Source organism: Bacillus sp. AFS029533 (genome assembly GCF_002585125.1).
In the GTDB taxonomy this organism is placed as follows: domain Bacteria; phylum Bacillota; class Bacilli; order Bacillales; family Bacillaceae_G; genus Gottfriedia; species Gottfriedia luciferensis_B.
The window spans coordinates 1-57,671 of the sequence record NZ_NUQC01000021.1; the positions used below are offsets into that span (position 1 = coordinate 1).

General features: G+C 33.2%; 59 protein-coding genes and 1 pseudogene (1 of these 60 running past the window's edge). 9 read left to right on the forward strand and 51 right to left on the reverse strand.

The features are described 5' to 3' along the window. Window positions 1-46: 46 nt before the first annotated feature. From COE53_RS11000 to COE53_RS11030, 9 genes are all read right to left on the reverse strand, one after another. Window positions 47-487 (reverse strand): hypothetical protein, encoded by a 441-nt coding sequence (locus COE53_RS11000; RefSeq protein WP_069034029.1) that lies wholly within the window; start codon window positions 485-487, stop codon window positions 47-49. Between the two features lie 573 nt (window positions 488-1,060). Then, complete coding sequence (locus tag COE53_RS11005; RefSeq protein WP_069034030.1) at window positions 1,061-1,846, reverse strand: GNAT family N-acetyltransferase; 786 nt, start codon at window positions 1,844-1,846, stop codon at window positions 1,061-1,063. A gap of 171 nt (window positions 1,847-2,017) precedes the next feature. Further along, window positions 2,018-2,251 carry a hypothetical protein gene (locus COE53_RS11010; RefSeq protein WP_069034031.1) on the reverse strand — a complete coding sequence of 78 codons (234 nt, stop codon included), beginning with the start codon at window positions 2,249-2,251 and terminating at the stop codon, window positions 2,018-2,020. A 108-nt stretch (window positions 2,252-2,359) separates the two neighbouring features. Next, complete coding sequence (locus tag COE53_RS23950) at window positions 2,360-2,536, reverse strand: hypothetical protein (protein ID WP_175403498.1); 177 nt, start codon at window positions 2,534-2,536, stop codon at window positions 2,360-2,362. 62 nt (window positions 2,537-2,598) lie between these two features. Further along, window positions 2,599-2,778: a hypothetical protein gene (locus COE53_RS11015; protein WP_069034032.1), complete on the reverse strand. Its 180-nt coding sequence runs from the start codon at window positions 2,776-2,778 to the stop codon at window positions 2,599-2,601. 542 nt (window positions 2,779-3,320) lie between these two features. After that, window positions 3,321-3,461 (reverse strand): hypothetical protein, encoded by a 141-nt coding sequence (locus tag COE53_RS23955; protein WP_175403499.1) that lies wholly within the window; start codon window positions 3,459-3,461, stop codon window positions 3,321-3,323. 190 nt (window positions 3,462-3,651) lie between these two features. Then, window positions 3,652-4,860 carry a macrolide family glycosyltransferase gene (locus COE53_RS11020; protein WP_175495654.1) on the reverse strand — a complete coding sequence of 403 codons (1,209 nt, stop codon included), beginning with the start codon at window positions 4,858-4,860 and terminating at the stop codon, window positions 3,652-3,654. Window positions 4,861-5,959: 1,099 nt separating this feature from the next. Next, a complete protein-coding gene (locus COE53_RS11025; RefSeq protein WP_069034035.1) occupies window positions 5,960-6,478 on the reverse strand; it encodes a GNAT family N-acetyltransferase in 519 nt (172 codons plus the stop codon). Between the two features lie 185 nt (window positions 6,479-6,663). Further along, a complete protein-coding gene (locus COE53_RS11030) occupies window positions 6,664-7,185 on the reverse strand; it encodes a hypothetical protein (RefSeq protein ID WP_069034036.1) in 522 nt (173 codons plus the stop codon). A 349-nt stretch (window positions 7,186-7,534) separates the two neighbouring features. Here COE53_RS11030 and COE53_RS24330 point away from each other — a divergent pair, with 349 nt between their 5' ends. Beyond that, entirely contained in the window at window positions 7,535-7,663 is a 129-nt protein-coding gene (locus tag COE53_RS24330; protein WP_286143842.1) for a hypothetical protein, read from the forward strand. A gap of 140 nt (window positions 7,664-7,803) precedes the next feature. Continuing rightward, window positions 7,804-8,202, forward strand: coding sequence for a hypothetical protein (locus COE53_RS11035; RefSeq protein WP_098948050.1), 399 nt, complete (start codon window positions 7,804-7,806; stop codon window positions 8,200-8,202). A 456-nt stretch (window positions 8,203-8,658) separates the two neighbouring features. Here the strand turns inward: COE53_RS11035 and COE53_RS11040 are convergent, their stop codons facing one another. From COE53_RS11040 to mce, 5 genes are all read right to left on the reverse strand, one after another. Next, the gene (locus tag COE53_RS11040; protein ID WP_091024358.1) at window positions 8,659-8,919 is read right to left on the reverse strand and encodes a hypothetical protein; all 261 of its coding nucleotides are present in this window, start codon (window positions 8,917-8,919) and stop codon (window positions 8,659-8,661) included. 434 nt (window positions 8,920-9,353) lie between these two features. Beyond that, window positions 9,354-9,527, reverse strand: coding sequence for a DUF7660 family protein (locus COE53_RS24565; RefSeq protein ID WP_483295430.1), 174 nt, complete (start codon window positions 9,525-9,527; stop codon window positions 9,354-9,356). A gap of 174 nt (window positions 9,528-9,701) precedes the next feature. Then, complete coding sequence (locus tag COE53_RS11045) at window positions 9,702-10,820, reverse strand: M20/M25/M40 family metallo-hydrolase (protein ID WP_098948051.1); 1,119 nt, start codon at window positions 10,818-10,820, stop codon at window positions 9,702-9,704. A 38-nt stretch (window positions 10,821-10,858) separates the two neighbouring features. After that, complete coding sequence (locus COE53_RS11050) at window positions 10,859-12,400, reverse strand: acyl-CoA carboxylase subunit beta (protein ID WP_069034040.1); 1,542 nt, start codon at window positions 12,398-12,400, stop codon at window positions 10,859-10,861. Beyond that, window positions 12,387-12,806 (reverse strand): methylmalonyl-CoA epimerase, encoded by a 420-nt coding sequence (gene mce, locus COE53_RS11055; protein ID WP_069034041.1) that lies wholly within the window; start codon window positions 12,804-12,806, stop codon window positions 12,387-12,389. The genes COE53_RS11050 and mce overlap by 14 nt, the downstream gene beginning before the upstream one ends. 436 nt (window positions 12,807-13,242) lie before the next feature. Here mce and COE53_RS11060 point away from each other — a divergent pair, with 436 nt between their 5' ends. Both COE53_RS11060 and prli42 read left to right on the forward strand, forming a co-directional pair. Beyond that, window positions 13,243-14,904 carry a M4 family metallopeptidase gene (locus tag COE53_RS11060; protein WP_069034042.1) on the forward strand — a complete coding sequence of 554 codons (1,662 nt, stop codon included), beginning with the start codon at window positions 13,243-13,245 and terminating at the stop codon, window positions 14,902-14,904. A gap of 238 nt (window positions 14,905-15,142) precedes the next feature. Beyond that, a complete protein-coding gene (gene prli42, locus COE53_RS23960) occupies window positions 15,143-15,235 on the forward strand; it encodes a stressosome-associated protein Prli42 (protein ID WP_156339731.1) in 93 nt (30 codons plus the stop codon). A gap of 64 nt (window positions 15,236-15,299) precedes the next feature. Here the strand turns inward: prli42 and COE53_RS11065 are convergent, their stop codons facing one another. Together COE53_RS11065 and COE53_RS11070 are read right to left on the reverse strand one after the other, a co-directional pair. Continuing rightward, entirely contained in the window at window positions 15,300-15,815 is a 516-nt protein-coding gene (locus COE53_RS11065; protein WP_069034043.1) for a L,D-transpeptidase, read from the reverse strand. A 13-nt stretch (window positions 15,816-15,828) separates the two neighbouring features. Continuing rightward, the gene (locus tag COE53_RS11070) at window positions 15,829-16,788 is read right to left on the reverse strand and encodes an aromatic acid exporter family protein (RefSeq protein ID WP_069034044.1); all 960 of its coding nucleotides are present in this window, start codon (window positions 16,786-16,788) and stop codon (window positions 15,829-15,831) included. 148 nt (window positions 16,789-16,936) lie between these two features. Between COE53_RS11070 and COE53_RS11075 the strand changes: the two genes are divergently transcribed. Next, window positions 16,937-17,461 (forward strand): acyl-CoA thioesterase, encoded by a 525-nt coding sequence (locus COE53_RS11075; RefSeq protein ID WP_069034045.1) that lies wholly within the window; start codon window positions 16,937-16,939, stop codon window positions 17,459-17,461. Between the two features lie 68 nt (window positions 17,462-17,529). Here COE53_RS11075 and COE53_RS11080 read toward each other — a convergent pair whose 3' ends face one another. The 7 genes from COE53_RS11080 to COE53_RS11110 all read right to left on the reverse strand — a co-directional run bounded on the left by COE53_RS11080 (window position 17,530) and on the right by COE53_RS11110 (window position 24,346). Then, complete coding sequence (locus COE53_RS11080) at window positions 17,530-19,080, reverse strand: solute symporter family protein (protein ID WP_069034046.1); 1,551 nt, start codon at window positions 19,078-19,080, stop codon at window positions 17,530-17,532. Beyond that, entirely contained in the window at window positions 19,077-19,421 is a 345-nt protein-coding gene (locus tag COE53_RS11085; protein WP_069034047.1) for a DUF485 domain-containing protein, read from the reverse strand. Before COE53_RS11085 ends, COE53_RS11080 begins: the two co-directional genes overlap by 4 nt. A gap of 341 nt (window positions 19,422-19,762) precedes the next feature. Then, window positions 19,763-20,485 (reverse strand): amino acid ABC transporter ATP-binding protein, encoded by a 723-nt coding sequence (locus COE53_RS11090; RefSeq protein ID WP_069034048.1) that lies wholly within the window; start codon window positions 20,483-20,485, stop codon window positions 19,763-19,765. Further along, window positions 20,478-21,137 (reverse strand): amino acid ABC transporter permease, encoded by a 660-nt coding sequence (locus COE53_RS11095; protein WP_069034049.1) that lies wholly within the window; start codon window positions 21,135-21,137, stop codon window positions 20,478-20,480. Before COE53_RS11095 ends, COE53_RS11090 begins: the two co-directional genes overlap by 8 nt. Window positions 21,138-21,216: 79 nt before the next feature. Beyond that, the gene (locus COE53_RS11100; protein WP_084006908.1) at window positions 21,217-22,557 is read right to left on the reverse strand and encodes an aspartate aminotransferase family protein; all 1,341 of its coding nucleotides are present in this window, start codon (window positions 22,555-22,557) and stop codon (window positions 21,217-21,219) included. 96 nt (window positions 22,558-22,653) lie between these two features. Then, window positions 22,654-23,409 (reverse strand): transporter substrate-binding domain-containing protein, encoded by a 756-nt coding sequence (locus COE53_RS11105; protein WP_098948052.1) that lies wholly within the window; start codon window positions 23,407-23,409, stop codon window positions 22,654-22,656. A gap of 454 nt (window positions 23,410-23,863) precedes the next feature. Further along, on the reverse strand, window positions 23,864-24,346 hold the full coding sequence (locus COE53_RS11110; RefSeq protein ID WP_286162565.1) for an NUDIX hydrolase: 483 nt from the start codon (window positions 24,344-24,346) through the stop codon (window positions 23,864-23,866). A 155-nt stretch (window positions 24,347-24,501) separates the two neighbouring features. On the opposite strand from COE53_RS11110, the gene COE53_RS11115 reads away from it, so the two are divergent. After that, window positions 24,502-24,696 carry a hypothetical protein gene (locus COE53_RS11115; RefSeq protein WP_091024372.1) on the forward strand — a complete coding sequence of 65 codons (195 nt, stop codon included), beginning with the start codon at window positions 24,502-24,504 and terminating at the stop codon, window positions 24,694-24,696. 91 nt (window positions 24,697-24,787) lie between these two features. Here the strand turns inward: COE53_RS11115 and COE53_RS11120 are convergent, their stop codons facing one another. The 12 genes from COE53_RS11120 to COE53_RS11175 form a co-directional block, all read right to left on the reverse strand. Further along, window positions 24,788-25,225, reverse strand: a complete 438-nt coding sequence (locus COE53_RS11120) for a BrxA/BrxB family bacilliredoxin (protein WP_025671100.1) — start codon at window positions 25,223-25,225, stop codon at window positions 24,788-24,790. Between the two features lie 110 nt (window positions 25,226-25,335). After that, window positions 25,336-25,647 (reverse strand): hypothetical protein, encoded by a 312-nt coding sequence (locus COE53_RS11125; protein ID WP_098948053.1) that lies wholly within the window; start codon window positions 25,645-25,647, stop codon window positions 25,336-25,338. A 274-nt stretch (window positions 25,648-25,921) separates the two neighbouring features. Then, window positions 25,922-27,169, reverse strand: coding sequence for an MDR family MFS transporter (locus COE53_RS11130; protein ID WP_091024374.1), 1,248 nt, complete (start codon window positions 27,167-27,169; stop codon window positions 25,922-25,924). Window positions 27,170-27,336: 167 nt separating this feature from the next. Next, complete coding sequence (locus tag COE53_RS11135) at window positions 27,337-27,813, reverse strand: GNAT family N-acetyltransferase (protein ID WP_069034055.1); 477 nt, start codon at window positions 27,811-27,813, stop codon at window positions 27,337-27,339. 648 nt (window positions 27,814-28,461) lie between these two features. Beyond that, the gene (locus COE53_RS11140) at window positions 28,462-29,796 is read right to left on the reverse strand and encodes a dihydrolipoamide acetyltransferase family protein (RefSeq protein WP_098948054.1); all 1,335 of its coding nucleotides are present in this window, start codon (window positions 29,794-29,796) and stop codon (window positions 28,462-28,464) included. A gap of 27 nt (window positions 29,797-29,823) precedes the next feature. Next, window positions 29,824-30,807, reverse strand: a complete 984-nt coding sequence (locus COE53_RS11145; protein WP_025671106.1) for an alpha-ketoacid dehydrogenase subunit beta — start codon at window positions 30,805-30,807, stop codon at window positions 29,824-29,826. A 16-nt stretch (window positions 30,808-30,823) separates the two neighbouring features. Next, the gene (locus COE53_RS11150; RefSeq protein WP_069034057.1) at window positions 30,824-31,828 is read right to left on the reverse strand and encodes a thiamine pyrophosphate-dependent dehydrogenase E1 component subunit alpha; all 1,005 of its coding nucleotides are present in this window, start codon (window positions 31,826-31,828) and stop codon (window positions 30,824-30,826) included. A gap of 97 nt (window positions 31,829-31,925) precedes the next feature. Next, on the reverse strand, window positions 31,926-33,347 hold the full coding sequence (gene lpdA / locus COE53_RS11155; RefSeq protein WP_069034058.1) for a dihydrolipoyl dehydrogenase: 1,422 nt from the start codon (window positions 33,345-33,347) through the stop codon (window positions 31,926-31,928). 19 nt (window positions 33,348-33,366) lie between these two features. Then, window positions 33,367-34,467 (reverse strand): butyrate kinase, encoded by a 1,101-nt coding sequence (gene buk, locus COE53_RS11160; RefSeq protein WP_098948055.1) that lies wholly within the window; start codon window positions 34,465-34,467, stop codon window positions 33,367-33,369. A 117-nt stretch (window positions 34,468-34,584) separates the two neighbouring features. Continuing rightward, entirely contained in the window at window positions 34,585-35,679 is a 1,095-nt protein-coding gene (bcd, locus tag COE53_RS11165; protein WP_056475213.1) for a branched-chain amino acid dehydrogenase, read from the reverse strand. Between the two features lie 30 nt (window positions 35,680-35,709). Beyond that, entirely contained in the window at window positions 35,710-36,615 is a 906-nt protein-coding gene (gene yqiS, locus COE53_RS11170) for a phosphate butyryltransferase (RefSeq protein WP_098948056.1), read from the reverse strand. A gap of 209 nt (window positions 36,616-36,824) precedes the next feature. Continuing rightward, on the reverse strand, window positions 36,825-38,897 hold the full coding sequence (locus COE53_RS11175) for a sigma-54 interaction domain-containing protein (RefSeq protein ID WP_069034061.1): 2,073 nt from the start codon (window positions 38,895-38,897) through the stop codon (window positions 36,825-36,827). A gap of 180 nt (window positions 38,898-39,077) precedes the next feature. Between COE53_RS11175 and COE53_RS11180 the strand changes: the two genes are divergently transcribed. Continuing rightward, the gene (locus tag COE53_RS11180) at window positions 39,078-39,326 is read left to right on the forward strand and encodes a DUF2627 domain-containing protein (RefSeq protein WP_069034062.1); all 249 of its coding nucleotides are present in this window, start codon (window positions 39,078-39,080) and stop codon (window positions 39,324-39,326) included. Window positions 39,327-39,409: 83 nt separating this feature from the next. On the opposite strand, the gene COE53_RS11185 is transcribed toward COE53_RS11180, so the two are convergent. Continuing rightward, a complete protein-coding gene (locus COE53_RS11185; RefSeq protein ID WP_286143849.1) occupies window positions 39,410-40,144 on the reverse strand; it encodes a glycerophosphodiester phosphodiesterase in 735 nt (244 codons plus the stop codon). Between the two features lie 84 nt (window positions 40,145-40,228). Here COE53_RS11185 and COE53_RS11190 point away from each other — a divergent pair, with 84 nt between their 5' ends. Continuing rightward, on the forward strand, window positions 40,229-40,396 hold the full coding sequence (locus COE53_RS11190; protein WP_069034063.1) for a YycC family protein: 168 nt from the start codon (window positions 40,229-40,231) through the stop codon (window positions 40,394-40,396). Window positions 40,397-40,625: 229 nt separating this feature from the next. Next, window positions 40,626-41,426 carry an undecaprenyl-diphosphate phosphatase gene (gene bacA, locus COE53_RS11195; RefSeq protein ID WP_069034064.1) on the forward strand — a complete coding sequence of 267 codons (801 nt, stop codon included), beginning with the start codon at window positions 40,626-40,628 and terminating at the stop codon, window positions 41,424-41,426. Window positions 41,427-42,082: 656 nt separating this feature from the next. Here the strand turns inward: bacA and spo0A are convergent. From spo0A to accB, 15 genes and pseudogenes are all read right to left on the reverse strand, one after another. Then, window positions 42,083-42,871 carry a sporulation transcription factor Spo0A gene (gene spo0A / locus COE53_RS11200; protein ID WP_069034065.1) on the reverse strand — a complete coding sequence of 263 codons (789 nt, stop codon included), beginning with the start codon at window positions 42,869-42,871 and terminating at the stop codon, window positions 42,083-42,085. 617 nt (window positions 42,872-43,488) lie between these two features. Further along, window positions 43,489-44,598: pseudogene (spoIVB, locus tag COE53_RS11205) on the reverse strand (SpoIVB peptidase); the annotation flags it as partial. A 309-nt stretch (window positions 44,599-44,907) separates the two neighbouring features. Then, window positions 44,908-46,638, reverse strand: coding sequence for a DNA repair protein RecN (recN, locus tag COE53_RS11210; RefSeq protein WP_098948057.1), 1,731 nt, complete (start codon window positions 46,636-46,638; stop codon window positions 44,908-44,910). A 32-nt stretch (window positions 46,639-46,670) separates the two neighbouring features. Further along, window positions 46,671-47,123, reverse strand: a complete 453-nt coding sequence (gene ahrC / locus COE53_RS11215) for a transcriptional regulator AhrC/ArgR (RefSeq protein ID WP_069034068.1) — start codon at window positions 47,121-47,123, stop codon at window positions 46,671-46,673. A 283-nt stretch (window positions 47,124-47,406) separates the two neighbouring features. Beyond that, window positions 47,407-48,234, reverse strand: coding sequence for a TlyA family RNA methyltransferase (locus tag COE53_RS11220; RefSeq protein WP_098948058.1), 828 nt, complete (start codon window positions 48,232-48,234; stop codon window positions 47,407-47,409). Window positions 48,235-48,249: 15 nt separating this feature from the next. Further along, entirely contained in the window at window positions 48,250-50,130 is a 1,881-nt protein-coding gene (dxs, locus tag COE53_RS11225; protein WP_069034070.1) for a 1-deoxy-D-xylulose-5-phosphate synthase, read from the reverse strand. Between the two features lie 360 nt (window positions 50,131-50,490). Further along, complete coding sequence (locus COE53_RS11230; RefSeq protein ID WP_098948059.1) at window positions 50,491-51,378, reverse strand: polyprenyl synthetase family protein; 888 nt, start codon at window positions 51,376-51,378, stop codon at window positions 50,491-50,493. A gap of 1 nt (window position 51,379) precedes the next feature. Next, window positions 51,380-51,607 carry an exodeoxyribonuclease VII small subunit gene (locus COE53_RS11235; protein ID WP_439097786.1) on the reverse strand — a complete coding sequence of 76 codons (228 nt, stop codon included), beginning with the start codon at window positions 51,605-51,607 and terminating at the stop codon, window positions 51,380-51,382. A 5-nt stretch (window positions 51,608-51,612) separates the two neighbouring features. Beyond that, window positions 51,613-52,959 (reverse strand): exodeoxyribonuclease VII large subunit, encoded by a 1,347-nt coding sequence (gene xseA / locus COE53_RS11240; RefSeq protein ID WP_069034072.1) that lies wholly within the window; start codon window positions 52,957-52,959, stop codon window positions 51,613-51,615. Between the two features lie 36 nt (window positions 52,960-52,995). Next, window positions 52,996-53,871: a bifunctional methylenetetrahydrofolate dehydrogenase/methenyltetrahydrofolate cyclohydrolase FolD gene (gene folD / locus COE53_RS11245; protein WP_069034073.1), complete on the reverse strand. Its 876-nt coding sequence runs from the start codon at window positions 53,869-53,871 to the stop codon at window positions 52,996-52,998. Window positions 53,872-53,908: 37 nt separating this feature from the next. Next, window positions 53,909-54,289 (reverse strand): transcription antitermination factor NusB, encoded by a 381-nt coding sequence (gene nusB, locus COE53_RS11250; RefSeq protein ID WP_069034313.1) that lies wholly within the window; start codon window positions 54,287-54,289, stop codon window positions 53,909-53,911. 385 nt (window positions 54,290-54,674) lie between these two features. After that, entirely contained in the window at window positions 54,675-55,238 is a 564-nt protein-coding gene (locus COE53_RS11255) for a GNAT family N-acetyltransferase (RefSeq protein ID WP_069034074.1), read from the reverse strand. 183 nt (window positions 55,239-55,421) lie between these two features. Further along, on the reverse strand, window positions 55,422-55,820 hold the full coding sequence (locus tag COE53_RS11260; RefSeq protein WP_056475162.1) for an Asp23/Gls24 family envelope stress response protein: 399 nt from the start codon (window positions 55,818-55,820) through the stop codon (window positions 55,422-55,424). Between the two features lie 15 nt (window positions 55,821-55,835). Then, window positions 55,836-57,185 carry an acetyl-CoA carboxylase biotin carboxylase subunit gene (accC, locus tag COE53_RS11265; protein ID WP_069034075.1) on the reverse strand — a complete coding sequence of 450 codons (1,350 nt, stop codon included), beginning with the start codon at window positions 57,183-57,185 and terminating at the stop codon, window positions 55,836-55,838. 42 nt (window positions 57,186-57,227) lie between these two features. Continuing rightward, a protein-coding gene (accB, locus tag COE53_RS11270) for an acetyl-CoA carboxylase biotin carboxyl carrier protein (protein WP_069034076.1) crosses the window boundary here: on the reverse strand, window positions 57,228-57,671 show its 3' portion. 42 nt of this gene lie beyond the right edge of the window; the window shows 444 of its 486 coding nt (coding positions 43-486); its start codon lies off the right edge, out of view — the gene reads right to left on this strand; it ends in the stop codon at window positions 57,228-57,230.

The following is a 57,671-nucleotide window of genomic DNA, read 5'->3' on the forward strand; positions in this document are numbered from 1 at the left end:
ACTATTAGCTGGTTTAGTTGAATAAGGAAATTCATTTTAAAGACATTTAAGGCTGTAACAATACTTTCTTTCCATTAACAACTTCATAAATACTTAAATGTTTTTTTGCTGTAAAGTCAACGTAATACCATAATCTTAAATTATTGTTATAAGTAACAAGTGTAGCATCTGTATCTCCAACAATTATTTTGTCTGCTTCAGGATTAGTTATAGTACCAAAGTATAAAAAAGGTTTTTTATTGGACGAAATTACAAAATTTTTTTCTTCTCCAGTGGAGTATAATGTAGCACCATTAACTTGTTTCCACTTATTTTTATGTTTTTCTAAATAAACTAAATGAAAATGGGCTGTATTTTTATCAAAGTAAATAGTAATTTTTTCTGTGGGTACTATCTTAAGTTCATAAAAAGTTTCTTTTAAATCAGAACTCGAAGAACAACTTGATAAAATAAATAAAAATAGTAATGAAATAAATAATTTTTTCAAAAAATACAACACCTTCTTTCCATAAATACATCTTACTGGTTTATTCGATTATAGATTAAATAGTCCTTCCTTATGCAACTAACCTGCCATTTAGTTGCACAAAAAAGAGCTGCCGAAGCAACTCTTGTTGTGCAACTAACGCATGCGTTAGCCATCCATGAATCCTCAGATTCACAACAGTGAATGGAAGTTTATATCGTACTCCCATGGTAGTTGCATAAGAATTTATTTATTTATTTTCCGATTCATTTATCAACTTACAAAGATATCCGACTTGTCTTTTGATAAAAAAGTTATGTAATAATTCTGCCCATCTATTGTAATTAAACTGCTGTGATATATGTTAGCTTACTATTATGGGTATTCATGTACTCAGATGAAGTTTCTCTAACTGCAATAAATTCTTGGCTTCTAGTGAATCATTTATTAGAAAAAATGTCCTTCTTAAAATGTTCTGACACAACAAAACGAGAATCCAAATAGTTATCAATGATGTCTTTCCTTATTGCTTCAATTTGGACTCAAGTATTAATTGAGTTGATTGAAAGTAGGTTCAACTAAGGCATGTGAAAATTACTCTTTAAAATATACTGCATAGTGAATAGGTTCTTCAAACCCTAACTTTTCTGCTAATCGTATTGAGCCAAAATTATCAATATCACATTCCCAACGAGGAGCTAAACCTTTATTTATACAATCTTGTATATACATTTTTGCAGCAATAAAGGCAAAACCCTTCCCTCTATATTCTTCTTTAGTTGCAATGTCTATTTCGGAGAATAATTCATTAGCAAATACAGATGTACACTCACATACAGACACTTCTTTATGTAAAACACAAATTCCAAAACCATTTTCTAAATAATTTGAAACAGAATCCCAGTAATGCTTATAGTAAATTGGTTTAAATCCAACATTTGACTGAAGTACATTTTCATCAATTTTTTTTAATGAATAGTCTTGTGGTAATTCATAATTATCTAGTATTTCTTCTTTAAATTTAAACGTAAAAGAATATCGATCCAACTTAGTTAATTTGTTATTTAAAAGGTCATTAATTAATTGATTCCAAGAACCTGATGAAGAATATAAAATAAAAGGTAATTCTTTCTCTTCTACTCTATCAATATAAAATTCCTTTATCCAATAGTTAAAAGAAATATTTGATGTTTCTCCAATTACACAGTAGAATCCTGATTTCGTACCAATAAAAATGGATTTTGGAGTTTCGATATGATCAACAAATACATCACCATCTACTATCTCTTGCAAAACTGAATAAACAAACGTAGGTGTATAATTTATTGAAATAATTAATGGGAAAATATTTTTATATTCTTTATTATTTAATTTAATCATTGATTCACCTTTCTTTATCGTCGTTTTTAAATTTTATTATGCCAACAATAGCTTTATGCCCATGCCATTAGCTTTGTTATCCTATTCGGCTAACATCACTAGAGTTCCTTCTTATCCGCTGTTATACTATTCAGTTAATCTGCCTAGCCACAACTAATGCAAACTACTCGATTACTTTCCAGGTTCGATAATGTTTGAACCAACTACCTCGGCAATCTTCTTGGGTACACCCAAATCAACTAAAGTTTCAGCATTTGTTTTTGGTTCTTTTCCACATCCTGCAAGTAATCCAATAGATAAAATACCGCATATTATTAATCTTTTTATATAATTCTCCTTCGTATAAAAACTCCTAACAAATGCTATTTCGTGAACAAACCAATTTTTACCTACTTTATTCTTCAACTAAACTGCCGAAAAAGTTTAAATAGACAAAATAAAAACCACTATTACAATTGTCTGTAATAGTGGTCAACTAATTTGTTACTAGAATATTACATTCAGTAAAGAACTTTATAATCTAGTAAACAAGAATTTTATCAAGTAAAGGACTTTTTTATCCAGAAATACGACTATATACTCTCTTTTTGTAGTTTCTTCGATATCATTATTTTCAACAAGGTCATCAATGCCTTTACTAATTACATTCCATAAAGGTGTATTTTCAAATTTTACATATGGAAGTGACATCCTATTTCCTCCTTGTGTCTTAGTTCAACTAAAGCATGCGTTAGTTGCATAAGGAATGTACTCTATTTAGCAGACCTTTTTTTCAAGAAAAGGAGACTAACAATGAAAACGACAATAAAAAGAACGAAGCCTTTTAGAGTGTCCATATGAATATAAAAGCCTCTAGCACGGATTATTGATAAAAGGACGACTGAAACAATTGCAGCAATTAGTGCAGACATAAATACATTTTTCAATGTCATATTAGTTTTCTTCCCCTCTGTTTTGTATAGGCCGATCCTTCAGTCCTCCATTTTGTTGAACAGTCTACTTAAATTCTTTTTGCCTCTTTACTTTTTGAATAAAATTTAGGACTAGAACTGAAGTAACAACTAATAGACATAAACCAATAATATTGATTCTGAAACCATTCTTAAAGAAATTAAAAGCATTTAAAATATTTGTGTTAAACAGAAGACCTAAAATATACAGCTACAATCACAAATAAAAGAATTATTTTCAATCTCTTATTTTTTTTAGAAAACATAACGTATAAAAGTGCCCCCGCAATTCCGATAAATGGAAAAATCTGTTCGAATAAATACACTACAATATTCCACATTCTCTTGTATAATGACTATTTTCTTAATCCAATTTTATCAAATCCCAACATCTTGGAGTAACCTTTTTCTTATATTCGTTATTCAACTAATCTGCCATTTACTTCAATAAAAAACGACCTGCAAGCAACTAGTGAAATTTAACTAAAGCACTGCTTTAGTTGTATAAGGAATGAATTTACGACTTATGCATATCCTCCATCTTTAATTCGCCATTTACCATTTTTACTATCTCTAACCAGAGTCCAACTGAAATCATCCATAGTTTTATTCGGTTCCCATCCTCCAACAACAGAAGGACCAGTTTTAATAGTAGCAAAGATCACAACCAGTTTTTACTGATTGACCAGATTTCGTTAGGTCTTATGATAGCGGTAGTCTGGGAAGAATATTAAATAGCTTAGACTTATCTAGAGCATAGGCTATTTAGTTACTGTTGCAGACATCTTGTTTAATCGGATGATAAAAGACGGCGATATTCATAAAGCGATATTCATATCCGGTGAACACTTCTTATTAATTTATTCCCCGTTCCTGGCGAAATCGATCCGCCGCTAACAGAGCGGTCCGGTAGCCGCCAGCGTCGCGGAGGGATTGACCGATAGTCGCGGCGCTCCTCTTGAAGCGTTGTTCGTTAAAGGCCTGATTTACAGCATCCCGCAGCTTGGCGGCGGTAAGCTTTGATTTGTTCAAAATGACACCTGCCCCCAACTTCTCTACACGTGCAGCGATAATAGGTTGATCGGCAGCATGGGGGATGAGCACCAACGGCACATCGTAGTACAACGCCTCAGATACGCTATTCATTCCGCCGTGACTTACAAATACGGCCGACCGTTGCAATACCTCCAGCTGTGGCACATACGGACGGGCAATTATATGGGATGGTGCGTTCCGGAAAAGTTCCATATCCGTATAGCGCCCCGCAGAGATCACCACCTGATAGCTCCCATCGCTGAAGGCATCCAGACATAATCGAAAGAAGGGTTCGCTCTTGGCTAATACAGTTCCCATTGAAATATAGACAACAGGCCTGTCATCCCCTTTCAGAGAGTCTAGTGGGAAGTCCGAATGGCTTTCACGTGTGGAAATGGATGGTCCAGAGAATACGTAAGAATGATCGAGGCGTTCATAATCCGGTTGGAAGTAAGTGCTAGTATAGACCAGATTCAGTTGGCCGGTCTGACAGAATACCTCATTGATTGATGGCCCCGATACGTCATATGTTTTGGCAAGATTGGCGGAAAGCCTCTTGATCTCGGGAATAAACTTTCCTCCCTTTAGGAGGTCGCCCACTTGTTTCAGCAGAGTCTCACCTGCCATCTTAGGTTTCTTACCCGTGGAAGCAAAGGAAGCATGTGAGGCAATGTTTGGCAGCTTAAGAAGTCGGGCTATTAAATTGCCCCAACCGAAAAGGGAGTCGTGGAACACAAAGTCGTAAGCCTCTTGCCGGGCCTGCTCCACTACCGTCGGCACGACATGGTCGGCGGAGTTAAGGAGCAAAACAATAAACTCTAAAAAATGAGAGATGTCCTCTTGACGTACGCCACCTAGGAAGTTTTCGAAGGGCTTAAAGACTGCCCCTGCGGCCTCCACTTTGACACGGGCATCCTCAGTGCTGTAGAAGTGTACCTCATCCCCGTCCTCACACCAGGCTTTAATGATTGGTAGCATGGGATTCACATGTCCTTCACCAATTCCACCAATTGCTAATATCTTTGCCATATTCATTCGCCCCTTATATGTAATCTTCAAAAGTTATTAATTAAGTGCTCATTGTAACTACTAATTTTAGTATGTATTAGGACTTATGTCTATTTGAACATTGGTAAACGTAATGGTAGTAAATCTACCTAGTATTCTCTTCTGAAAAAGGAATGGGAAGGTCGCAGTACCAGTCCCTTAGAGAGTGATTTAATTACTTAGATCATTATCTTTATGGGCTTTATTATTATAACGAATTATTGGTCTATTAAAAGTAATGAATCTTAAACAATCCTGCCATTTTGTTGAATCAAAAAATCGACTAAACAGCCAATTAAGTTGTACAACTAGAAATGCTTTAGTTGCATAAGAAATTATCTATTTTCTTTTTTCATACGAAAAATGATGCTCTTCTTCTTACATACTCTACTTCATCAAATATAAATTTTTTGAAAAACAGTTTAACCTCTTCCTCATAATCTGTAAATTCTCCAAGTCCATAGGCAATCTGCCATCTTGCCTCAAAGTCATTATATGATAAAGAATGTTTAGCTAATTCAATCAGTTGAGTAGGGGGATCAATTAACTGCTCAGTAATGTTCTCCCTCTCATTGTCCCTTACCTAAAATAAATAAAAATTTGTTAACTAAATTTGAACTCCAATTTCCAACTGGGATTTTTTCAATTAAGTTATTTGTAGTTTTTATATCCTATCCTAGTGAAAAAAATCAGTCTCCCATTCTACATAAGATTTCTCTACTTTCTTATACCATAAAACAAAACTCTCAATTTCTTTTATTAAATGAACCTCAAATTGTTTACCCATTTTAGACTCACTCCTACTTTATAGGACCATCAGTTTTGTTCAACTATTGCATGCGTTAGTTGGGTAAAAAAAAAAGAGAAACTCACAGAATAAGTTTCTCTATAAATAGGTGATATTGGTAAAAAATTAAAACACGAAATGTAATATTATTATATAAAAATTAATATCAATTGTTTTAGTTATACGCCTTTCATTTTGGAAAATTATGTAAATAAGAAATCGGATATTCAGCTGAACATCTTGTTCAACTAAAGCATGCGTTAGTTATATAATATCTATAAAAATCTTATAGGTTTATTGTCGGTTAAGTTCTAAACGCCAATTATTACATCTCATATAGCTACCAGGTGGGTACTCAAATTCACATTCTTTGATCAAACTGAAATTAAGTTTACTACAGATTGCATTTGAAGCAGGATTATCAATCGAAGGAAAAGCATGAATATATCTATATTTGTTTTCTACAGATGCTTCGTTGATTGCGAGGCTCACTGCATTTGTTGCAATCCCTTTCCCTTGAAAATTTGGTAGTACGCTCCAACCAATTTCATATACACTTTCACCGTTCCAAACTGTTTCCCAGAAACCAACAGAACCAACTGGTTTATATTCTGACAATAATTTTATACTAAACATACATCCCTTATCACTAAGGTTTAGATATCTATTATGGCGATTCAAAATCTGTTCTTTACTCTCTGGACCTCCGAGATGCTCCATCATTTCTGGTTGATTTATTTGAAAAAGTAAATCTAGATTTTTATCCTCCCAAGGCCTAATCTGAATAATGTGCTTATTAATTCGTTCCAAAATCTCCTTTTTGCCCCCTTATTTTCCTTAATAGGTATTACCACTTAAGAAATTAGAATTTGTTCTTAAGTTAACTTATATGTTTACATACCTTTTCCTTTTCTTATTTTTGTCAAATAGTAAGACAGGAGCTGATTGCTCAGCTCCTTAAGGTTGTACAACTAGCGCATGCGTTAGTTGATAAAGTTTTAATTATTTAATAATTCTTTAAGCTTTATCTTTAAATAATCTGGCAGGGGTTCTTTTAACATAAGATTTATTATATTTGCATTAGCTCCGTGAACTTTTAAATAGAAGAAAAGTTTATTTGCTTTTTCAATTCTATCCATAAGACTGTAAGCCACGTACCACACTTCTGGGCTACCAATTTGAATATTTTTCCACTCTTTTACCGATATTGTTGGCAAATTACAAACTCCATTTGATGTTTTAATTGAAAAATAACCTATTATTTCAACTTTAGGATTAACATTATGTACTAGAAATTTATATTTACTTGCAAACGGGTAATCTCCACTATCTATTTCTTTTATATCAAATGATTTAAGTACGTTTAATAATTCATTCTTTGGATTTTCAATTGTGATGTCCCAATCATTTACTTCATTAGTCAATCCTAAACTTAAAAGTAAACCACTGCCTCCTAGTGCATATTTAATATTATTCTGTTCTAATACTTTTACAACACTTATTAAATTTTTATAATCCATTTTGTAACTACACAACTCCCGGCTAAAAAGTTTATATAAATAGTATAATTATATACAAAGAATCCTTAGATAACTATACTGCCATTTAGGGCAATAAAAAATCGACTATTCATCTGATTTTACTGTTCAATTTATGCATAAGTTAGATCTAAAACTCTCAAAAAACTTTAGCCAAATACACAATTAAGATAGATTCGTCAACGATAGCAATAAATGTAAAAAATTACCAAGTAATATAATAGGTCAAAGTCATAGACAAGCTTGTCCTATTAAACATATGTATAAAATATGATAGTCCTGTTAAGGATTTCATTTAATTCTACTATTTCGAATGAAAGGGGGAAAAAAAATGACATTCAACCTTGCAACTTTTCTTATTGTAGTAGTACTTTTGGTTGCATTGCTTTTAGCATCATTACTGGGTGTTGAGCAAGCACCTATTTTAGCTGCTATCTGTGCAACACTTGGATGCAGTTAATCAATTGCACGTAGAATAAAGACGAGCCCATCTAAATTTGGGCAAAGCACCTAGAAGATATTTATATGATTTAATTATCTTCTAGGTTATTTTTAGGAAATTAAATTTTTTTCGAATTTATATAAAGGTGGGCTTTTAAAATGAATAATGATAAAGAGAATAGTGAGCAAACACCCGCTCAATCAAGTGATTTTAATGATTTAAAAAAAGAAAGTATTATAAAACTAGCAAATAAGCTTACGGCAAATGAAACTACTATAGATATGGGTTCAATTATGAGGATGGCACAAAACCTTTTTAAAGATGATTCGCTAATGAAATCTGTACAGGATCTTGGAATGATCAATCAGCCTAATTCAATTTCAGTTCAAAAATCCGCACCAAAAAAAGAAAATTTAGAGCTACCACTTAATAGTGAGTTATTAGAAAAAATATACAATGAATTTATCCAAATAAAATCAGAACTAGTTGAGATTAATGCAAATAATAAGACTTTAATTGAAATTTTTCAAAGAAAAGAAAAGAAAAACATAATATAAAACAATAAATTTTCTTAAAATGAATACTCTGTTAATGAATAACACTCTCAAATTTTTAAATAACTTCTTTGAAAAGTTATTTTACTTTCTTAGCATTTCTCAAGCTTTAAAATGAAACCCCTACTGTTCAATTGTTTTATTTTGGTTTGCTGACTTTACAAATGGAGTCTTTATGGGGGGATTCTTTCCCAGCAATTGTCATTGAAGCTCCTATAGCTTTTATAAGAATCACTATAGGAGCTTCCATTTGACCTGCAAAAACGTTGAAAGTAGAGTCTTAACAATGGAAAAATATAGTCTAACTAATTACTGAATTGAATAATCGATTGGTACTACCATTATAAATTCATCCAATTTTTATTCAACGAACCTGCAATTTAGCTCAATAAAAAATGGACTATTAAGTCGATCATTTTGTTCAACTAAAGCATGCGTTAGTTGGGTAAGAACAATTAATTAAATATTAATTATCGATAAAAGTTCTTCTTGTGCAATTAGATAATCTTCACCTGATTCTTCATCCAAAACATAGAAACGAATACTTCTTCCATCATCATCTATAAGAGCAAGTGAAAGATCAATTACTAAACATTTGCAATATGGATTTTCAGAATCATTAAGTTCATAACCTGACTTAAATTCAAAAATATATCTTTGATCTTCTTCAATAATATATTCTTTTTTTTCAATTGTTAGTTTCAATGTCATCTTTCTCATTATTATGTTCTCCTCTACTTTTAAGAGATATTGGATCTGCATTGCTTTACTATTGAACTAACGCTTTCTTTAGCTTAATAAGGTTTAATTTTCAACAAAAAACAAAATTGAAAGAGTTATAAAAAACAATGAAAATATCAGTAGAACGATTCTTTTTAAGATGGTTGGTGATTTTACTATAATAGAATTTAATATAGCTTCTACAGGTGTTGTTCCAACTTCGGATATAGATGAATCTATTTTTTCTTTAGGAGCGAATAATGAAAATAATACCCCAAATATTCCGAGAGCAATGATTATAATAGCTATGACTTTTATCTTTATCGCCTCCTAAATACGTAAATAATCTAGCATAATTATATCATTCCTTGTTCAACTAATCTGCCATTTTGTTGAATAAGAAAAAACCATCCTCTATTGAAGAATCGCATGGGTTAGTTAAAGATTATTCGTACATACTTGAAGCAATTAGGATATCCGCAATAGTCTTCAAGTGTTATATTCTCCCACTTTTCTTTATTATTTTTTAAATCCATTCTCAAGTGGAAAATTAAACTTATCAAATCTTCTCGACTTTTAACAGTATCTACTTTTTCATATAATTCCACCTTAAAATCACCTCTTAGTTTATAATTTCCACTAAATAGTTAGGCTTTTCCTTCTTCAACTAACCTGCCATTTACTTGAATAAAAAAATCAACAAGCTACCTTAACAGAAATTAAAAAGAGGCCGCTTATTTATCAGTTAATCTGACAGATAAGACAGCCCTCTTTTTACTTATTTATTTAGCAACTTCTTCTACAATTGCAATGACCATTTCAGCAGTTTTTACTAACTCTTTAATTGGCATTCTTTCATTTGTAGTGTGGATTTCTTCATAACCGATTGCTAAGTTTACGATTGGGAAACCGTGACCTGCGAATACGTTCGCATCTGATCCACCACCACTTTGTTGTAATGCAGGAGTACGTCCAATTTTTTCTGCTGCACGTTTTGCAACTTCAACAACGTGGTCTCCTTCACCAAATTTAAATCCTGGGTACATAATTTGAACTTCTACTTCAGCACGTCCACCCATTTCAGTAGCTGCTTCTTCAAAAGCCGCTTTCATTTTAGCTACTTGAGCTTCCATTTTTTCACCGATTAATGAACGAGCTTCAGCTAAAATATTCACTTGATCGCATACGATATTTGTTGCACTTCCACCTTCGAAACGTCCGATATTAGCAGTCGTTTCTTCGTCGATTCGACCAAGTGGCATTCTTGCAATTGCTTTAGAAGCAATCGTAATCGCTGAAACGCCTTTTTCAGGTGCAACACCTGCATGTGCTGTTTTACCATAAATTGTAGCAATTACTTTAGCTTGAGTTGGAGCTGCTACGATAATGTTACCTACTTCTTCATCGCTATCTAATGCATATCCAAATTTAGTAGTGATTAATTTTGGATCCATTGCTTTAGCACCATGTAATCCAGATTCTTCACCAACTGAGATAATGAATTGGATTTCACCATGTTCAATATTTTGTTCTTTAATGATTTTTAAAGCTTCTAAAAATGCTGCGATACCAGCTTTATCATCTGCACCTAGAATTGTAGTTCCGTCAGTAACGATATATCCATCTTTGATTGATGGCTTGATTCCATTACCTGGAGTTACTGTATCCATATGACATGAGAAGAAAATACCGTCAACGCCTTCTTTAGTAGCAGGAATTGTAGCAACAATATTTCCAGCACCGTGACCTGTAACACCCATCGTGTCGTCTTCAAAAACATTCATTCCAAGAGCTTCTAATTTTTGTTTTAAAACCTTTGCAATTTCAGCTTCAAACTTAGTTTCAGAGTCTACTTGTACTAATTCTAAAAATTCATCGACTATACGTTGTTCATTAATCATTTGTGTCATGCCTCCAAATTGTATATGTAAAAAAATGTCTACAAAGGTATATTACCATGTTTTTTAGCTGGGCGCTTTTCATTTTTGTTTTTTAATACTTCTAAAGATTGAATAAGCTTTTTTCTAGTCATTCTTGGATCAATAACATCGTCAACTAAACCGTATTTTGCAGCAACGTAAGGATTAGAAAATTTCTCTTTATATTGTTCCATCCATTCTGATCGTAACTCTTCTGGTCGTTTACTTTGAGAGATTTCTTTTCCGTATAAGATGTTTACAGCACCTGCAGCACCCATTACAGCGATTTCAGCGTTTGGCCATGCAAATACTAAATCCGCTCCAATCGATTTACTATTTAATGCAACATATGCTCCACCAAATGCTTTTCTCGTAATGACTGTAACTTTTGGAACTGTTGCCTCAGAGTACGCGTATAAAAGCTTAGCACCATGCCTTATTATACCTCCATGCTCCTGTTTTACACCAGGGAAAAACCCTGTCACATCAACAAAAGTGATGATTGGTATATTAAAACTATCACAAAAACGAATAAATCTAGCCCCTTTATCAGCTGAATGTAAATCTAATCCTCCAGCCATAAATTTAGGTTGATTACAAACGAGTCCTACTACTTCACCATTTAATCTAGCAAATCCTATAACTAAATTTTTAGCGAAATCTTTTTGAACCTCAAAAAAGGAATCATCATCTACAATCATTTCTATTATTTTTTTAACATCATAGGGTCGACTACTTTCATCAGGAATTAGCTCCATTAAGTCATCTATATCTTTTTCAGTTTTCATTTTAGTAGGTGCTTTTTCTTTCCAATGAGCCGGTAAATACTCTATTAAATTTCTAACGACTTTAAGAGCTTCTTCCTCTGATTCAGCTTGGAAATGAGCATTACCACTTATTTCGTTATGGACTTTAGCTCCACCTAGATCCTCTGCAGTGATTTTTTCACCTGTTACACTTTCAATTACCTTTGGTCCAGTAATAAACATTTGGCTAGTTCCATTGACCATGATTACGAAGTCAGTAATTGCTGGGGAATAGACAGCACCACCAGCACAAGGCCCCATAATAACAGAAATTTGTGGTACGACCCCTGAATAAATTGTATTTCGATAAAAAACATGTCCATAACCATCTAAAGAAAGGACACCTTCTTGGATTCTAGCACCACCTGAATCATTTAAACCAATAATCGGAGCTTTACACTGTACTGCCATGTCCATTAATTGACTTATTTTTTTCGCATGCATTTCACCTAAAGCACCGCCGAACACAGTAAAATCTTGCGAAAAAACAAAGACCGTACGATCGTTAATTTTTCCGTAACCTGTGACAACTCCATCACATGCACCATTTTGTTCATCCATTCCAAAATCTGAACAACGATGCTGGACAAAACTAAATAACTCAACAAAACTCCCTTCATCTAATAGCATGTCTATTCTTTCTCGTGCTGTAAACTTTCCACGTTCATGTTGTTTCTCAATCCGTTCAAATCCTCCACCTTGCTCTATTTCAGATTTCTTTTCATATAGTCTATAAAGATCATCATACTTGCTCATTAAACTCCCCCCTTTTTTGAACAATTTCGATTAATACTCCGAATTGTTTAGGGTGTATAAAGGCAACTTTGGAACCCTCACTCCCATTTCGTGGTGAATGATGAATTAAATTGAATTGGCGTTTTTTTAGTTCTAATAGTGATTTTTCGATGTCATCTACTTGAAAAGCAATATGATGCAATCCTTCACCTTTTTTTTCAATATATTTATGTACAGGGTTCGTTGATGAAAGTGGTTGGATTAATTCAATATTAATTTTATTTGTTTTAAAAAATGCGACTTCTACACCTTCTTCTTCAACTATTTTTCGATATGAGTATGGTAAACCTAAATCGCCCTCATATTTTTTAATACTATCGTTTAAATTTTTTACACAGATTGCCATATGATCTATATTTGTGAACATTTTTTTGCCCTCTCCTTCAAATCAATGCTTTTTTTAGAAACATATGAGATTTTTTATGTACTTTCATCTGTTCAAAAGTACATAAGCTATTATTTAAACAATATTCAAGAAAGTGGACAAACATGATTAAAAACCGTAGCAGTATACACCTGTATATTAAGAGATAACAAAGAAAATGAACTATGATTTTGAATCATGGAACCATTAAACTTAACACCAAAATTATTAAAAAAGTTCGACGGCATTCCCCTCACTTTTCTCTTTTCATAAAACAATATAACTACTTATCAATCGAGTGGTTAAATAAACCCGATATAAAAGACTTATTTTTCCAAAAAAAGTGAAATTATTGTAGTTTTTTGTAGTTTGTAAGCCTACTAGATTACATGATAATATTAGCTCGTTATTACTATTTGTTAACTAGGGAGGAAATTAAATGAACAAAAAAGTATTAGCAGTTGGGTTATCTTTAGGATTAGCAGCAAGTAGTTTTTCAGTCACAAATACATATGCTGCACCAAAAAATGTGTTATCTAGCTACAAGTATAATGAATCTGTAGGATCTCCTGAATTTGTATCAGGACAGCTGACAAAGTCATCAACTCAAAGTCCTGAGAGCATTGTACTTGGATATGTGAATGCTAATAAAGATAAATTTAAACTTGGTTCGAAATCCTCCGAAGAATCATTCATCATTAAGTCTAGTAATAAAGATCTGTTAGGAACCGCTCTTCGACTACAACAAGTATATAATGGTGTACCTGTTTGGGGTTCTACTCAAACAGCATTAGTTGCAGACGATGGTGTTCTAACAGCTTTCTCTGGTACCGTAGCTCCTAATCTAGATACGAAAAAAGGATTGAAATCTGAAAAGAAAGTAAATGCCAACAAATCAATTAAAATTGCAGAAGCCGACCTTGGTTATTCTCCTATCTATGAAAAAGACCCTACAGCTGATCTAGTAGTTTACACAAATGGTGATGAAGCATCTTACGCTTACCTTGTAAACTTAAACTTCCTTTCTCCCAAACCTGGAAACTTTAATTATTTCATTGATGCATCAACAGGAAAAATATTAAATAGCTATAATAACTTAGATGAAGCAGATAGTAGTGCCCCTGCTGCAAAACCAGGTGGTACAGCAAGTAGTACGAATACAACTGGAACAGGAGTTGGCGTGCTTGGTGATACAAAAACACTAAATATGACCCAATCGGGTTCATCTTATTATTTACAAGATAATACTAGAGCCCAAGGTGGTATTTTCACTTATGATGCGGCAAACCGACAACGTCTTGCTGGTACACTTTGGACAAGTCCTGATAACCTTCTAAATAGCACTTATGATGGGGCTGCAGTCGATGCACATTATTTTGCTGGATTAACATTTGATTATTATAAAAATGTTTTTAATCGTAATTCCTATGATAATAAAGGCGGTGCATTAAAATCGAGTGTCCATTATGGCCGTAATTACAACAATGCGTTTTGGAACGGTACGCAAATGGTTTATGGCGATGGTGACGGTACAACATTTATTCCATTATCAGGGGGTATTGACGTAGTTGCACATGAGTTAACACATGCAGTAACAGAAACTAGCTCAAATTTAACTTATCAAAATGAATCTGGTGCACTAAACGAAGCAATTTCTGATATTTTTGGTACTTTAATAGAGTTCTATAATAATAAAAATCCTGATTACGAGATTGGTGAAGATATTTATACGCCAAAAATTGCAGGTGATGCACTTCGTTCGATGAGTAATCCAACTAAATATGGAGATCCAGATAACTATGCAAATCGTTACACTGGAACATCTGACAATGGAGGAGTTCATACAAATAGCGGTATTATTAATAAAGCTGCTTATTTAATTGCTCAAGGTGGAACTGCTTATGGTGTGACTGTTACAGGAATCGGAAATGATAAACTAGCTCAAATTTTCTATCGTGCAAATACCGTTTACTTAACAGCTTCTTCTACTTTCAGTCAAGCACGTGCAGCATGTGTGAAAGCAGCTTCTGACCTTTTCGGTACTAGCTCAGCTGAAGTAACTACAGTAAATAAAGCATTTGATGGGGTTGGAATTAAGTAAAATTTTAATTACATTTTAAGAAAAAAAGGGATATCTCGTAAGCTAAAAATGCTTATGAGCCCTTTTTTTATTTCGTTAAAAGACAGCAATCTGATGAATCACGTTTAATCAGGGAGTTACTAATAAATAAGCTTAGAGTGTAAAAAATATCCTATATATGCTAAAATAGGACAACACTTGTATTATTCTAATAAAATAATTAATAAATTGTAATTCTTTAATATAAGGTGGTAATCACATGAGAAAAAAAACACAAAAAGTAGTTGTGATGATTATGTTAATTTCAATGCTTGCTACTACTTTACTTGCAGGTATCGCTGCTATGTTATAAGAGGACAATGGAAAAAGAGGATTCATCATTAAGATCTTGAGATTTTGATGATGAATCCTCTTTATTATCTGATTGCACCTTGTTCACGAGCTAGTTGTTCAAATGAACTTGTTGATGTTGTGATTAACACTTTCGTTCCATATGGGACTTTATCAAAAAGTTCATTCACATCATTTGTGTACATTCTTACACATCCATTTGAGATATATTTACCAATTGATGAAGGGTCATTATTTCCATGAATACCATAAATCGAACCATCTGTACCTAATGCGTCAAAACCAATCCATCTAGTTCCTAGAGGATTTTTAGGATCACCCCCTGGAATATTCTTTTTGCGCCAATATGGATTTTTGGCTTTATATGTAATATTAAAAATACCTTCAGGAGTTAAATCTGCTGTTTTTCCTGTAGCAATTCGATAAATCCTTAGTACTTTACCATCTTCTATATATGCCAAATTATTTACTTCTTTATTAATAATAATAAATGGTTCACCTACCCTTGGATTTTGTCCAAGTGGCCATACTGGACCAATTACTAAAAGTAGTGACAGAACTAGTTTAAGCAAATAAAGCAACTCCTTTTTAAATTCACTTAACGTATTTTCCCTTAAACTTTGATTTCATAATCAAGAAACTTTCCATTTCATTGATGATGGTTAAAACCGCTGCTCGAGTTTCAAAATCATCAGATGTTTGTGGTAGTGGCATTGCACGAAACATATGATAGATTTCTTCTAACTGATGTAAGCAAATTACACCACTTATAATTGGATTTATTGAAAAGCTTAAATCATTAAAAAATTTGGATAAAATATGAGATTGTTCGTTACTCACTTTAATGTCACAAACCGTGTCAATAATACGGTGAATAATTTCAAGTTGCCGTTCTCTTAATAAAAAGTATTCATAATCTTCATCATTCGATGATTTAAAATAATGATTATCGATTTCTAATTTAGAAATTCTTTTCGCTTCTTGAAGCAATTTTACTGTTTCATCATATTCTTCTAAAAAACATTTATTAGCTGGTTCTTTTAAATAAATAGAAATCTTCTCAAAAATAAAACAAAATTTAGAATCAATTTGTACTTTAAAGTTTTTTATTTGCTCATCTAAACTAGGCATATATAAATTACAAAGTAAAGCTACACCAATTCCTATTACAATTACAGTTAACTCATCTACTATTATTGGAACTGTAATTTTTTTTAGACCATATAGATGTAGCATGATCACTGCACTGGAAATGACTCCTTCTTGAATTTTAAGCTTTACTAAGCTTGGAATAAAAAATAATAGTAATATTCCAATCGCTAAAGGTGTATAACCAAAAATATGAAAGAAAAAAATACAAAAAAGGATGATCAAAACGCATGCAGAAAACCTTCTCAACGCTGTATCTAATGAACGCTTTTTAGTAGTTTGTATACATAATATTGTTAATATTCCAGCAGACGAGTAAAAATGCACTCCCACCGATTGTGCAATAAAAATTGCAACTGCACTCCCTAACGCCGTTTTAACAATCCTTGAACCAATTCTATACATAAGATCACCTATTATTTATGTTTTACTTTATGTAGTATTTGATTCATTGAATAGGATAATATTTCGAATGAAAATTTCATCTCATAATTACGCTTAATAAAAAATAGATTGGTAAAAATATCATTATTCTAATAAAAGGTGTGAATTTATGAGTTCAAAATATTGCCATGAATCACGTTCAGCTTTGACTGTTCGAGTTTTCCCTACAGACTTAAACAATCACCAAACTTTATTTGGTGGAAAAATTCTCGCTGACATGGATATGACTGCTTCAATTACTGCTTCTAAGCATTCAAGATTGAAATGTGTAACTGCTTCGATCGACCATGTAGACTTCTTACATCCAGTTACAGAAGAGGATTGTATCTCTTATGAATCCTTTGTCGTAGTTACAGGAACTTCATCTATGGTAATTTTCGTAAAAGCGATTGCAGAGAACTTGATAACAGGCAATCGCCGAGTTGCTGCTACTTCATTTTTAACATTTGTTGGAATGAAAGATAATAAAACGGTACCAGTTCCCTCTATCATTCTTGAAACCGAAGAAGAACGCGAACTTGCTGAAATAGCAAAAGCAAGAATTGATAATCGTAAAAATAATAAATTAATCAGTAAAAACATTGAAACGATTATCTCTACGAAACCTTTAAAATTAAAACAAAGTGATGAGTAAATTAATTTGTGTCCTAAATAAAAAAGAAACTGAGAAATTTTCTTCAGTTTCTTTTTTTCTAATTATGATTAATGTGTTGAAATACTCGATATACCATGGCCAGTATTAGACTTCACAAGAATTTCATCAAATTTAGCTTCATTTTCTTTCTTACTTGAAAGAATTGTACCTAAATAAGCGGCTATGAATCCTAAAGGAATTGATATAATCCCTGGATTCGTTAAATTTATTAGTGGATCTCCAACAAAAATGGCTTTTCCTTCAATTGGACTCCAAATATTTGGACTTATCGCTACTAGTAAGATTGCAGATATTAATCCAGTTAACATACCAGTAATTGCGCCAGTCGTATTAAAACGTTTCCAATAGATTGTAAAGAGTATGACTGGTAAGTTCGCACTCGCAGCAACAGCAAATGCTAAGGATACTAAAAAGGCAACATTTAATGTTTGTGCAAATATTGCAAGTAAGATTGAGATTAGAGCAACTCCAATCGAAGCATATCTAGCCATTGAAACTTGCTCTTTTTCAGTTGCTTTACCATATTTTAAGATTTCATTGTAAAAATCATGTGCAAAGGCAGATGCAGCAGTTAATACTAGCCCTGCTACTACTGCAAGAATAGTTGCAAATGCTACAGCTGAAACAAAAGCAAATAAAAAGTTACCACCTAATGCTTCTGCTAATAGTGGCGCCGCCATATTTCCTGCAGGATTTGCTTTTATAATCTCAGAATTCCCAACAAATGCAGCTGCCCCAAATCCAAGGAAAATCGTCATGATATAAAATGCTCCTATTAACCAAGTTGCATAAACGACTGATTTTCGTGCCGTTTTCGCATCACGCACTGTAAAGAATCGGACCAATATATGAGGTAACCCGGCAGTTCCAAGAACCAGTGCTAAATTAAGTGAAATTGTATCTAGTCCATTTGTGTATTTTACACCTGGATTTAAAAACGAGTCCTTTAGAGGAGTTGCTGTTCTCATTTGGCTAAACATTTCATTAATGTTGAAATTAAATTTAGCAAAAACGATGATTGAAATGACTAACGTTCCAAGCATGAGAAGGATTGCCTTTACGATTTGCACCCAACTAGTAGCCCTCATACCTCCAAATATTACATATACAGTCATTAAAATACCTACTATTAAAACAGCAGTCGTATAATCAATTCCTAGTAATAATTTAATCAGTGCACCAGCACCAACTAGTTGTGCAATCATATAAAAGATTGAAATCGTCATTGTGTTTAAGGCGGCTACCCCTCTTACTTTTCTTTGATCAAATCGCGCAGCAATCATATCAGCTAACGTGTACTTTCCAAGGTTTCGTAAAGGCTCTGCTACTAAATATAAAACGACTAAGTATGCAACTAAAAATCCGATACTATAGAAAAATCCATCGAATCCAGTTAAAGCGATCGCACCTGCAATTCCTAAAAAGGATGCCGCTGACATATAGTCTCCTGCAATTGCAAATCCATTTTGCCATCCAGTCAATCCACCGCCTGCAGTATAAAAATCTTTCGCGTCTTTTGTTTTTTTAGAAGCGTAATATGTAATAACTAGCGTTCCAAGTACGATAATTAAAAATAAAGTAAATGCCGTCGTATTCAAATTTCCTCCCCTCCTTTATTTAACTTTTCCAATACTCGATCTGCCATTTTGTCAAAGGATTCAGCTTTCTTACTGTAAATCATACATAACACCCATGTCATAATAAATTGAGCGAATGCAAACAACCATGCCCATGTTACTTCCCCAATTGCTTTTGTATTTAGTGCTTTAGAATAAGAAGTCATTAAAGGTAATGCAATGTAAAAACAAAAAAAGAATAAAGACATTGGTAGAATAAACTTTCTTTTTGCTTTCAGTAACTGTTTAAACTCATGAGATTTTGCAACTTCCGAGTATTTGCTTTGACTCATACTCGTACTAGAGTTTTGGTCCAATTCCATCATCTTACTCCCCTTTCAAGTTTTTTTTCTTGAAAACTTTGAAGATATTATTGCTAAAAATAAATGAAAGAATATTCAGAAACTAAGATAATTGTATTTGATTTAGAAACATTTTAATAAATGTTTTCGATAGACAAGAATTTACAAGTTCTAATGATTAAAAAATTTTTTTGTAAAATTTGAAAACGAGCTGAAGTTGAAATACAAGAAACAACCGCTGACTTACAAATCTAAAACATATTTTGACATTTTTTAAGTAATTCAATGAATTTTTTGTCAATAAAAAAATCCCTCTTTTCAGATGAAAAGTAGGGATTCTTCACATTTAAGTGATTAATAACTTATAAAACTTTCTCAAGGAATAGCTTTGCACGATTTGTTTTTGGTTTTGTGAATAATTCGATCGGAGTTGCATCCTCAACTAGATTTCCTTCGTCTAAGAATAGAATTCGATCTGCAACTTCCTTTGCAAAACCCATTTCATGTGTCACGATGACCATTGTCATACCAGTATGTGCTAATGATTTCATTACTTCAAGTACTTCTTTTACCATCTCTGGATCTAAAGCTGAAGTTGGTTCATCAAATAGCATTACTTTAGGTTCCATTGCAAGTGCTCTTGCTATAGCGACACGTTGTTTTTGACCACCTGAAAGTTTAGGAGGATATACGTTTGCTTTTTCAAGAAGTCCAACTTTTTCAAGTAGTGCCTTTGCATTTTCCTCTGCCTTAGTTTTACTCATACCTTTTACATTAATCGGAGCATACGTAATATTTTCTAAAACTGTCATATGTGGGAACAAATGAAAATGCTGGAATACCATACCTACATCTTCACGAATTTTCATTATATTACATTTAGGATTCGTTACTTCAATTTCATCCATCCAAATTTCACCATTTGAAGGAGTTTCTAATAAATTCATACAACGTAAAAATGTAGACTTTCCAGAACCAGATGGGCCTATTACAGCAACAACAGATCCTTGCTCGATTGTAGTCGTTATTCCTTTTAATACATGAACATTACCAAAGCTTTTATTTAAATTAGTAATTTTAATCATTTGTACGCATTCTCCTTTCAACAGATTTACCTAGAAGTGATAGGATCATAATGATAATGTAATAGATTGCAGCTACAAAAATAAGTGGCTCCATAAATGAATAAGTCTCTCCACCTACTAAGAAAGCTCTTCTCATTAAATCAGATGCACCAATTACTGTTACCATTGCTGATTCCTTCGTTAACGTAATAAACTCATTCATCAATGCTGGTAAAATATTTTTAAATGCTTGAGGTAAAATTATTTTTGACATCATTTTACGGTAAGGGATTCCTAAAGCTGAAGCAGCTTCTTGTTGACCTTTATCTACTGCTAGTATACCTGCACGGATAATCTCTGATACATAAGCTCCTGAATTCAAACCAAAAGCTAATACCGCTGCTGGAAACTTTTCGATATCGAATCCAATTAATTGTGGTAAACCATAATAAATGATCATTAATTGCAAAACCATCGGTGTTCCACGAAAAATGGAAGTATAAAAATCAGCTATTACAACTAACCATTTTGCACGGCTAATTTTCATTAATGCAAGTAAAATTGCTAAAACAAGACCTAATAAAATTGAACAAACAACTACTAATAGTGTTAATTTTAATCCGGCCAATATATATGGAATTGAAGGGACAATTTGAGAAAAATCTAAGTTCATATTGTAGTACTCCTTTACTATTTGTCTTTTAAATTGCAAAGTTCATTCGACAAAGTCTGTTTAGATAAAGAGCACTGGTTTAGAAACCAATGCCCTTTGTTTCATATAATTCATATCCAATGGATTGCTCATATTCTGTTAATGCTTCATCTAAGATTGCTAACCCATCATCGATTTGATTCTTCGTAACTGTTAATGGTGGAATCATTCGAATTACTTCACTGTTATTACCACAGAAGTAGAATAAAACACCTTTTTCCAAAGCAAGATCAAGAATTTTAAATAATCCATCACCGTTTGGTTCTTTTGTTGCTGGATTAATGATTTCAATGCCGATCATTAAACCAATTGAGCGAATGCTCCCAATTACCGGATGCTTTTCTTTTAATGCATTCAGTTTTTCTACTGCGTAAGCTCCAACTTCTCTCGTATTTTCTAAAAGCTTTTCTTCTTTTATAATTTCCAAAACAGCCAATGCAGCTGAACAAGCGATTGGATTACCTCCAAATGTTGTTCCATGACTACCTAGTGGCCACTGTTTCATTAGTTCATTTGATGCTACAGTAGCACTTAAAGGAATACCATTTGCAATCCCTTTTGCTATTGCCATAATATCTGGCGTTACATCAAAAGTATGTGCAGCAAACCAATTTCCTGTACGGCCAAATCCAGTTTGAACTTCATCAAAAATTAGTAAAATATTATTTTTATCACAGATTTCTCGTATTTTCTTTAACCATGCTTTAGGTGGTACTACATATCCACCTTCACCTAGAACTGGCTCTACAATAACTGCAGCTACTTCTTCTGGTGTTACTTGATGATTAAATAAACGTTTAAAATCTTTTTCTAATTGCTCTACTACATATTGTTCTTCATCATAACCTTCAGGGCATTCTGAAACATTTGCATAAGGTATTTGATATGATCCTGTTGGTTGTAAAAATTTTCGATACTTACTTTTTGAAGTCGTAACGCTTAATGCTCCCATAGAACGGCCATGGAAACAACCAATAAATGAAACAATATATGGACGCTTAGTAGCATGTTTAGCTAGCTTAATAGCACCTTCAATCGCTTCAGTTCCACTATTACCAAAAAAGAAAGTATCTAAGTTACCAGGAAGAATTTCAGCCAACTCATCTGCTAGCTTTAAAATCGATTCGTAAATAATAACCCCCGATGGACCATGTGCTAAAGAATCTGCGCCATCTTTAATTGCCTGTACTACTTTTGGATGACGATGTCCAACATTTGTAGTAGCAATGCCAGATGTAAAGTCTAAGTACTCTTTACCATCTACACCATAGTAGTAACAGCCTTCTTCCTTTACAACTGGTAAGTTTGGATGATCCTTTGCCATGCTTGGTGCAAGACGTAAAGGCATTTTTTCTAATAAGTGACTCCAATCTCTCTCCATCAATAATTCCTCCCCTGTTTACAACAAAAACTTATCATTTCTATATTTTCCGTCATCCCCTTAAGGTTTATCTTTTTACGATTTAAATCTTACGGATTACTTCAATTCACCGAACCATTTTTTAACTAATTTATCAACAGTTCCATCTTCTTTTAATTCTTTTAACGCTTTTTCAAATTTAGGTGTTAATTTACTTCCTTTTGGAAGAGCTACTGCCGAACCAGATTGTTCAAAGAAATCTTGCATTAATTCACCTTGCATTTCAGGTAATTTATTTAGATAGCCACTAGCTACAGATTGTTCGATCACAACAGCATCAAATCTTCCAGCTTTTAATTCTTCTACCATCTCAGGAATACGGTTACGGTTTTCAACTTTAAATCCAACCTTTTTAGAAACTTCAATTGCTTTTGTCTCTTGAATTGAACCAGCTTGTACACCGACTGTTTTTCCTTTTAAATCTTCAACACTTTTAATATTTGAATCTTTATTTACAACTATTTCATTTTGATCTGTAAAATATGGCTCAGTGAAATCTGCATTTTTCGCACGTTCAGGTGTCTTTTTCATACCTGCCATAATAAAATCTACTTTATCTGCATTCATCGCAGTAATTAATGAGTTAAAATCAATGTCTTTTACTTTAATTGTGTATCCAGTTTTTTTACCAAGCGCTTTAGCTAAATCAACATCAAATCCGACTATTTTGTCATTCTTTGTGTCAATAAATTCATAAGGCTTATAATCCGCACTTGTTCCTAAGATTAAGGTTTTATCATCTGACTTGTTACAAGCAGATAACATTCCAATTGATAATGCTGATGCAGCTAAAACTCCGACTAATTTTTTCATTAATGCTTCCCCCTAATTTTTGTAAAATTCAAACTTCTTATTTCTATTATCTTTTTTAGTATTCTATTAAACAACCATTTTTTTCGAATGAATAATTATTCTACAAAATGAATTTTAACACATACTAATAAATATGCAACTAGTTTTTTCAGCATTTCGACAAAAAAATTAGATATAGCTTAATTTTACAGTGATATTATATAAAAAATTTTTTTATTAATATTCATTATGTTTATATATTTATTCAATCGAGTGAATGAGAGTCTTATTATTAGACTTTTTCAAATCTTTCAAAAAGTTTTCGACAAATCTCGCAAATTACTACATTCTTCATGACCAAACACTTTAATTCCCCCAAATTTAAGCGTTTTCATACTTATTCATAAAAAAAATACCATTGTGGAAATGGTATTTTCATAAAAATGATTACATTATTCATTTATAAATTATTTTATTATATTAAAACTTCTTCTTCTATTACTACATCAATAACCTTATTTTCCTTATAATAAAAGGAATAATGATGATTTCGCTCGTTTTTTAATAGTATTGGAAGAAAATAAGGAATACACTCTCCTACTCCTTGATTTTTTTCATCTATTACCCAATCAATTTTTTTCCAATCTAAAATTCCTTCATCTGTTTTTAAAGGCGTATCATATTTTAAGCCATTAGAAACCTTAGCCAGAAATACATACATACCCCCGAAATCCACATTTTCTTCATGCCAAGTCACTTTACCTTTATATGTTATATCTCTCAACTCAAGCTGAATTCCAGTTTCTTCTGCAATCTCTCTTTGAACGGATCTTTCGATTGTTTCCCCTTTTTCTATTTTTCCACCAACACCATTCCAAATTCCCATTGTAGGAGCATTTATACGATTTAACATTAATAGTTCATCATTTCGTTTGATAAAACATAAAGTATATTTCACAAATTCCCACTTACCTTTCAAGCATATTAGTAAATTTTATTCCTATTAATTATGGCATAATTTGCTATTAATTTGTTTACAAAACAACTTTACTAATTATTTAGAATATTTTAAAATTTAATTAATATATTAGTACTACAAAGGAGAGGTGTGTTGTGGATCAATCAAATATTATCGATATAAACCAATATAGAAAATTAAAAAAACATAAATTAGAATCCTTCGCTTTTCGAGTAAAATATGATGAAACGGCATATAAGGATGCATTATTATTATTAATTTTCACATGCTCATTAGCTGCATTATCTTTCTTTTTTATCTTTTATTTTATTTACAAAATAATTAACTAAAACGCTTTATTTAAACTCCAGTTTACATAATAATAATATTATGCACAAAAAAAGTACAAAAATTTATNNATAAATTTTTGTACTTTTTTATTTAAATTTCTTCACAAAATTGATCGAAGTAATTTTGAAGTTTTTGAATAACTTGCATTGGATCATGGCCTTCTATTTCATGACGCTCAACCATCGCTACAAGTTCACCGTCTTTTAAAAGTGCAAATGACGGAGATGAAGGTGCTTTACCAGTAAAATATTCACGAGCTTTCGCTGTAGCCTCTTTATCTTGTCCTGCAAACACAGTAACTAATTGGTCAGGTCTTGTATCGTAGTGCACTGAATGTGCTGCTGCAGGACGAGCAATACCACCAGCACAACCACATACTGAGTTTACCATTACAAGTGTAGTACCTTTCTTTTCTAATGCTTGTTCTACTTCCTCAGGTGTTTTTAACTCTGCATAACCAGCCGCTACGATTTCTTGACGTGCAGTATGGACAACATCATTCATAAAAAAATTAAAATTCATATTCATTTCATCTACTCCTTACATGCTTTTTTTCATCTTACCAATTTAGCGGCTATTAATTCAAGCTTTTGAACCTGCTAGTTATATTATTTCACGTGAATTTTAAAATACCTTGATTAATCATTCACTAACTCTACGATTACATTCGGTAAATGAGCTAAAGTAGATATGGCGTATTGGTAATCTTCATTTAATTCTTCGACAACTCGTATGACAGTTACGAATGGATTTTTTATGACAAACTGATCAATCTTTTCCACATCTCCTGCAATAAATAAAACTTTTGCATCAATTTTATTTTTTAATCCGATTGAATGTAATGTGGATAAAACATTTTTCATTAGCTCTTCTTCTTGCTCACTAGCACCTTCTAATATTACACAGTCCCAACTTAATAACTTAAGCTGATCAAAAAGAAGTTCGTCCATATCTCTCCCTCCATATCGCTTGTTTATACAATATATGAGGAAAAGAACGAAAGCATACTTTATTAGTATGAAATGAAAAAACTCTAATTGTTAATTGTTAACTTTCTCCAATACCGAAAACCAATAATAAAAAAGAAAACAAAACAAATATTACGCTTGTTATTGATAAGAAGCTGAAAAAAATAAAAGGAATATGCCAGTGTATATAGTCTTCTTTGAGTTTAACACAGAGAATAGTAGTAGAAACAAAAAAGAACGCTTTAAAAGCGTTCTTTTAAGAATTAACAGTTAACTTTGTATCCGATTCAACCTTGACTACTTTTCTTTTTTGAAAAAGTCTATTTACAAAAAACATCATTGGAAAACTGATAAAAGCGATTGCACTAATAATAACAAATCCACGGCCGCCATTTTCATACCCGAAGTAAGCTAATAAACTTCCACCAAGCGCTGGACCGAAAACGAAACCGAGTTTTGAGAATCCCATTGCTCCGAAATAAGTTCCCTTTAATTCTTCAGGAGCAAGCTGATCGACAAATACATCTGTAAATGTAAATGCAAATATTTCTCCTACAGTTAACACAATCATTACGATTGCTAATAAGAAAAAATTAGTAAATAACCCAAATCCAGCGACAGCTAAACTAACAATTACATTACCAATCATCATAGATACAGTAGGTGAAAAATTCTTCATTCTACTTACAATTGGAAATTGAAGTATTACTACAGTTACTGCATTGATTGTAGTTAAATATGCATACAGTTTAACGCCATTATGAAACTGTGGTGCATTCGCAAAATATTGAGACATTGTTGAAAAGCTTTGTGAATAACCAAGACCATAGAAACAGATTGTTAAAATCGTTAAAGCAAAGATAATATCCTTACGTAAAATTGAAAACGATGCCTTCATCGAAACTTTGTTTGTCGAAGCAGACTTTCCTTCTCCAATTTTATACTTAGATAACATAAATAATAATGTTAAACCATAAAAAAAGTACACAATTCCAGATAATACAAATGGCAATGTGCTTTTTGAGCTTCCTAGATATAAACCAACTAAAGGACCTACTGCAACCCCAACATTAATAGCGGCATACCGCAAATTAAACACTAACAGTTTTGATTTCTCGTCGGTTAAATCAGAAAGTAATGCCCTTGAAGAAGGTTCGAAAAATGATGAACAAATATTTAAGATCGAGTTCAGCACAAAAAACCAGGCAAATGAATTTCCTAGTCCAAAACCAACTAATGTAATAGACCATAAAAAAATACTCGATAATAAAATAGTTTTCCTTCCAATACGATCAGAAAGAGTTCCTCCAATAAAACTGAAAAACACCCCTAAAAAAGCTGAAACTGTTAACATAAGCCCAACCATTGCAGGTGAGATATGTTTAACTGAAGTTAAATAAATAGCTAAAAACGGCATACTTACTGTGCTAGCAAATCTAACGAATAAAGTTCCAATAACGATATTCCAAGCAACAGGATGTACGGCAGATAAATTTTTAAACATCTTATCCCCCCTATTTCTCTAAGATGTCACATATTTGTAAATTATCTTACAAATGTTACAGTTTGTAAAGGTTTTAGTTTATGGGGCAAAATGTAAACTGGAGGTTAAGTAAAGGAAAATAGTATAGCATGTAGGAAAAATGGGTTAAAGAGAAAAGGAATAGCATGCTACTCCTTAATTTTTTTCAAATTTCGATAGAGATTGTCTTTTAATATAGCCATGAATCGGTTTTTACTATTATCAATCACTTCAAAGCCGTACTTGCGATATAAGTTGTGAGCGTCCCTTGTTTTAAGCATGAATGTTCGCACAGTTGAGAGTTTTTCATAACCCATGATTACTTCCATTAACCATTTTGATAAGCCTTGTTTACGATATTCTGGGAGAATAAATACGTCTGCTAAATAAGCAAATGTGACGCCATCTGATACTACTCTTGCGAAGCCTACTTGGGTTGGATCACTTTCTTCTGGATTACCCTTGTAAACACCAAAACAGAATGAACCTTTAATAAATCGATCAATATATTCATAAGGAATTTCATTTGCCCAATATGAATCTTTGTCTAAAAAGTTATAAATAACTTCTCTGTTTAATAATTCTTTATTCGTGGATATGTAATAGCCATTTTGTTCAACTAGCATGAATTCCACTCCTTTTAAAAAAATACTGAATTTTATGACTATTAAATTTTATCACAAATCACTAACAAAGGGTTATTTTTAAGTTAGGGATAGAAGACTCACATCTACTCCTTTTATTATTGAAAAAATAACTGTGTTAATTACTTTGAACATAGTTGAGGGGGTATCTCGGTGGTGTTTTTCTTTTTAAATAATTTTATGTGGCCATTTTTATAGATTTTAGCGTAATTCAAGACTATTTTTGTTCATAGGAGAAAGAATTTAGAATAAACTTGCTAGTTTTCTAAATAAATGGGTCAATTTTTTACTATTATTAAGTTAAAATACTCCAACCGGTATGGGTAATTTCTCATTTTATTTGTGATAGCAACGGATTTAATTGCGGTTTTGGTAATTTTAATTGCGGTTTTGGTAATTTTATTTGCAGTTTTACTTATTTTAATTGCAGATTCCCTATTTTTATTTGCACCTTGACTTTATTTGCAGATTCCCTATTTTTATTTGCACCTTGACATTATTTGCAGTTCCCCTATTTTTTTTGCATCTAGAATTTTTTTTTGCACCTCGCACAACGATTTTTATTTTCACATTATACAAAAGATCATAAAAAAAGAGGTCGCCCTTAAGACAACCTCTTTCATTTATAAATTAATATACGTTCGTATTTTCTTTTGTTGTATTTTCTAGGATTTCTTTTACTCTTCCTAAGAATTTACCACAAATGAAGCCGTCTAGTACACGGTGATCAAGTGATAAGCATAGGTTAACCATATCGCGAACACCAATCATTCCGTTTACAACAGCTGGACGTTTTACGATGCTTTCAATTTGTAAAATTGCAGCTTGTGGGTAGTTAATGATACCCGCACTTTGAACACTACCAAATGATCCAGTGTTATTTACTGTGAATGTGCCACCTTGCATTTCGTCTGATTTTAATTTACCAGTACGAACTTTTGTAGCTAATTCAGTAATTTCACGTGCGATACCTTTGATTGTTTTCTCATCAGCATTTTTAATAACTGGAACAAATAATGCATCGTCTGTTGCAACAGCGATCGATAAGTTAATATCTTTCTTTTGGATGATTTTGTCTCCAGCCCACATTGAATTAATCATTGGGTATTCTTTAAGTGCTTGCGCTACAGCTTTAACAAAGAATGCGAAGAATGTTAAAGAGAAACCTTCTTTTTTCTTGAAAGAATCTTTAAGGCTGTTTCTGTAATTAACTAAGTTTGTAACATCTACTTCGATCATCATCCAAGCATGTGGAGCTTCATGTTTACTACGTAACATATTTGAAGCAATTGCTTTACGTACACCTGTAACTGGAATTTCAATATCACCAACTGCTGTTGGGATAACAGGTGCAGGTGCTGCAGCAGGTGCTTTTGCTACTTGAGCAGCAGGAGCAGTTTGTGCTGCAACTGGTTGAGCAGGAGTTTCAACTGCTACAGGTGCTGGTGCCGCTTGAGGTACACCATTTGCGATTGCATTTAAAACGTCTTTTCGAGTAACTCGACCATTATTTCCTGAACCAGGAATTAATGAAAGATCAAGATTATTTTCTTGTGCTAAACGAAGTACAGCTGGAGAATAACGTACTTTACCAGACTCATCAGTTTTAGCAATAGTTTGAACCGGTGCAGCAGCTACAGGAGTTTGTGCTGGTGCTACAGGTGCAGCTTTTTCAACTGGTTTAGTTTCTTCGATTGTAGTAGCAGCTACTTCACCAGCAGCTCCTTCAACTTCAATCGTACAAATGATTTCACCAACAGCTAAAGTTTCCCCTTCATTTGCGATTAATTCTTTAATCACACCAGAAAATGAAGATGGTACTTCAGCATTAACTTTATCTGTCATAACTTCAGCAAGTGGATCGTATTTATTTACACGATCTCCTACTTTTACTAACCAAGTACTGATTGTACCCTCAGTTACACTTTCACCTAATTGAGGCATTTTAATATTTTCGATCATCATTATGTCCCCCTTTTTCAAACAGTGCCATTAAAATGCTGCAAGTTCTCTAGCCGCTTTTTCTACTTTATCTGGATTAACCATGAAGAATTTTTCCATTGTAGGAGAATAAGGCATTGCCGGAACATCAGGGCCAGCAAGGCGTGCGATTGGCGCATCTAATTCAAATAAGCAATTTTCAGCAATAATAGCTGCAACTTCACTCATGATACTTCCTTCTTTATTATCTTCAGTTACTAATAAAACTTTTCCTGTTTTAGAAGCAGCTTCGATAATAGATTCTTTATCTAATGGATAAATTGTACGTAAGTCTAAAACATGTACAGAAATACCATCTTGAGCTAATTTTTCAGCAGCTTGAAGAGCAAAATGTACACATAATCCGTAAGTGATGATTGTGATATCTTCACCTTCACGTTTTACATCAGCTTTTCCAATTGGAAGTACATAGTCAGTTTCAGGTACTTCACCTTTAATTAAACGATAAGCACGTTTATGCTCAAAGAAAATTACTGGGTCATTATCACGAATTGCTGCTTTTAATAATCCTTTAACATCATAAGGAGTTGAAGGCATTACAATTTTTAAACCTGGTTGACCTGCAAATACCTTCTCAACAGATTGAGAGTGATAAAGTGCACCGTGTACACCGCCTCCATAAGGAGCACGAATCGTAATAGGACAAGTCCAGTCATTGTTTGAACGATAACGAATTCTTGATGCCTCAGAAATAATTTGGTTTACTGCAGGCATAATGAAATCAGCAAATTGCATTTCAGCTACTGGTCTAAGTCCGTACATTGCAGCACCAATACCAACACCCGCAATTGCAGATTCTGCAAGTGGTGTATCTAATACACGATCCTCACCAAATTGATCATATAGACCATGAGTCGCTTTAAATACTCCACCTTTTAATCCAACGTCTTCCCCTAATACAAATACCTTTGGATCGCGTTCCATTTCCTCTTTTAACGCTAAAGTTACTGCATCTATATAAGACATTACTGCCATATTGTCCTACCCCCTCTTATTCTTCGTAAACAAACTTCAATGCATGCTCAGCTGCTGCATATGGAGCGTTTTCTGCGTAGTCAGTTGCTTCATCAACAATCGCACGAATTTTTGTATCGATTTCTTTTTCTAATTCTTCTGTTAACACACCAACTTCATGAAGGTATTTAGCAAATGTAAATAAGCAATCTTTGCTTTTTGCTTCTTCTACTTCTTCACGAGAACGGTAGATACGATCATCATCATCACTAGAGTGTGCAGTTAATCGATAAGATACAGCTTCGATTAATGTTGGACCTTCTCCACGACGAGCACGGTCAACTGCTTCTTTTGTTACACGATAAACTTCTAAAGGATCATTTCCATCAACAGTGAAACCAGGCATGCCGTATCCAATTGCACGATCAGATACTTTTTCACATGCTAATTGCTTCTCAATCGGTACTGAGATCGCATATTTGTTATTTTCACACATGAAAATTACTGGTAACTTATGTACACCAGCAAAGTTTGCGCCTTCATGGAAATCACCTTGGTTGGAAGAACCTTCACCAAATGAAACCCAAGAGACAATATCTTTACCTTCCATTTTTGCAGCTAGAGATACACCTACAGCGTGAGGTACTTGAGTTGTAACTGGAGATGAACCAGTAACGATACGATTTTTCTTTTGACCAAAATGACCTGGCATTTGACGTCCACCAGAGTTTGGATCTTCTGCTTTTGCAAAACCAGAAAGCATTAATTCTTTTGCTGTCATTCCAAATTGTAAAACTACACCCATATCACGGTAATATGGTAATACGTAATCTTTTGTATTGTCTAATGCATACGCTGATCCAACTTGAGCTGCTTCTTGACCTTGACAAGAAATAACGAACGGAATTTTACCAGCACGATTTAATAACCACATACGCTCATCAATACGACGTGCCATTAGCATTGTTTCATACATACTAAGAACGTCATCATTTGATAGACCAAGCTGTTCATGACGGTTTGAAGTTGTAACCTTTTCCATAAATATCCCCCTTTTACCACATACATGTGTGGAAGCGTTTTAAATCATTATAGTGATGAAATGTAGAGATTTGCTCTCTACATTTCAATTTTTTAAATTAAGAGTGAATTGCTAATCCTTCTACAGCAAGTGCTGCTTCACCAATAGCTTCAGATAATGAAGGATGTGGATGAATTGTATGAGAAATTTCCCATGCAGTTGCATCTAATACTCGTGCTAAACCTGCTTCTGAGATCATATCCGTTACATGAGGTCCAATCATATGAACACCAAGAAGATCATTCGTCTCTTCATCAACAATTATTTTAACAAATCCATCTTGCTCACCGTAAACTAAAGCTTTACCAATTGCACGGAATGAGAATTTTCCTTTTTTAACTTTATAACCTTTTTCTTTTGCTTCACGCTCAGTTAAGCCAACAGATGCAACTTCTGGATTACTATAAACACACTTACTAACCATTGTTGGATCTAATGGAAGAGGTGAATTTCCTACAATATGCTCAACTGCAATTGTACCTTCTCTTGAAGCAACATGTGCTAATTGTAAACCACCAATAACATCACCAATCGCATAAATATGTGATTCTTTAGTTTGGTAATTGGCATTTGTTTGAATAAAACCATTTTCAACTACGATGTCAGTATTTTCTAATCCGATTCCTTCAACATTCGCTTGACGGCCAACAGATACTAACATTTTTTCAGCAGTGAAAGATTTCTCTGTATCTTTATGAAGCGCATTAATTCTAACGCCATTATCGATTACTAAAGTTTCAGCTAAAACTTTTGCATCAGTAACTAATTTAATCCCTTTTTTCTTTAATAATCTAGTCATTTCTTTAGAAATTTCTTCGTCTTCTAAAGGTAAAATAGTTTTACTGTACTCGATTACTGTTACCTCAACACCAAAATCTGCTAACATTGAAGCCCACTCAATACCGATTACACCGCCACCAACGATAATAATTGACTCAGGAAGTGTCTCCATTTTTAACGCCTCGTCAGATGACATTACATGCTCACCATCAATAGTTAATCCAGGTAAAGACTTTGGTCTTGAACCAGTTGCAACTAATACGTTCTTTGGAATTAGCATTTCGTTCTCGCTACCATCATTCATTTCTACTGAAATTGTTCCTGGCATTGGAGAAAAGATTGAAGGTCCTAAAATACGTCCTAAACCATTGTATACATCAATTTTCCCTTGTTTCATTAAGTGTTCAACACCTTTATGAAGCCCGGCAACGATATTTTCTTTTCTTTGTTGTACTTTGCTAAAGTTTAATGTTACGCCTGATGTTTCAACACCAAACTCTTCACTTTTCTTAGCAGTTGAAAAAACTTCTGCACTACGTAATAATGCTTTACTTGGGATACAGCCTGCATGTAAGCAAGTTCCACCTAGTTTGTTTTTTTCTACTACCGCTACTTTTAATCCTAATTGAGAAGCACGAATAGCAGCTACATAGCCGCCTGTACCGCCACCGAGTACGACTAAATCATATTCTGTTGCCATGATGAAATTCTCCTCACATTTATACTAAAGATTTAACTGCAAATTCTCCAGGATAGATTTTTGCTTCTTCTTCTTCTCGAAGTACGCGAAGTGCACCTTCACAAAGAGCTTGAAGTTCATTTTCACCTGGTAAAACAATTACACGTGCCATCCACTTAACTCTTTTAGTTATTTCATTAACAATAAAATCACTATAAGCAATTCCACCTGTTAATATAATTGCATCAATATTACCTTCAAGAACAGCTGCCGCACTTCCAATTTCTTTTGCGACTTGGTAAGCCATTGCTTCATATACTAATGCAGCTTTTTCGTCACCATCTTCAATCATGTTTTCAACTTTAATTGCATCAGCTGTTCCAAGATAGCTAACTAAACCACCTTGACCAACCATCATTTTTTGAACTTCGTTAATATAGTAGTCACCAGAGTAACAAAGTTTTATTAGATCACCAATTGGTACAGTTCCTGCTCGCTCTGGACTAAAAGGTCCTTCACCATCTAAACCGTTATTTACGTCAATTACGCGTCCTTTTTTATGAGCACCAACACTCACACCTCCACCCATATGGGCGATAATAAGGTTTAAATCGTTATATGACTGTTCTAACTGTTTTGATACTTTTCGTGCGACAGCTTTTTGGTTTAAAGCATGGAAAACACTTCTTCTTTCCATAATTGATTGTCCGCTGATTCTTGCAACTGGATCTAATTCATCTACAACTACTGGATCAACGATAAATGCTGGAATGTTTAATCCTTGTGCAATCTCATTAGCAATGATTCCACCAAGATTTGAAGCATGCTGACCACTATAACCAACTTTCAAATCTTCTAACATGATTTCATTTACTGCATAAGTTCCACCTTCGATTGGTCTTAGCAGTCCACCTCGACCACATACAGCACTTAATTTAGAAATGTTAATGCCTTCTTTGTGTAATACCTCTAAAATAACATTTTTTCTAAATTCATATTGATCAATTATTGTTTTGTATTTATTTAATTCTTCATCGTCATGGCGTATTGTTTGTTCAAAAATTGGTTTTTCATCATCAAATACACCAACCTTTGTGGATGTGCTGCCAGGATTAATTACTAAAATACGATGCATTGTCAACACTCTCCCTTCTAAGTTTACCTTACCTTTATAACTAGAAAGAAAGAGGTACTATTACTTCCCTCTTTCTTTCCACCTAAAAAATAAAGGAATTTTAATTAAATTTTATTTGGTCAATTATCTTCTGCTTAAGATGTTGTGACCATTTGATAAGAACTGGCTACGAGATTTAGCCATTGTAGCAATACGCTCTTCAGCTAAACGGTCTGCAGCTAAATAAGTTGGAATACCGTCACGTTTTGAAATTTCAATAACTTTTGCAATGTTATCGTATAAGCCTTCAACTTTTTTCATTGCACGGTCATAGTTGTATCCGTATAACTCATCAGCAACGTTAATTACTCCACCAGAATTGATTACATAGTCAGGAGCATAAACGATACCTAATTCATGGATTAAATCACCATGACGAGTTTCTTTTAATTGGTTATTTGCAGAACCTGCAATTACTCTTGCTTTTAATTGTGGGATTGTTTTATCGTTAATTGTTGCACCTAAAGCACATGGTGCATAAATATCACATTCTACTCCGTAAATATCATCTGGATCTACTGCTGTAGCACCAAATGCTTCTACTGCACGTTGTACAGCTTCTTTATTAATATCCGTTACGATTAATTGAGCACCTTCTTCATGTAAGTACTCGCAAAGGCTGTAAGCAACATTACCAACACCTTGGATTGCAATTTTTTTACCTTCTAAGCTGTCAGTTCCAAATGCTTCTTTTGCAGCAGCTTTCATACCACGGTAAACACCAAATGCAGTAACTGGAGATGGATTACCTGAAGAACCGAATGATGGTGAGATACCAGTTACATAATCAGTTTCTTCGTGGATTAAATCCATATCTGCAACAGTAGTACCTACGTCCTCAGCAGTAATGTATCGACCATTTAAGCCTTGGATATAACGACCAAATGCACGGAACATTGCTTCGTTTTTATCTTTACGTGGATCACCGATGATTACAGTTTTTCCTCCACCTAAGTTTAAGCCAGCAGCAGCATTTTTATAAGTCATACCTTTTGCTAAACGTAGAGCATCTTCAATTGCAGCTTCTTCTGATTCGTAAGTCCACATTCTTGTTCCACCTAAAGCTGGACCTAATGTAGTATCGTGGATCGCAATAATTGCTTTTAATCCTGATTCTTTATCTTGGCAGAAAACAACTTGCTCATAGTCATAAGTTTCTAAGTATTTGAAGATTTCCATGTAATAACAGCTCCCTTAAAATGTGTAAGTTTAGTTTTTAGAATTACATATAGCTAATGCTAATGAATATAATTTTGTCATTGCAGAGTCAGAACGCGATGTTAAAACAATCGGTGCCTTTGCTCCAGCAATAAGTGCAGCCACTTCTGAGTTAGCCATAAAGACTAAAGATTTATATAAAATATTTCCAGTTTCTATTGTAGGTACTAATAAAATATCAGCTTGCCCTGCAACTTCTCCAGTTAAGCCTTTATGTTTAGCTGCTTCAACAGAAATGGCATTATCAAGCGCTAATGGTCCATCAACAATACAATTTTTAATTTGTCCTCTTGTATTCATGACAGTTAGTGTTGCTGCATCTAGTGTTGCTTGCATTGCAGGATTTACTACTTCAACAGCTGCCAGTACAGCAACTTTAGGGGTTTCTATTCCTACTTTCCTTGCAATTTCAACACTGTTTTCAATAATTTTCACCTTTTGATCTAACGTAGGTGCTATGTTCATCGCAGCATCTGTTACGATTACTGCATTTTCTCTACCTGGTACGTCGAATATTGCAACATGTGATAAAACACTTTTATCTCTTAAACCATATTCTTTGTTCAATACTTCTTTTAGAAGAACTGAAGATGAAAGATTACCTTTCATTACAATTGAAGCTTCACCAGAGCGAACAGCTACAACTGCATTTTTAGCAGCCTCTTTGTTTGAATGAGAATGAACAATTTTTAGTCTTTCTGCAAATTGTTCGTTTTTTAATAATTCTTCATACATTTCATAGATCGCTTGCTCGTTTCCGAAAAGTAAAAAGTTTGCTAAATCATTGTCTAATGCAATTGAAACTGCTTCTTTTACTTCGAAGTCCTCAGCAACAGCTACAGCAACAGTTTGCCTAGAATGATTTTTCGCACGTAACATTATATCTGTTAAATTCATTGAAAGCCCTTCCTTTCATCCCCCTGCACTATATAAAGCAATTTGCGTGCCAACTTTTAAAAAAGGATAAAACTATTTTAAAAATAGTTGAAAAGCCTTACATTACCAACAATCTAGTACCAGGTACTAGTAACACCAATAAATCTATTCTACAACAATATTTTGAAAAATGACAGTAATTGTATGCAAAAATATTCATAGCACGCAAATTATTGCGTGCTATTTTTTGCAGTGTGGTATTTTTCCAATTTATAATACAAATTCCTTACTGATATTCCAAGCTCTTTTGCTGACCTTGTTTTATTGCCATTATTTTTCATTAATATCTTTTCAATAATTTCACCTTCATAATTGGTAACCATTTCATCAAGGGAGCTTATCTCTTCAGTATGAACTTCGTTATGATGAACAGATTGTTCTTGCTTAACTTGCACAATCGCTGATAAATGTTCGGGTAGGATTTGTTTTTCATTAAATTTCATAAATATAACAGCTCTTCCTAGCACATTTTCTAATTCCCTAACATTACCAGGCCAATTGTAACTTTTTAATTTATTTAAAGCTGATAATGAGATTCCCTCAACATTTCGACCGTAGTCTTGATTGATTTTTGCTAATAATCTTTCGCCAATCGGTAAAATATCTTCAATTCGATCCTTTAGTGCAGGAATAATAATAGGAAGTTTATTTAATCGATAATAAAGATCTTCTCGAAACTTTCCTTCAATGATTGCTTCCTCCAGGTGAACATTCGTCGCAGCAATCACTCGCACATTTATAGGAATAGACTTTGTCCCACCAACGCGTCTTATTTCTTTCTCTTGTAGGACCCTTAATAGTTTGGCTTGCATCGCAGGTGATAATTCTCCAATTTCATCTAAGAAAATACTACCATTATTAGCTTCCTCAAAAAGTCCTCTTTTCCCACCACGTTTTGCACCAGAAAAAGCACCTTCTTCATAACCAAATAATTCACTTTCCAATAAAGTTTCAGAAATCGCAGCACAATTCACTCGAACGAATTTATTATATTTGCGATCGCTTTCATTATGAATCGCATGAGCAAACAATTCTTTACCTGTTCCGGATTCTCCACGAAGTAATACGGTAGCAGGAGTGCTCGCAGCTAATTTCGCCTGCATGATCGCTAATTGAATACCTTCAGATTCACCTGCAATATCCTCGAAAGAGTACTTTGCCTCTAATGTTCTAATAATTTGGCGTGCTCTATGTAGCTCATTTGTTAACTGTGAAATTTCAGATACATCATGGATTACTCCAACACTACCTTTTAGTTTCCCGTCAACGATTACAGGGGCCACATTAACTAGGACATCACGATTTTGCTTCCCGACTTTCATTCGATGTCCACGAACTGCTTGTTTTGTTTTCAACACTTTTAAATGCACACTTTCCCCTTCAGCAATATCAATCGTCGCATGTTTACCAATAACTTGTTCACTTGATAATCCAGTCAGTCTTGTGTATGCCGGATTAATAATAATTCCATTTCCTTTTTCATCAACAACTGAAATTGCTTCATCCGAACTTTGAATGACTGCTTCAAGCATGCTATAAACTTCTTTTAAATTTGTAACCTCTTCTGCTAAATCGATTACCTCAGTATCATCTTTAAAAACAGAAATTGCACCTTCAAGTTCACCATCTTCTCGAAAGATTGGAATTCGAGTCGTAAAAATCTTACTTCCATTAATTAAAATATGCTCTTGATTAATTTCCTTCTTTTTTGTTTGAAGAACGCGGGGTAATTTACTAGTAGGGACAACATCCAATATATACCTACCAATCGCAGCATCTTTATCAGTATGTAACATTCTTTCTGCAGAGCGATTAAATAAAAGAATTTTTCCCCATTTATCAACCACAATCATCCCATCATGAGTGTTGTCCAAAATGAGTTCTTGTTGTCTTTTTTTATTATCGATTAAATTAAAAAGTGATTCTTTTTCTTGAACAAGATCAGATATCATTTTTGCAACAGAACCTGGGATTACTAAAGTATTCTTAGATTTATACTCGATTAATTCCTGGTAAATGGTTTCATCTCCAGTGGTATTTATGACAACATCAATCTCTTCGTTTAAATTAGACTTCCAATCCTTTAGTATTGGAATGTGTAAGCTTTTAGCAAATTCTAAACCTTTAGCCTCTTTTATCATATCTACTACTGCAACAACATGAAATAAATCAGAATGTGATAGAAGCTTTAATACAGCTGTGCCTCCTGTTCCCATTCCAACGATCATTACGTTTTGTTTCATCTTAGTTCACCTACTAATTTCAACAAATTATTAAACACATTAGACTATTATATATATAAAGTCATTCTTTCGTCTATTTCAAATGTTTTATAAGTCTTGACAACACTATCCTTGTATAAGATTATGAAGAAAGAGAATTACGTAAATTTATTGTTACTTTTATCGGAGGAATTAATAAACATGAAAGAATCATTTACACGTATGTTAGCATTCGTTGTGATTGTTGTACCAATAGCTTTAGCAGTTATCGGAATTAAATTACTTCGTGATACGGTATTTCTAATCCATTCTTTTGGCATTCCAAATCTTCCATTACAATTATTAATCGGGCTTGTATCATTAGGAGTCGGTTTTTATTTAGTCGGAAGCTTTGTATTATTTAGAGATCGTAAACGAAACAAAGTTCAAGGCAGATTTTTAAAAAGATAATTTTTGTCGGAGTATAACTTAGGTCTCATTAAAACCAAAAGATAAATAACAAAACAAAAAAAGTGCTGATGAGAGCACTTTTTTTATTTACTAAGAAGTTGACTTCTAACTTGGAAAGCTAGTTCTGGATAGTCAGTAATAATCGCTGTACAATTGACTTCAAATAATCGTTTCATAACAGCTGGTTCATTAATTGTATATGGTCTTACGGCTATGTGATGTTCAATAGTTTCTTCGATTTGTTCATCAGTAATAATGCGATAATTAGGATGAATTGCCTTTGCTTTATAATCTTCAGCAATCTTCCACGGTTCTTTACTTCTTCTATTAAATAGAACTGCTGTTTCAATATCCGGTGCCATTAAGTGGAACTTAAGCATACTTTTATGATTAAAGGAAGATAAAACGATTCTTTTTTCAAATTCATATGAACGGATTAAATTTATTACTCGTTCCTCAAGTCCATGGTATTCAATTTTATCATTTTTTAATTCAACATTGATACTAAAGTTATTTCCTTTTGCCCATTCAAATACTTCTTTTAAGGTTGGAATTGTGCACCCCTTGAATTGGCGTTTAAATCGATAACTTGCATCAAATTGCTTTAATTCAGCTAAAGTATAGTCTTTAACAAAACCCTTACCATTCGTTGTACGATTTATTGTTTCATCATGAATAACAACGATTTCACCATCTTTTGATAAGTGTACATCTAACTCTATGCCGTCTGCTCCTAAATCTTCACATGCCATAAAAGAAACCATTGTATTTTCTGGGTAGGTTCCTGCAGCACCTCTATGACCAATAATATCAACCACTCAAATTCCCCCCTTGTTGAGAAAATATGTACTTTCTTCTTTTTCTTATTGTATACTAATTTTACGAAACTAAGGAGGATTATTATGCGACCATTGCAAATTTCGCCTGAGACGGCAATTTTACTTTCTAAGAAATTAAACGTTCCTTTAGAACAAATTATGCATATGCCACAGCATATATTAATGAAAAAGTTGATGGAATTGGATTTGTCTAAAGGCGAAGAAGCTTCAGAGGATCACGAATCTAAATAGTATATCAGTGTTAATAAAGAAGGCAGAAGTAGTTTTTCTACTTCTTTTTTTATGCACCTTTTTTATTAATTCTAATCTTAAATTACATTTTTATGTAAAATTGTACAAATAATTAACAATTATGAGCTAATTTTAATTTAAACTTCCTTTCATATTAATTAGTTTTCAAGTAAAATGTAATGTATTGTGTATATTTTATAACGAATAGTATTTATGGAGGTATTTTTAAATGTTACCTGATTGGTTAATTGGTTTGATCATGGGGATGGTAGAAGGATTAACTGAATTTTTACCGGTTTCTTCTACTGGTCATATGATTTTAGTTGCTGATTTATTAAATTTCACAGGTGAGAAGGCTTCATTTTTTGAAGTAATTGTTCAACTTGGTTCAATTCTAGCGGTAGTTGTTGTTTTTTGGAAACGACTTTGGTCAGTATTAGGAGTTAAATCAGATGGTTATAGACAAACAAACCTCAACTTAATTCATATTATTATCGGTGCTATTCCAGCCGGGATTGTAGGGCTAATATTCCATGATTTCATTAAAGATGTTTTATTCTCACCTAAAACGGTTGTAATCGGATTAGTAGCTGGCGGTATTTTATTAATTGTTGCTGAAAAAGTCTCTAAACAACCTAAATCATCTGATTTAGATCACATCTCATATAAACAAGCTTTTATTATTGGTTGCTTCCAAATGCTAGCTTTATGGCCGGGATTTTCACGATCAGGCTCTACTATTGCTGGGGGATTATTATTTGGTTTAGATCGAAAAACTTCTGCAGAATTTACTTTTATTTTAGCAGTACCAATGATGATTGCTGCAAGTGGATTAGATTTTGTTAAAAATATCGATATTTTAAGTGCTTCAGATTTACCATTATTCGCAACTGGATTCATCACTGCATTCGTAGTTGCATTACTTGCGATCGTTTCCTTCCTAAAATTATTAGAGAAAGTAAAACTAACAGGTTTTGCAGTTTATCGTTTTATTGTAGCAATTGTTTTCACGATTGTATTTATATTTTAATTAAAAACTACGAAAAGATAGGACAACCATATTGGTAGTCCTATTTTTTTATTTCTGTATTCAACTTATCGGTTTATTTTACAAATGGAAAAGGCTATTCGTACAACGTATACGAATAGCCTTTGTAATATATATGTTAGTTTTATTTAAATTTAAAAATTGTTGTCTATTGGCGAAAGCCCTACCTCTCTTTCGCAATTCGGCTCCAGGGCCGTTCCATTAGGCAGCTTGTTTCACAACAATCTTCACTAACAGACACTACTACTAATTTTTAAATAAGGTTGAAATAGCTGACGCGTCATGGAATACGTCCAATTTTCTCCCAAATTTTCGTAGTAATAATATCGTTTTTCTAACAGTTATCAGTGGCGCAATAAGTATTATAGCATACTACAAATTATTACGCAAACTAATTTAAGTGTAAATTCAACGGTTCTAGCTTTCACTGTCCTTAAGTAAAATTATTGTTTTCAACAACAAAAGAAAACGTTGTCTACGATAGACAACGTTTTCTTTTTACTAATAATATAATTGCTAATGCGAAAAAGTACCGAAGATCTCGTAAGAAGTTATTCGCTAAGAGAAATGTCTGTGGAATCACTGTTAGAAGTTAATCGGAATTGAATTTTTCTTTAGAAATTAATGCTAAAAATAAATTAAGAAGCTTTATGTTCTAAACGTAATTTATCAGCTACCATTGCAATAAATTCTGAATTTGTTGGTTTTGCTTTTGACATTGAAATTGTATAACCGAATAATGTAGAAATACTATCGATATTGCCACGGCTCCATGCTACTTCAATCGCATGTCGAATTGCACGTTCAACTCGGCTAGCTGTTGTATTAAACTTTTTAGCGATATCTGGATATAAAACTTTTGTAATTGAACCTAAAAGCTCAATATCGTTGTATACCATCGAAATCGCTTCACGTAAATACATATATCCTTTAATATGTGCAGGTACCCCAATTTCATGGATGATACTTGTGATACTAGCATCTAAGTTACGTGGCTTGCTTTCGTAATTAGAAACTAAAGAAGGTGCATTACGTTTCGTTACCGCACTACCCTTTCCAACTACTTGACGGATATTGCTGATTAAATGCTCCATATCAAATGGTTTTAAAATAAAATATGATGCACCAAGGTCAACAGCTTTTTTAGTAACATCCTCTTGACCAAATGCTGTTAGCATAATAACGTTTGGAATTTTTTCCACTAAGCCAGCGCGTAAACGATCTAAAACCGCTAATCCATCTAAATGTGGCATAATAATATCTAAGACTAGCACATCTGGCTTTTTATCCTTCACTAGAGGCAAGCAGTCTTGTCCATTAAACGCAACACCAACCACTTCCATATCTGTTTGTGCGTTAATGTAGTTTTCTAACATAATAACAAGTTCTTTATTATCATCAACTAATAATACTTTAATTTTCTCCACGCCCGTTCCTCCCTACATCCTCTATAGTGAATTTTCATTACTTATTACCGATAATTTCGACAATAAAAATTTATTTCCTGTTTTTATTATAAATTCTGAATATTTTTATTAATATAGATAGTTTTCTTCAATTTCTTCTAGCATTCGACGATTGCGTTAAAAACTACTATGTAATAAGTCGAATTATACATATAATTCATTATATAAAAAATGAAATAGTATGTAAATTTATAATTTTTAATATAAATTTACAATTCTGTAACATCAACCGTCATATCAACCATCCTTTACATTAAATTTTTTTTAATCTTTCGTTGTTGCTAATAGTATATTACCATTTTTTCCCTATTTTGACTTATTTTTAACAAAATACACTACAAAATATTTACTGTGTTGAAACAAATGTTGAAACCAATTCATAAAGGGAAAGGGGATTTTTGAGTATTTTTATGTGAGATCCATTTTACTTTGAAAGGATATTAAACACTTATGAGAGGTCCTGTGTAGCCCTTTAAGCCTTCTCACATGAAAAGATATGGCTTTACAGAACTCGAGCATCTGCAGTGCATTTAAACATAAAAATACACCTACATAATTAGTTAGGTGTATTTTTTAAATCAAGAAGCCTTTTTATTTTGATAATCATAAATAGGTACTTTAGCCTCATCAAGCATCCACTCAATATGAACCCCATACCCACTAGTCGAATCATTTACAAAAACATGTGTAACTGCTCCGATTAATTTTCCATTTTGAATGATCGGTGAGCCGCTCATTCCTTGTACAATCCCGCCAGTTTCTTTAAGTAAACGTTTATCAGTAACTTTTAAAATGATTCCTTTAGTAGATGGGAATTTTTGTTGAATACTGCTTACTATTTCAATGTCAAATGCTTCTACTTTATTATCATGTATTACGGTAAGTATTTTGGCAGGACCTTTTTTCACTTCATTTGATAATGCAATGGGTAAAGGTTGAGACATGATCCCGTTGTCTATTTTATTGTTAACTTTACCGAATATGCCAAATGGACTATTTGAAGTGATATTACCAATCGTTCCTCGATCTAAAGCAAAATGCGCTATTTTTTCTCCTGGTGAACCATCTGCACCTTTTTCAATTGCAGTGACTGTTGAATAGACTATATGCCCATCTTCTACTTCAATGGCTTTTCTCGTATCGCTATCAGAAATAACATGTCCAAGTGCGCCATATTTTAATGAATTAGGTTCTATGAATGTCATCGTGCCGATACCAGAAGCTGAATCTCTTATATATAATCCAATTCGATAGCTATTATGACCTTGGTCACGAATAGGTTGTAACATTTTTGTGTAATACTTACCCTCGCGTTTTACAGTGATTTTTATAGGCTTTCCATACTTTCCGGCTTTTTGAATAAACGGTAATACATCTGACATTTTTTCGATTTGTTTACCATTCATTTTTATGATCATGTCTCCAACTTTAATACCGGCAATTTCACCTGGAGACTTTTGTCCTGAACTAGTATTTACTAAATGATGTCCAACGACTAAGACACCTACTGAGTTAAGTTTTACTCCTATTGACTGTCCCCCTGGTATTATTCTTAAACTGTTTAATACTTTAACATCTACCTTTTTACTTGGTAATTCATTCATACCAAGTGCTACATTAACAATTTCTTGTTGATCCTTATTTTTAATGGTAGATGAAAACACATTATTTTGATTTATATTAAACACGCCAATACCAACTATAAATAAAAGGAGAAGAATTTTTATTATTCGATGAACATTTATATTTTTCACAAGCGAATCACTCTCCTTAGCGCCAAATTTCATTTTTTTTAATTCGTGGCTATGTAGTTAATGTTAGCTTTGCAAAAGCAAAATATGATTGTAAAAATATGATAGATTCTTTAACGTATAATGTTGTATTAGTATGTTTCATTTAGCATTTTCCAATTACTAATTTATCAATAATTCCCATAAAAAAAAGAGAATATTTAATGTATAGAAAACAATTTCCATCATTAAACATTCTCTTTATGTTCATTGAGATTGGTATTTTGAAGAAGCTGCCTGATCGATCAATTCTTTAGCGTGTTGAATCGTTACATCTGTAATTTCAACTCCGGCGATCATCCTTGCAATTTCATTAATTTTTTGATCATTTCGTAATGGTGTAACAGAAGTTTTCGTTCGATTTCCATCAATTAATTTGGCGATGAATAAATGCGTATCTGCCATAGAAGCTACTTGTGGTAAGTGAGTTATACAAAGAACTTGAGAATCTATAGATACCTTGTGTATTTTTTCCGCAATTGCTTGCGCTACTCTTCCACTAACCCCTGTATCAACTTCATCAAATATAATTGACGTAATCCCCTGATGCTTCGTGAAAATGCTCTTTAACGCTAGGAACATCCTTGAAAGTTCTCCACCAGAAGCAACCTTTGCTAAAGGCTTTAAAGGCTCCCCTGGATTTGTTGAAATATAAAACTCAACAAAATCAAATCCATCTTTTTTAAACTTTATATGTTGTTCATCAATAATTGGATCTGATTCTTGTCCTTCTTCAACATCAAACATAATTTCAAAGGTTGTTTTATCCATATAAAGCTCTTTTAATTCTTTATGTATATCAGCAGTCAATTTGATAGCTAATTCTTTTCTTTTATTTGAAAGAGTCTTACCAGCTTTAATTAGCTTGATTGTCACATTATCTAAGTCTTTTTGTAGCTTCTCGATATGCATATCTTTATGTTGAATAGTATCCAACTCTTGTTCGATATTTTCTGCGTATTTTAAAATATCAGCAACACTGTGCCCATACTTCTTTTTTAACATAGAGATCTCACTCAATCGAGTTTCAATTTCGTTTAATCTATTTGGATCATATTCCATTTGTTCAATGGAATCACGTAATCGATACGATATATCCTCTAATAAGTAATAGCTACTACTGATTCCTTCATGCATTTCTTTAATGTCATTATCAATATTCGTAACTGACTCTAAAGAATACATACATGATCTAACCGAATCTAAACCTGATCCATCCTGCGATAAACTTTGATATGCTTCAACTAATGACTTATAAATGCGTTCAAAATTAGAAATTTTGAGTCTTTCTTCCATCAACTGATCGTCTTCATTTTCTTGCAAATTCGCATTTTGTATTTCAGTTAGCTGAAATTGAATTAAATCCAACCTATGAGCCATTTGTTGTTCATTTTCAGTTAATTGCTTTAACTGTTTTTTTAAGTCTGTATAGTTATTAAATATATTTTGATATTCAGTATACAAAGGAGCAATTGCTTTTTCATCATATTGTTGTAACATCGGTAAATGATGTTCTTGGTCCATTAAATCTTGGCTCTCATGTTGCCCATGAATATCAACAAGTAAACCACCAATTTCCTTCAGTATAGAAGTTGTCACTAATTTCCCATTGATACGGCATACACTTTTACCAGATGAAGTAATATCTCTTTTTAAAATAATCATTTCATCTTCAATGTCAAAACCTAATTCTCTGCATCTTGAATAAATTAGATGATTCTCATTTTCGATATGAAATAAGCCTTCAATTTCTGCTTTTTCAGTATCATATCTTACGAATTCTGCAGATCCACGACCACCAAGTAACAGGCCGATAGCGTCAATAATGATCGACTTCCCCGCTCCTGTTTCACCACTTAGTACAGTTAAACCCTTTTCAAATGAAATGGAAACTTCCTCAATGATTGCAAAATTTTTAATGATAATTTCAGATAACAATGAGTTTCTCTCCTCTTTTTAAAACCATTCTCCTATTGAAGCATGTCAATAAATTTTTCTTTTAAATCCTCAGCATCTACAGGTGTACGACAAATGATTAAGATCGTATCATCTCCACAGATTGTACCCATAATTTCTGACCAATCTAAATGATCAATTAATGCACCAACTGCATTTGCATTACCTGGCAATGTCTTCATTACAATTAAATGACTTGAACTATCAATTTTAATGAATGAATCAATTAAAAGTCTTTTTAATTTTTGTAACGGATTAAATCGTTGATCTGCAGGTAAGCTATATTTATATCGACCATCAGATAACGGTACTTTCACTAGATGTAGTTCTTTTATATCACGTGAAATCGTTGCTTGGGTTACTTTAAACCCTAAGTCTCTTAGTGATTGTACTAATTCATCTTGTGTTTCGACTTCATTTTTTGCGATAATTTCTCGTATTTTTATATGACGCTGACCTTTATTCATAATACACCTCTTTGCAAATTCCGACAAATATCTTACTTAAAGAATATCTTATCTAATCTACTCGTTATTGTATATATTTTTTTAAACGTTTTCATAAAATGCATTTTTCAGCATGATATTTTCTTTACTTTTTTATTAGGTTGAACGAATCCTATCGAATTAATTACTTAATTTGAAAAAGGAGAAAAAGGAAACCTATTCGGTTTCCTTTCAGTGTGTAGTAAAGAGTACTAAAAATTTGATTTTCAGACTGATTGTAAGCAGCCTGAAAGTCTCCTTCTTATTATTTTACCTTCTTTAATTCACTATGTGCTTCATTTACAATATCCATTGGTAAACGATTTAACTCGCTATTTCCAATTTCCTTTGAACCTTCCCAATGAAGATGAATTAAAAATTCAATATTACCGTCTCCACCAGTTATAGGAGAAAAAGTTAAAGCTTTTATATCATATCCTTGGCGAAGCGCAAAATCGATCATCATTTCGATAACTTGTTCATGCACTTTTGGATCGCGTACAATCCCCTTTTTACCAACTTGCTCTCTACCAGCTTCAAATTGTGGTTTAATTAACGCGACAACATCACTTGAGGGTACTAATAATGTTTTTAAGACTGGTAAAATCAAACGTAACGAAATAAAGGATACGTCAATTGAAGCAAATTGAGGTAACCCTTCAATTAAATCTTCTGGTTTAACATAACGAAAATTTGTGCGTTCCATAACAATAACACGTTCATCTTGCCTTAATTTCCAAGCAAGTTGATTGTATCCAACATCAAGTGCGTATGATTTTTTTGCCCCGTTTTGAAGTGCACAATCCGTAAATCCACCTGTCGAAGATCCAATATCAATCATAATTTTATCTTTAACTGATAGATCGAATGTGTTTATCGCTTTTTCTAATTTGTACCCTCCACGACTCACATAAGGCATAACTTCACCTTTAATTTGTAAAGGGAGTTCGATGTCTATTTTTTCTCCAGGCTTATCTAATCTTTGTTCGTTTGTATAGACTAGTCCTGCCATAATTGCTCGTTTAGCTTTTTCACGTGTTTCGATTAAACCACGATCTACTAAAAGTACGTCTACTCGTTCCTTTTTTGCCATTTAAATGTCATCCTCTTATTTATTACAAACCATTTCACGGATTTTCTTAACCGATTCATCTTTTGTTAAATGAATTTCATCAAGTAATTTATCCACATCACCGTGTTCAACAAATAAATCCGGTATACCAATACGTTCTACGCGGACGTTTTGATAATTATTTGAACTTGCAAATTCTAAAACAGCACTTCCAAAACCACCTTGCAATACTGCTTCTTCAATCGTTAAAATCGGTTTTCCGTCCTTAAAGATATCATTTAACATTGCAGTATCCATTGGTTTAATAAATCTTGCGTTTACTACTTTAACAGAAATATTTTCTTTCTCCAACTCATCCGCCGCATCTAATGCCATTTTAATTGTAGTACCAAATGTTAAAATAACTGCATCAGAACCTTCTCTTAATACTTCCCATGAACCAATCGGAATTTCTTTTAATTGCTCATCCATTGGTACGCCGATACCATTCCCTCTAGGGAAACGTAGGGCAATTGGACCATCTTCGTATTGAATTGCAGTATTTACCATATGTTGGCCTTCATTCTCATCTTTAGGCATCATTAAAACTAAGTTTGGTATATGACGTAGAAAGGCAATATCAAACACACCTTGGTGAGTTTCACCGTCAGCACCTACTAATCCTGCACGATCGATTCCAATGAATACATTTAAATTTTGTCTACAAATATCATGTAATACTTGGTCGTATGCTCTTTGAAGGAATGTTGAATAAATTGCTAAAAATGGCTTCATTCCTTGCGTTGCTAAACCAGCTGCGACTGTTGCCGCATGTTGCTCTGCAATACCAACATCAAAAATTCGGCCAGGTAATTGAGCTTGGAAATTTTCCAATTTTGAACCGACTGGCATTGCAGGAGTAATCGCTACGATTCGCTCATCTTTTAAAGCTAATTTTAATACAGTATCACTAACAAGTTTACTCCATGCAGGTGGTGCTTTATCAGGCTTAATTAACTTCCCAGATTCTACCTTATAAGGACCTGTGCCATGCCAAGTTCCGATATCATCACTTTCTGCTGGCTTATATCCTTTTCCTTTTTTCGTTAGTACGTGTACTAATACCGGGCCTTTAGTTTTCTTAGCATATTCAAGTGATTCAAATAAGTCTTCAAAATTATGTCCATCAACTGGTCCAAAATAAGTGAATCCCATTTCCTCAAAAAACATTCCTTGAGTAACTAAGTATTTTAGGCTATCTTTTAATTTTTTTGATGTACTTGATAGTTTATCCCCGATTCCAGGAATTTTTTTGATCACACCTTCAAGCTCACCTTTAGCCCAACGGTATTTCCCAGTTGTTCTCAGTCTTCCTAAAATGCTATGTAATGCGCCTACGTTCGGAGCTATAGACATTTCATTATCATTTAAAATAACGATGACATCTTTTTGTTCATGTCCAATATGATTCATTGCTTCAAGAGCCATCCCACCAGTTAATGCACCATCTCCGATAATCGGAATAATATATTCACCAGTTTTTTTAATATCTCTAGCAATAGCCATCCCCATTGCCGCAGATAGTGAAGTCGAGCTGTGCCCAGTTTCCCATACATCATGCTCACTTTCATTTCGCTTAGGAAAGCCACATAGTCCTTTAAATTGTCTTAGTGTTGTAAATTCTTTAGCACGACCAGTTAATATTTTATGAACATACGATTGATGTCCTACATCCCATAAAAATTTGTCTTTAGGCGAATCAAAGACTTTATGTAATGCAATCGTTAATTCAACAACTCCTAAATTTGGCGCAATATGACCACCTGTCTCAGAAAGCTGCTGAATAAGAAATTTACGAATTTCTTCACTTAATACTTCTAATTCACCGTTCGTTTTATTTTTTAAAAAGCTCGGATTTTCAATTGTCGTAAGATCCATCTTGGATCACTCACCTTCCTAGATGTTAAATCTATATAAATAATTCATTATTATGTAATTTTATCTATAAAATGATTTTACCATACTTGTAGTTAAACGCTAGTTTCTTAAATGACTAACTCTTAACACCATGTATCATAATACCATTTTTATTAAAATCTGTTTAATGTTTTTTATTTTTATAGAACAAAATAATATATATTTTTTTGCAAAATGAAAAGAAAGCCGCTAGCACAAATGTGTTAACGGCCTACATTTCTGTATATTTTATTAACAACATTAACGGTTATAAAGTAGTTACATTATACATAAATGAATAAATCTATTCAATGGACATGGAATTAATTACATAATCAAAGTTTAAAAACTGCGATTTTCAACAAAATCACAAATTGAGATTAAGTAGTCATCTTTAATCCCACATGCTCGAACATGTTGTTTGGCTTCAGTAATAAATGTATGAAGCCTTTCTTTAGCTCCCTCAACTGAATACAACTTAACATAAGTAGTTTTATCATTTTCTATATCACTACCAACTGGCTTACCAAGTACTTCTTCATCACCAATTACGTCTAAAATATCATCTTGTATTTGAAATGCGATACCGAGTTTATAAGCAAATTGGGTTAGGTGAGATAATTGTTCAGCTGTTGATTTTGAAATGATTGCACCTGCAATAACTGGATACATTAACATTTTACCCGTTTTTCTTTCATGGATATATTGCAATTCTTCTCCACTAAGCTCTTTACTTTCACCTTCCATATCTGCTACCTGACCGGCAACCATACCTTCAGGACCTGCAGCAATCGCTAATTCACTAATTAATTGAAGTTTCACTTGATCAGACACATGAAAATCATTCATTTCCGTAATTAATTTAAATGCGTATGTCAGTAAACCATCACCTGCTAATACCGCAAGATCTTCGCCAAATACTTTATGATTTGTCGGTTTTCCTCTTCGAAAATCATCATCATCCATACATGGTAAATCATCATGAATTAATGAATAAGTATGAATCATTTCTAAAGCACATGCAGGTTTAATCCCTATTAATGGGTCATTACCAAATGCATCTAGCGTTGCGAAAAGTAAAAGAGGTCTAATTCTTTTCCCTCCACCTTGCAATGAATAGGACATAGATTCTTTTAATTTTTCTGGTGCTTTTAATCTTTCAACCGATTTAATCATTTCATCATTTACTATTCTACTGGAATACTCCATAAAATCTTTGAAAGTGTTCATATTATTCCTCCTCAACAGTAAAAGGAGTTTGTTCACCCTGTTCATTTAATATAGAAGTCATTTGCTTTTCAACTTTAGTAAGCTTCTCTTGACAAATTTGAGAGAGTTTTATTCCTTCTTGAAAGTATTCGATCGCTTTTTCAAGTGGTACGTCACCTTGCTCTAATTTTTGTACGATCATTTCAATTTCTTTTATTGCTTCTTCAAAAGTGCGCTCATTTTGTGACAATTGATTCACTCTCCTTTTACTTCAAGTACTTCACAATTTAATTTCCCATCGGTCATTTGTAATTGGAACCGGTCTCCGCTTTTTGCTTGTTTAACCGATTTCATTAATTCGTTATCATTTTTATATGCTAATGAATAACCTCTGGCCATAACTTTTAATGGACTAAGTGCATCTAGTGTATGAACTACTCTTTCCATTTCAAATTTCTTCTGGGTAATTAGGCGATTAAATTCTTTTTGTAAAGACATATGTAATTGCTGGTGCCTTTGCTTTTCAAGCTGAACTCTATTACTTGGATGATGAATAAGTAGCGACGAATTTAGTTCTTTATGCTTGTTTATTTTAGACTTAACAATTTCATTTATTGATGTATGTAAACGTTCATTAATCCGGTCAAATTGCTCTTGTTTTGGATGGAATAGTGAATTTGGATATCTAAAAACATAAGCATCTTGAACAGCCTTTAATTGCGCTTGTTTTCGTTCAATAATCGTATCCATTGCTTTATTAAGTCTTGATTTTCGAACTGTAAATTGCTCTAGTATCTCTCTTTGGCTTAACGAAACTAATTCTGCTGCAGCTGTTGGTGTAGGTGCCCTTAGATCAGCGACATAATCAGCAATTGTCGTATCTGTTTCGTGACCCACTGCGGAAATGATTGGGATTTTTGATTGAAAGATCGCTCTCGCTACTATTTCTTCGTTAAAGGCCCAGAGTTCCTCAATTGATCCTCCGCCTCGTCCGACTATTAACACATCTATTTCTTCCATTTTACCCGCTGTTTCAATTGATTTTACAATCGACGCTTTCGCCCCTTCACCTTGTACAAGCGTTGGAATTACAACTATTTTCCCAATCGGGTATCTTCGTTGAATCGTTGTAATGATATCGCGAACTGCTGCACCAGTTGGTGAAGTAACAACCCCGATTACACTAGGAAAAGAAGGAATCTTTTTCTTAAATTTCTGATCAAAGAGTCCTTCTTCTAATAGTTTTTTCTTCAATTGTTCATAAGCTACAAAGAGACCGCCGACCCCATCAGGTTGCATGTCTCTTATGTAGATTTGATAGCTACCAGATCCTGGGTATACATTTATTTCACCTTGTACAATAACCTGCATACCATCGGTTGGTTGAAATGCGATATTTGCATTATAGGATTGAAACATGACCGCTGCAATTCTAGCACCATCATCTTTTAACGTAAAATAATAATGTCCGCTAGATGAATGACGTTTAAAATTTGAGATTTCTCCACGGAGAAGTATATTTTGCAAATTACGATCCGCTTGAAATTTTGCTTTTAAATATTTCGTTAATGCGGTAACAGTAACTGGTAGCTTTTCCGTCATGCATAGCCCTTCTTTCATTCTTACAAAGCAATAAGATTAAAGTTTAGTACTCAAATTTAATTTACTATCAATTTGAGAAGCTGCTTTTAACGTATTATGAAGTAGCATTGTAATTGTCATTGGTCCAACTCCACCTGGTACAGGAGTAATATAACCAGCAACATTTTTTACATCTTCAAAATTTACGTCTCCGCATAATTTGCCATTTTCGTCTCTATTCATGCCGACGTCAATTACAATTGCTCCCTCTTTAACATAATCAGCTGTAATTAATTTTGCTACGCCAATAGCAACAATTAAAATATCAGCCTGCTTTGTAATATATTTTAGATTAGTTGTACGTGAATGTGTATAAGTAACCGTTGCATTTTCGTTTAAGAATAGTTGTCCAACTGGTTTCCCTACAATATTACTGCGTCCAATAACAACGACATGTTTTCCACTAATCGGAATATTTGTATTTTCTATTAATTTTAATATACCAAAAGGAGTACAAGGTAGTAATGAATCTTGATTCGTCATCATTCTTCCAATATTAATTGGATGAAATCCATCAACATCTTTTAATGGAGAAATTGTTTCAATTACTTTCTTTTCTGAGATATGAGCAGGTAATGGCAACTGAACTAAAATACCATGAATTGACTGATCATCGTTTAATTTGTTTACAACGGATAATAACTCATCTTCAGTAACTGTTTCAGGTAATTCAATTACTTCAGAATACATTCCTAATTCATTACATGCTCTATGCTTCGAATTCACATATGTTCTTGAAGCAGAATTATTTCCAACTAAAACAACTGCTAAACCTGGTGTAATACCTTGATTTTTTAATTCTGAAACACCATTCTTTAATTCCTCACGAATTGATACTGAAACTTCTTTACCATTAATTAATGTTGCTACCATTTTAGTTTCCCCCTATGCATATAAACAATCTATCTATTTAGAATTTTGATAATACCGCATTGATAAATTTACTAGAATCATCATCACCGTAAACTTTAGCAATTTCAATCGCTTCATTGATTGCTACACTTTTTGGAACATCCTCTAAGTAATTAATTTCTACTAGAGCGATTCTAAGTATATTGCGATCAACGTTACCTAAACGATCAATCGTCCAGCTTTCGATATTTGAAGCTAATTGTTCGTCAATCACTTCTTTATGACTAACAAAATTTGTTACAATTGCCTCTAAAAATGCATCCTGTTTTTCTTCAGCTTCTTCTAATACATGCTCTAATGCATCTGAAGCATTCGCTTCACTTAAATCCATTTGGAATAATGTTTGTAATGCAAGTTCCCTTGCTTTTCTACGTTTCATCAAAATAATAAACTCCTTTAAGCTAAATTCATCATTCGTTGCATAGGTAATAACGAATTCTAATTTTGTATAGTAACACGTTATTTTACCATTTTTTTTAATAAGTTCCAACGACTGTCTGTATTAACTCTAATTTTTATTATTATTAACGTTTCTAAGCAAACTCAATACTTTAAACTGTTTTCTACATTTTAACTTAAAATCCAATAAAATAACAGAATAATGTTTGTGTTTTTTAAAAAAAAATTCCTTTTTATTACTTTAAAATAAAATTTATATATCAAAACACGAACATTAAAAAAGATAGATTAAGAAAATGAGGGATTAAAGGGAATGCAAAGATTTTTAAGAAATAAAAAAACTTTCCAACTAATACCAGATTTTATTAACTTTCCTGGCCTTCCTGACCCCTAAGCCATTCATGTTCTAGTATGCTGTATAAATAAGTGTCTCTCCAGCCGTCTCTTAATAATAGATCTTCACGCATTTTACCTTCTAAATTTAATCCGCATTTTTCAAGAACTTTTGCTGATGCAATATTTCTAACATCACATGTCGCAAATATTCGATGAAGTTTAAAATTTTTAAATCCAAATGAAATTACTTCTTTAGTAGCTTCACTAGCAAATCCCTTGCCCCAATAGTTTGGATGAATTATATACCCTATTTCACCAATTTGATTAATTTCATCCCTAATATTAAACTCGATTGATCCTATTAATTTATCGGATTTCTTTTCTATTATTGCAAATGCAAATCTAGTCCTATTTATTTGTTTCATATCTCTTAGTATGATTTGAATGAATTCCTTTGTTTCACTCTCTGTATTCGGTCCCCATGGCTGAAATTGACATACAACTGATTGGGATGCATATTTATGTATTTGCTGCCAATCACTTTCAACAAATTCACGTAAGTTCATTCGATTTGTGTTCAAATTTAAAATCATATTGTCACCTATTTCTATTTCATTTATATATAAATTTTAACATATTTCAAAATATTTAATTAGTTACAATAGAACCGGAAAAAGTATACACCGAAATGAAAGAACTACATAAAACGATCCCTACTTCTTATCTAACAAAACAAAAAAAAGAGCCTCTATTAAATAGAGACTCTTTTTATCCTATTAAAGTTCAATTGGAGCTTCTTGCTCAGGTTTCGTATCGAATTGAACTCCTACTACGTGAACATTTACTTCAGATAATTCAAGACCTGTCATCGTTAATAATGCTTGACGAATATTGTCTTGTACATTACCTGCTACAGTTGGGATTGACTTACCAAATTTAACTAGAATGTATACATCGATTGTAATTCGATCTTCTGATAAATCAACTCGGACACCTTTACCGTGATATTTCTTACCGATAATTTCAGAAATACCAGATGCTAGGTTTCCACGCATGCTTGAAACACCTTCAACTTCAGCAGCTGCAATACCAGCAATTACTTCGATTACTTCAGGTGCGATTTCTACTCGACCTAATGTCGCAGTACCCATTTCTAAAATCTGATTTTCGTTCATACAGATCCCTCCACTTTATCCTTTAACAAGCGCATGCTCCTCAAGGAATTTAGTATTATACTTCCCTTTTACGAAGATTTCATTTTGCAATAAATTTAAATGGAATGGAATTGTTGTGTAAATTCCTTCTACCACAAATTCTTCAAGTGCTCTTATCATTATAGCAATTGCTTCTTCTCTTGTCTTGCCATGCACGATAACTTTCGCAATCATTGAATCATAATATGGCGGAATTGTGTATCCGCTATATACAGCAGAATCAACACGAACATTCGGACCACCTGGTGGTAAATACGTAATGATTTTACCAGGGGACGGCATAAAGTTCTTATCTGGATTTTCAGCATTAATACGACACTCAATTGACCAACCTTTTAAAGATACTTCTGATTGAGTTAATTTTAATGGATGACCTTTAGCAATTAATAATTGTTGCTTAATAAGATCAATACCAGAAATATATTCAGTTACAGGATGCTCAACTTGAATACGTGTGTTCATCTCCATAAAGAAGAAGTTTTTAGTATGTGGTTCATAAATAAACTCAACAGTACCAGCACCCCAGTAATTTACTGCTTCAGCCGCACGAACAGCTGCTTGACCCATTTTTTGACGAGTTTCTTCGTCTAAAACAGGAGATGGCGCTTCTTCTACTAATTTTTGAAGACGACGTTGAATTGTGCAATCACGTTCTCCAAGATGAATTGTATTACCATGTTCATCTGCTAAAACTTGAATTTCAACATGTCTAAAATCTGTAATATATCTTTCAAGATATACACCCGGATTACCGAAAGCTGTTTGAGCTTCTTGTTGAGTAATTTGTATACCTTTTTCAAGTTCGATTTCATCTTTTGCTACACGGATCCCTTTACCTCCGCCACCAGCTGTAGCTTTGATAATAACTGGATAGCCGATTTCTGCAGCAATCTTTTTACCATCTTCAATACTTTGAATAATACCTTGTGAACCAGGTACTACTGGTACCCCTGCTTCTTTCATTGTTTCACGAGCAACGTCTTTTGTTCCCATTTTAGAAATAGAATCAGCCGTTGGTCCAATGAATTTCACATTGCACTCTGTACATAATTCTGCAAAACTAGCATTTTCTGATAAGAAACCATAACCAGGATGGATTCCATCACAGCCAGTTAATTTTGCAATACTAATGATATTAGTCATATTTAAATAACTATCTTTTGATAATTTAGGACCGACACAATAAGCTTCATCAGCCATTTGAACATGTAATGCTTCTTTATCTCCTTCAGAGTAAATAGCAACTGTTTCAATATTTAATTCTTTACATGCTCGAATAATTCGAATGGCGATTTCTCCACGATTCGCTATTAAAACCTTTTTCATTTCTTCACCTTCTCTAGTAAAGTACTGTTAACTTTGTAGGTATTAGGCCTTAACCAAGAATAATGGTTGACCGTATTCTACTAATTGACCATTTTTAGCAAGTACTTCAACGATTTCGCCTTCAATTTCAGCTTCGATTTCATTAAATAGCTTCATTGCTTCAACGATACAAACGATTGAATCGTTTTTAATACGATCACCTATTGCTACGTATTCTTTTGCATCAGGTGATGGAGATGCGTAGAAAGTACCTACCATCGGTGATGTAATCTTATGTAAGTTACTTGTATCTTCTTTTTCCACTACAGGTGCAGCAACTTCTGCAGCAACTGGTCTATCTAAAGTTGCAACTGGAGCAGATGTAACAACAGGAGCTACCTCTTGGTGTACAACTGGAGTAGTTGTAACGACAGTTGTTTGTCCACCTTTTTTAATTTTAACGATAGCACCATTATCCTCAAATTCGAATTCATTTATTGTTGATTG

What these genes read in the sequence shown, in the direction of transcription:
- COE53_RS11005 (WP_069034030.1), bottom strand. Translation starts at nt 1,846, where the DNA reads ATGATTAAATTAAATAATAAAGAATATAAAAATATTTTCCCATTAATT.
- COE53_RS23950 (WP_175403498.1), bottom strand. Translation starts at nt 2,536, where the DNA reads ATGTCACTTCCATATGTAAAATTTGAAAATACACCTTTATGGAATGTA.
- COE53_RS11015 (WP_069034032.1), bottom strand. Translation starts at nt 2,778, where the DNA reads ATGACATTGAAAAATGTATTTATGTCTGCACTAATTGCTGCAATTGTT.
- COE53_RS11020 (WP_175495654.1), bottom strand. Translation starts at nt 4,860, where the DNA reads ATGGCAAAGATATTAGCAATTGGTGGAATTGGTGAAGGACATGTGAAT.
- COE53_RS11030 (WP_069034036.1), bottom strand. Translation starts at nt 7,185, where the DNA reads ATGGATTATAAAAATTTAATAAGTGTTGTAAAAGTATTAGAACAGAAT.
- COE53_RS24330 (WP_286143842.1), top strand. Translation starts at nt 7,535, where the DNA reads ATGACATTCAACCTTGCAACTTTTCTTATTGTAGTAGTACTTTTGGTT.
- COE53_RS11035 (WP_098948050.1), top strand. Translation starts at nt 7,804, where the DNA reads ATGAATAATGATAAAGAGAATAGTGAGCAAACACCCGCTCAATCAAGT.
- COE53_RS11040 (WP_091024358.1), bottom strand. Translation starts at nt 8,919, where the DNA reads ATGAGAAAGATGACATTGAAACTAACAATTGAAAAAAAAGAATATATT.
- COE53_RS11045 (WP_098948051.1), bottom strand. Translation starts at nt 10,820, where the DNA reads ATGATTAATGAACAACGTATAGTCGATGAATTTTTAGAATTAGTACAA.
- COE53_RS11050 (WP_069034040.1), bottom strand. Translation starts at nt 12,400, where the DNA reads ATGAGCAAGTATGATGATCTTTATAGACTATATGAAAAGAAATCTGAA.
- mce (WP_069034041.1), bottom strand. Translation starts at nt 12,806, where the DNA reads ATGTTCACAAATATAGATCATATGGCAATCTGTGTAAAAAATTTAAAC.
- COE53_RS11060 (WP_069034042.1), top strand. Translation starts at nt 13,243, where the DNA reads ATGAACAAAAAAGTATTAGCAGTTGGGTTATCTTTAGGATTAGCAGCA.
- prli42 (WP_156339731.1), top strand. Translation starts at nt 15,143, where the DNA reads ATGAGAAAAAAAACACAAAAAGTAGTTGTGATGATTATGTTAATTTCA.
- COE53_RS11070 (WP_069034044.1), bottom strand. Translation starts at nt 16,788, where the DNA reads ATGTATAGAATTGGTTCAAGGATTGTTAAAACGGCGTTAGGGAGTGCA.
- COE53_RS11075 (WP_069034045.1), top strand. Translation starts at nt 16,937, where the DNA reads ATGAGTTCAAAATATTGCCATGAATCACGTTCAGCTTTGACTGTTCGA.
- COE53_RS11085 (WP_069034047.1), bottom strand. Translation starts at nt 19,421, where the DNA reads ATGGAATTGGACCAAAACTCTAGTACGAGTATGAGTCAAAGCAAATAC.
- COE53_RS11090 (WP_069034048.1), bottom strand. Translation starts at nt 20,485, where the DNA reads ATGATTAAAATTACTAATTTAAATAAAAGCTTTGGTAATGTTCATGTA.
- COE53_RS11095 (WP_069034049.1), bottom strand. Translation starts at nt 21,137, where the DNA reads ATGAACTTAGATTTTTCTCAAATTGTCCCTTCAATTCCATATATATTG.
- COE53_RS11100 (WP_084006908.1), bottom strand. Translation starts at nt 22,557, where the DNA reads ATGGAGAGAGATTGGAGTCACTTATTAGAAAAAATGCCTTTACGTCTT.
- COE53_RS11105 (WP_098948052.1), bottom strand. Translation starts at nt 23,409, where the DNA reads ATGAAAAAATTAGTCGGAGTTTTAGCTGCATCAGCATTATCAATTGGA.
- COE53_RS11120 (WP_025671100.1), bottom strand. Translation starts at nt 25,225, where the DNA reads ATGAATATGAATTTTAATTTTTTTATGAATGATGTTGTCCATACTGCA.
- COE53_RS11125 (WP_098948053.1), bottom strand. Translation starts at nt 25,647, where the DNA reads ATGGACGAACTTCTTTTTGATCAGCTTAAGTTATTAAGTTGGGACTGT.
- COE53_RS11130 (WP_091024374.1), bottom strand. Translation starts at nt 27,169, where the DNA reads ATGTTTAAAAATTTATCTGCCGTACATCCTGTTGCTTGGAATATCGTT.
- COE53_RS11135 (WP_069034055.1), bottom strand. Translation starts at nt 27,813, where the DNA reads ATGCTAGTTGAACAAAATGGCTATTACATATCCACGAATAAAGAATTA.
- COE53_RS11140 (WP_098948054.1), bottom strand. Translation starts at nt 29,796, where the DNA reads ATGATGATCGAAAATATTAAAATGCCTCAATTAGGTGAAAGTGTAACT.
- COE53_RS11145 (WP_025671106.1), bottom strand. Translation starts at nt 30,807, where the DNA reads ATGGCAGTAATGTCTTATATAGATGCAGTAACTTTAGCGTTAAAAGAG.
- COE53_RS11150 (WP_069034057.1), bottom strand. Translation starts at nt 31,828, where the DNA reads ATGGAAAAGGTTACAACTTCAAACCGTCATGAACAGCTTGGTCTATCA.
- lpdA (WP_069034058.1), bottom strand. Translation starts at nt 33,347, where the DNA reads ATGGCAACAGAATATGATTTAGTCGTACTCGGTGGCGGTACAGGCGGC.
- bcd (WP_056475213.1), bottom strand. Translation starts at nt 35,679, where the DNA reads ATGGAAATCTTCAAATACTTAGAAACTTATGACTATGAGCAAGTTGTT.
- yqiS (WP_098948056.1), bottom strand. Translation starts at nt 36,615, where the DNA reads ATGAATTTAACAGATATAATGTTACGTGCGAAAAATCATTCTAGGCAA.
- COE53_RS11175 (WP_069034061.1), bottom strand. Translation starts at nt 38,897, where the DNA reads ATGAAACAAAACGTAATGATCGTTGGAATGGGAACAGGAGGCACAGCT.
- COE53_RS11180 (WP_069034062.1), top strand. Translation starts at nt 39,078, where the DNA reads ATGAAAGAATCATTTACACGTATGTTAGCATTCGTTGTGATTGTTGTA.
- COE53_RS11190 (WP_069034063.1), top strand. Translation starts at nt 40,229, where the DNA reads ATGCGACCATTGCAAATTTCGCCTGAGACGGCAATTTTACTTTCTAAG.
- bacA (WP_069034064.1), top strand. Translation starts at nt 40,626, where the DNA reads ATGTTACCTGATTGGTTAATTGGTTTGATCATGGGGATGGTAGAAGGA.
- ahrC (WP_069034068.1), bottom strand. Translation starts at nt 47,123, where the DNA reads ATGAATAAAGGTCAGCGTCATATAAAAATACGAGAAATTATCGCAAAA.
- COE53_RS11220 (WP_098948058.1), bottom strand. Translation starts at nt 48,234, where the DNA reads ATGGCAAAAAAGGAACGAGTAGACGTACTTTTAGTAGATCGTGGTTTA.
- dxs (WP_069034070.1), bottom strand. Translation starts at nt 50,130, where the DNA reads ATGGATCTTACGACAATTGAAAATCCGAGCTTTTTAAAAAATAAAACG.
- COE53_RS11230 (WP_098948059.1), bottom strand. Translation starts at nt 51,378, where the DNA reads ATGAACACTTTCAAAGATTTTATGGAGTATTCCAGTAGAATAGTAAAT.
- xseA (WP_069034072.1), bottom strand. Translation starts at nt 52,959, where the DNA reads ATGACGGAAAAGCTACCAGTTACTGTTACCGCATTAACGAAATATTTA.
- folD (WP_069034073.1), bottom strand. Translation starts at nt 53,871, where the DNA reads ATGGTAGCAACATTAATTAATGGTAAAGAAGTTTCAGTATCAATTCGT.
- nusB (WP_069034313.1), bottom strand. Translation starts at nt 54,289, where the DNA reads ATGAAACGTAGAAAAGCAAGGGAACTTGCATTACAAACATTATTCCAA.
- COE53_RS11255 (WP_069034074.1), bottom strand. Translation starts at nt 55,238, where the DNA reads ATGATTTTAAATTTGAACACAAATCGAATGAACTTACGTGAATTTGTT.
- COE53_RS11260 (WP_056475162.1), bottom strand. Translation starts at nt 55,820, where the DNA reads ATGAACGAAAATCAGATTTTAGAAATGGGTACTGCGACATTAGGTCGA.
- accC (WP_069034075.1), bottom strand. Translation starts at nt 57,185, where the DNA reads ATGAAAAAGGTTTTAATAGCGAATCGTGGAGAAATCGCCATTCGAATT.